48 protein-coding genes, 12 tRNA genes and 1 other annotated feature are annotated in these 55,364 nt (G+C 37.5%); of the genes, 52 read left to right on the top strand and 8 right to left on the bottom strand.

Annotated elements, in window-relative coordinates; genetic code table 11:
* The first annotated feature begins 111 nt into the window (after positions 1–111).
* The 9 genes from LQU94_RS07945 (at position 112) to LQU94_RS07905 (ending at position 910) form a co-directional block, all read left to right on the top strand.
* Positions 112–185, top strand: a tRNA-Gly gene (locus LQU94_RS07945).
* Positions 186–191: 6 nt separating this feature from the next.
* Positions 192–268, top strand: a tRNA-Arg gene (locus LQU94_RS07940).
* A gap of 26 nt (positions 269–294) precedes the next feature.
* A tRNA-Gln gene (locus LQU94_RS07935) sits at positions 295–371 on the top strand.
* A 4-nt stretch (positions 372–375) separates the two neighbouring features.
* Positions 376–451, top strand: a tRNA-Lys gene (locus LQU94_RS07930).
* A gap of 7 nt (positions 452–458) precedes the next feature.
* Positions 459–547: transfer RNA gene (locus LQU94_RS07925), tRNA-Ser, on the top strand.
* 10 nt (positions 548–557) lie between these two features.
* Positions 558–648 (top strand) — tRNA-Ser (locus LQU94_RS07920).
* A gap of 9 nt (positions 649–657) precedes the next feature.
* Positions 658–734 (top strand) — tRNA-Ile (locus tag LQU94_RS07915).
* 17 nt (positions 735–751) lie between these two features.
* Positions 752–827 (top strand) — tRNA-Phe (locus tag LQU94_RS07910).
* Between the two features lie 7 nt (positions 828–834).
* A tRNA-Trp gene (locus LQU94_RS07905) sits at positions 835–910 on the top strand.
* Positions 911–932: 22 nt separating this feature from the next.
* Here LQU94_RS07905 and LQU94_RS07900 read toward each other — a convergent pair.
* On the bottom strand, positions 933–1,811 hold the full coding sequence (locus LQU94_RS07900; protein WP_230697141.1) for a ribonuclease H-like domain-containing protein: 879 nt from the start codon (positions 1,809–1,811) through the stop codon (positions 933–935).
* 51 nt (positions 1,812–1,862) lie between these two features.
* Here LQU94_RS07900 and LQU94_RS07895 point away from each other — a divergent pair, with 51 nt between their 5' ends.
* The 10 genes from LQU94_RS07895 to LQU94_RS07850 all read left to right on the top strand — a co-directional run bounded on the left by LQU94_RS07895 (position 1,863) and on the right by LQU94_RS07850 (position 11,162).
* The gene (locus tag LQU94_RS07895; protein WP_230697140.1) at positions 1,863–3,011 is read left to right on the top strand and encodes a cysteine desulfurase family protein; all 1,149 of its coding nucleotides are present in this window, start codon (positions 1,863–1,865) and stop codon (positions 3,009–3,011) included.
* The gene (gene thiI / locus LQU94_RS07890) at positions 3,008–4,192 is read left to right on the top strand and encodes a tRNA uracil 4-sulfurtransferase ThiI (RefSeq protein WP_230697139.1); all 1,185 of its coding nucleotides are present in this window, start codon (positions 3,008–3,010) and stop codon (positions 4,190–4,192) included. Before LQU94_RS07895 ends, thiI begins: the two co-directional genes overlap by 4 nt.
* Positions 4,189–4,740 (top strand): LemA family protein, encoded by a 552-nt coding sequence (locus LQU94_RS07885; RefSeq protein ID WP_230697138.1) that lies wholly within the window; start codon positions 4,189–4,191, stop codon positions 4,738–4,740. Before thiI ends, LQU94_RS07885 begins: the two co-directional genes overlap by 4 nt.
* A 10-nt stretch (positions 4,741–4,750) precedes the next feature.
* Complete coding sequence (locus tag LQU94_RS07880) at positions 4,751–5,560, top strand: YgcG family protein (RefSeq protein WP_230697137.1); 810 nt, start codon at positions 4,751–4,753, stop codon at positions 5,558–5,560.
* A gap of 155 nt (positions 5,561–5,715) precedes the next feature.
* Positions 5,716–6,255, top strand: a complete 540-nt coding sequence (locus LQU94_RS07875) for a helix-turn-helix domain-containing protein (protein ID WP_230697136.1) — start codon at positions 5,716–5,718, stop codon at positions 6,253–6,255.
* 10 nt (positions 6,256–6,265) lie between these two features.
* Positions 6,266–7,306 carry a spermidine/putrescine ABC transporter ATP-binding protein gene (gene potA, locus LQU94_RS07870; protein WP_230697135.1) on the top strand — a complete coding sequence of 347 codons (1,041 nt, stop codon included), beginning with the start codon at positions 6,266–6,268 and terminating at the stop codon, positions 7,304–7,306.
* A 2-nt stretch (positions 7,307–7,308) separates the two neighbouring features.
* Positions 7,309–8,136: an ABC transporter permease gene (locus LQU94_RS07865; RefSeq protein WP_230697134.1), complete on the top strand. Its 828-nt coding sequence runs from the start codon at positions 7,309–7,311 to the stop codon at positions 8,134–8,136.
* Positions 8,137–8,916 (top strand): ABC transporter permease, encoded by a 780-nt coding sequence (locus LQU94_RS07860; RefSeq protein ID WP_230697133.1) that lies wholly within the window; start codon positions 8,137–8,139, stop codon positions 8,914–8,916.
* A 1-nt stretch (position 8,917) separates the two neighbouring features.
* A complete protein-coding gene (locus LQU94_RS07855) occupies positions 8,918–9,955 on the top strand; it encodes a PotD/PotF family extracellular solute-binding protein (RefSeq protein WP_230697132.1) in 1,038 nt (345 codons plus the stop codon).
* A 31-nt stretch (positions 9,956–9,986) separates the two neighbouring features.
* Positions 9,987–11,162, top strand: coding sequence for an FAD-dependent oxidoreductase (locus LQU94_RS07850; RefSeq protein ID WP_230697131.1), 1,176 nt, complete (start codon positions 9,987–9,989; stop codon positions 11,160–11,162).
* 32 nt (positions 11,163–11,194) lie between these two features.
* On the opposite strand, the gene LQU94_RS07845 is transcribed toward LQU94_RS07850, so the two are convergent.
* Both LQU94_RS07845 and LQU94_RS07840 read right to left on the bottom strand, forming a co-directional pair.
* Positions 11,195–11,893: a hypothetical protein gene (locus tag LQU94_RS07845; protein ID WP_230697130.1), complete on the bottom strand. Its 699-nt coding sequence runs from the start codon at positions 11,891–11,893 to the stop codon at positions 11,195–11,197.
* A gap of 9 nt (positions 11,894–11,902) precedes the next feature.
* A complete protein-coding gene (locus tag LQU94_RS07840) occupies positions 11,903–12,484 on the bottom strand; it encodes a matrixin family metalloprotease (protein ID WP_230697129.1) in 582 nt (193 codons plus the stop codon).
* A gap of 303 nt (positions 12,485–12,787) precedes the next feature.
* Here LQU94_RS07840 and LQU94_RS07835 point away from each other — a divergent pair, with 303 nt between their 5' ends.
* The 8 genes from LQU94_RS07835 to LQU94_RS07800 all read left to right on the top strand — a co-directional run bounded on the left by LQU94_RS07835 (position 12,788) and on the right by LQU94_RS07800 (position 22,920).
* Positions 12,788–13,816, top strand: coding sequence for a hypothetical protein (locus tag LQU94_RS07835; protein ID WP_230697128.1), 1,029 nt, complete (start codon positions 12,788–12,790; stop codon positions 13,814–13,816).
* Between the two features lie 50 nt (positions 13,817–13,866).
* The gene (locus LQU94_RS07830; protein ID WP_230697127.1) at positions 13,867–15,291 is read left to right on the top strand and encodes a phospholipase D-like domain-containing protein; all 1,425 of its coding nucleotides are present in this window, start codon (positions 13,867–13,869) and stop codon (positions 15,289–15,291) included.
* A 101-nt stretch (positions 15,292–15,392) separates the two neighbouring features.
* The gene (locus LQU94_RS07825) at positions 15,393–16,490 is read left to right on the top strand and encodes a BMP family protein (RefSeq protein ID WP_230697126.1); all 1,098 of its coding nucleotides are present in this window, start codon (positions 15,393–15,395) and stop codon (positions 16,488–16,490) included.
* A 298-nt stretch (positions 16,491–16,788) separates the two neighbouring features.
* The gene (locus tag LQU94_RS07820; RefSeq protein WP_230697125.1) at positions 16,789–17,952 is read left to right on the top strand and encodes an IS256 family transposase; all 1,164 of its coding nucleotides are present in this window, start codon (positions 16,789–16,791) and stop codon (positions 17,950–17,952) included.
* 305 nt (positions 17,953–18,257) lie between these two features.
* Positions 18,258–19,031: an ATP-binding cassette domain-containing protein gene (locus LQU94_RS07815; protein ID WP_230697124.1), complete on the top strand. Its 774-nt coding sequence runs from the start codon at positions 18,258–18,260 to the stop codon at positions 19,029–19,031.
* Between the two features lie 329 nt (positions 19,032–19,360).
* Positions 19,361–20,893 (top strand): ABC transporter ATP-binding protein, encoded by a 1,533-nt coding sequence (locus LQU94_RS07810; RefSeq protein WP_304622586.1) that lies wholly within the window; start codon positions 19,361–19,363, stop codon positions 20,891–20,893.
* Positions 20,883–21,989: an ABC transporter permease gene (locus tag LQU94_RS07805; protein WP_230697123.1), complete on the top strand. Its 1,107-nt coding sequence runs from the start codon at positions 20,883–20,885 to the stop codon at positions 21,987–21,989. Before LQU94_RS07810 ends, LQU94_RS07805 begins: the two co-directional genes overlap by 11 nt.
* Positions 21,982–22,920, top strand: a complete 939-nt coding sequence (locus tag LQU94_RS07800) for an ABC transporter permease (RefSeq protein ID WP_230697122.1) — start codon at positions 21,982–21,984, stop codon at positions 22,918–22,920. Before LQU94_RS07805 ends, LQU94_RS07800 begins: the two co-directional genes overlap by 8 nt.
* Positions 22,921–22,968: 48 nt before the next feature.
* Here the strand turns inward: LQU94_RS07800 and murC are convergent, their stop codons facing one another.
* Complete coding sequence (gene murC / locus LQU94_RS07795; protein ID WP_230697121.1) at positions 22,969–24,354, bottom strand: UDP-N-acetylmuramate--L-alanine ligase; 1,386 nt, start codon at positions 24,352–24,354, stop codon at positions 22,969–22,971.
* A gap of 162 nt (positions 24,355–24,516) precedes the next feature.
* On the opposite strand from murC, the gene spoVG reads away from it, so the two are divergent.
* Positions 24,517–24,804: a septation regulator SpoVG gene (spoVG, locus tag LQU94_RS07790; RefSeq protein WP_230697120.1), complete on the top strand. Its 288-nt coding sequence runs from the start codon at positions 24,517–24,519 to the stop codon at positions 24,802–24,804.
* Between the two features lie 81 nt (positions 24,805–24,885).
* Here spoVG and rpsD read toward each other — a convergent pair whose 3' ends face one another.
* Positions 24,886–25,479 (bottom strand): 30S ribosomal protein S4, encoded by a 594-nt coding sequence (gene rpsD / locus LQU94_RS07785; RefSeq protein ID WP_230697119.1) that lies wholly within the window; start codon positions 25,477–25,479, stop codon positions 24,886–24,888.
* A gap of 244 nt (positions 25,480–25,723) precedes the next feature.
* Between rpsD and LQU94_RS07780 the strand changes: the two genes are divergently transcribed.
* The 4 genes from LQU94_RS07780 (at position 25,724) to LQU94_RS07765 (ending at position 29,094) form a co-directional block, all read left to right on the top strand.
* A complete protein-coding gene (locus LQU94_RS07780; RefSeq protein WP_230697118.1) occupies positions 25,724–26,404 on the top strand; it encodes a hypothetical protein in 681 nt (226 codons plus the stop codon).
* Between the two features lie 17 nt (positions 26,405–26,421).
* The gene (locus LQU94_RS07775) at positions 26,422–26,880 is read left to right on the top strand and encodes a hypothetical protein (RefSeq protein WP_230697117.1); all 459 of its coding nucleotides are present in this window, start codon (positions 26,422–26,424) and stop codon (positions 26,878–26,880) included.
* A 214-nt stretch (positions 26,881–27,094) separates the two neighbouring features.
* Positions 27,095–27,715, top strand: a complete 621-nt coding sequence (locus LQU94_RS07770; protein ID WP_230697116.1) for a hypothetical protein — start codon at positions 27,095–27,097, stop codon at positions 27,713–27,715.
* Between the two features lie 80 nt (positions 27,716–27,795).
* Positions 27,796–29,094: an amidohydrolase gene (locus tag LQU94_RS07765; protein WP_230697115.1), complete on the top strand. Its 1,299-nt coding sequence runs from the start codon at positions 27,796–27,798 to the stop codon at positions 29,092–29,094.
* Positions 29,095–29,121: 27 nt separating this feature from the next.
* On the opposite strand, the gene LQU94_RS07760 is transcribed toward LQU94_RS07765, so the two are convergent.
* Entirely contained in the window at positions 29,122–30,135 is a 1,014-nt protein-coding gene (locus LQU94_RS07760; protein ID WP_230697114.1) for a P1 family peptidase, read from the bottom strand.
* 61 nt (positions 30,136–30,196) lie between these two features.
* On the opposite strand from LQU94_RS07760, the gene trpS reads away from it, so the two are divergent.
* The 3 genes from trpS to LQU94_RS07745 all read left to right on the top strand — a co-directional run bounded on the left by trpS (position 30,197) and on the right by LQU94_RS07745 (position 34,950).
* Positions 30,197–31,192: a tryptophan--tRNA ligase gene (gene trpS, locus LQU94_RS07755; RefSeq protein WP_230697113.1), complete on the top strand. Its 996-nt coding sequence runs from the start codon at positions 30,197–30,199 to the stop codon at positions 31,190–31,192.
* Positions 31,193–31,242: 50 nt separating this feature from the next.
* Positions 31,243–31,436: a binding site (T-box leader), on the top strand.
* Positions 31,437–31,474: 38 nt separating this feature from the next.
* Entirely contained in the window at positions 31,475–34,120 is a 2,646-nt protein-coding gene (locus LQU94_RS07750; RefSeq protein WP_230697112.1) for a valine--tRNA ligase, read from the top strand.
* A 161-nt stretch (positions 34,121–34,281) separates the two neighbouring features.
* Positions 34,282–34,950 carry a hypothetical protein gene (locus LQU94_RS07745; protein WP_230697111.1) on the top strand — a complete coding sequence of 223 codons (669 nt, stop codon included), beginning with the start codon at positions 34,282–34,284 and terminating at the stop codon, positions 34,948–34,950.
* Positions 34,951–34,999: 49 nt separating this feature from the next.
* On the opposite strand, the gene LQU94_RS07740 is transcribed toward LQU94_RS07745, so the two are convergent.
* Positions 35,000–35,479: a DUF4364 family protein gene (locus tag LQU94_RS07740; RefSeq protein ID WP_230697110.1), complete on the bottom strand. Its 480-nt coding sequence runs from the start codon at positions 35,477–35,479 to the stop codon at positions 35,000–35,002.
* A gap of 133 nt (positions 35,480–35,612) precedes the next feature.
* Between LQU94_RS07740 and hpt the strand changes: the two genes are divergently transcribed.
* From hpt to LQU94_RS07695, 9 genes are all read left to right on the top strand, one after another.
* Positions 35,613–36,146 carry a hypoxanthine phosphoribosyltransferase gene (hpt, locus tag LQU94_RS07735; RefSeq protein WP_230697109.1) on the top strand — a complete coding sequence of 178 codons (534 nt, stop codon included), beginning with the start codon at positions 35,613–35,615 and terminating at the stop codon, positions 36,144–36,146.
* Positions 36,147–36,273: 127 nt separating this feature from the next.
* Positions 36,274–37,029, top strand: coding sequence for a CPBP family intramembrane glutamic endopeptidase (locus LQU94_RS07730; protein WP_230697108.1), 756 nt, complete (start codon positions 36,274–36,276; stop codon positions 37,027–37,029).
* 1 nt (position 37,030) lies between these two features.
* Complete coding sequence (locus tag LQU94_RS07725; protein ID WP_230697107.1) at positions 37,031–37,759, top strand: NAD-dependent deacylase; 729 nt, start codon at positions 37,031–37,033, stop codon at positions 37,757–37,759.
* Positions 37,747–38,499 (top strand): class I SAM-dependent methyltransferase, encoded by a 753-nt coding sequence (locus LQU94_RS07720; protein WP_230697106.1) that lies wholly within the window; start codon positions 37,747–37,749, stop codon positions 38,497–38,499. The genes LQU94_RS07725 and LQU94_RS07720 overlap by 13 nt, the downstream gene beginning before the upstream one ends.
* 1 nt (position 38,500) lies before the next feature.
* Complete coding sequence (hslO, locus tag LQU94_RS07715; protein WP_230697105.1) at positions 38,501–39,397, top strand: Hsp33 family molecular chaperone HslO; 897 nt, start codon at positions 38,501–38,503, stop codon at positions 39,395–39,397.
* A gap of 46 nt (positions 39,398–39,443) precedes the next feature.
* Positions 39,444–39,519: transfer RNA gene (locus tag LQU94_RS07710), tRNA-Phe, on the top strand.
* 6 nt (positions 39,520–39,525) lie between these two features.
* Positions 39,526–39,600: transfer RNA gene (locus LQU94_RS07705), tRNA-Gly, on the top strand.
* A gap of 274 nt (positions 39,601–39,874) precedes the next feature.
* Positions 39,875–40,669: a sugar phosphate isomerase/epimerase gene (locus tag LQU94_RS07700; RefSeq protein WP_230697104.1), complete on the top strand. Its 795-nt coding sequence runs from the start codon at positions 39,875–39,877 to the stop codon at positions 40,667–40,669.
* Between the two features lie 13 nt (positions 40,670–40,682).
* Positions 40,683–41,471, top strand: a complete 789-nt coding sequence (locus LQU94_RS07695; RefSeq protein WP_230697103.1) for an HAD family hydrolase — start codon at positions 40,683–40,685, stop codon at positions 41,469–41,471.
* Positions 41,472–41,490: 19 nt separating this feature from the next.
* Here LQU94_RS07695 and LQU94_RS07690 read toward each other — a convergent pair.
* Positions 41,491–41,564: transfer RNA gene (locus tag LQU94_RS07690), tRNA-Cys, on the bottom strand.
* Positions 41,565–41,892: 328 nt separating this feature from the next.
* On the opposite strand from LQU94_RS07690, the gene pheS reads away from it, so the two are divergent.
* Genes pheS through LQU94_RS07650 form a run of 8 tightly spaced genes read left to right on the top strand, consistent with a single transcriptional unit; the run spans position 41,893 to position 55,211 of the window.
* Complete coding sequence (pheS, locus tag LQU94_RS07685) at positions 41,893–42,915, top strand: phenylalanine--tRNA ligase subunit alpha (protein ID WP_230697102.1); 1,023 nt, start codon at positions 41,893–41,895, stop codon at positions 42,913–42,915.
* 12 nt (positions 42,916–42,927) lie between these two features.
* Positions 42,928–45,324, top strand: a complete 2,397-nt coding sequence (pheT, locus tag LQU94_RS07680) for a phenylalanine--tRNA ligase subunit beta (RefSeq protein WP_230697101.1) — start codon at positions 42,928–42,930, stop codon at positions 45,322–45,324.
* Positions 45,325–45,338: 14 nt separating this feature from the next.
* Positions 45,339–45,893, top strand: coding sequence for a cell division protein ZapA (gene zapA, locus LQU94_RS07675; RefSeq protein ID WP_230697100.1), 555 nt, complete (start codon positions 45,339–45,341; stop codon positions 45,891–45,893).
* Positions 45,890–48,217: a U32 family peptidase gene (locus tag LQU94_RS07670; RefSeq protein WP_230697099.1), complete on the top strand. Its 2,328-nt coding sequence runs from the start codon at positions 45,890–45,892 to the stop codon at positions 48,215–48,217. Before zapA ends, LQU94_RS07670 begins: the two co-directional genes overlap by 4 nt.
* Before the next feature lie 8 nt (positions 48,218–48,225).
* Positions 48,226–50,607 (top strand): endonuclease MutS2, encoded by a 2,382-nt coding sequence (locus tag LQU94_RS07665; RefSeq protein WP_230697098.1) that lies wholly within the window; start codon positions 48,226–48,228, stop codon positions 50,605–50,607.
* A 10-nt stretch (positions 50,608–50,617) separates the two neighbouring features.
* Positions 50,618–52,330 (top strand): arginine--tRNA ligase, encoded by a 1,713-nt coding sequence (gene argS, locus LQU94_RS07660; protein ID WP_230697097.1) that lies wholly within the window; start codon positions 50,618–50,620, stop codon positions 52,328–52,330.
* A 42-nt stretch (positions 52,331–52,372) separates the two neighbouring features.
* Complete coding sequence (locus tag LQU94_RS07655) at positions 52,373–54,058, top strand: B12-binding domain-containing radical SAM protein (protein ID WP_230697096.1); 1,686 nt, start codon at positions 52,373–52,375, stop codon at positions 54,056–54,058.
* A 28-nt stretch (positions 54,059–54,086) separates the two neighbouring features.
* Entirely contained in the window at positions 54,087–55,211 is a 1,125-nt protein-coding gene (locus LQU94_RS07650; protein ID WP_230697095.1) for a lipopolysaccharide assembly protein LapB, read from the top strand.
* Positions 55,212–55,364: the final 153 nt, after the last annotated feature.

Raw genomic sequence — 55,364 nt, 5'->3', positions numbered from 1 at the left:
CCCGAGTTGGCCAAAGGGGACGGACTGTAAATCCGTTAGCACTGCTTTCAGTGGTTCGAATCCACTCTCCTCCACCATAAGTATTACGGTTAGAAGTTTATTATTTACCATGCGGGTGTAGCTCAGTGGTAGAGCCCCAGCCTTCCAAGCTGGTTGCGAGGGTTCGATTCCCTTCACCCGCTCCATCATGAGCACCTATAGCTCAGTCGGATAGAGCAACGGACTTCTAATCCGTGTGTCGGGGGTTCGAATCCTCCTAGGTGCGCCATAAGCACTCAATTACAAATTAAATATTGGGGCGTAGCCAAGTCGGTAAGGCACCAGACTTTGACTCTGGCATTCCACAGGTTCGAGTCCTGTCGCCCCAGCCAATAGGATCCATTAGCTCAGTTGGCAGAGCACCTGACTTTTAATCAGGGTGTCCCGCGTTCGAGTCGCGGATGGATCACCAATTTTACGGAGAGGTATCGAAGTGGTCATAACGAGGCGGTCTTGAAAACCGTTAGGGTTCACGCCCACGTGGGTTCGAATCCCACCCTCTCCGCCATTTTTTGTATGGAGAAGTACTCAAGTGGCTGAAGAGGCTCCCCTGCTAAGGGAGTAGGTCCTTCACGGGGCGCGAGGGTTCAAATCCCTCCTTCTCCGCCAAATAGGTGAGGGCCTTTAGCTCAGTTGGTTAGAGCGCCCGGCTCATAACCGGTAGGTCCAGGGTTCAAGTCCCTGAGGGCCCACCAAAATTTGACTCACCTATGCCCAGATAGCTCAGTCGGTAGAGCAGTGGACTGAAAATCCACGTGTCGCTGGTTCGATTCCGGCTCTGGGCACCATTTTTATAGGAGTATAGTTCAGCTGGTAGAACGTTGGTCTCCAAAACCAAATGTCGTGGGTTCGAGTCCTACTACTCCTGCCAAAAAAACCGTGTAGTCTTTTGACTACACGGTTTCTTTGTTTTCTGGAGTTTGTCGTATATGATGGAGCAGAGTGAAAATCTGAGGCAAATAGATTTCTTTATTGTAGGCGAGGAGAAGATATCCTTCTGGTAGGGGAATAGGGTTTTGAATTTTATAGGGGATTTCTATTACGCTACAAGAATCTTCTTGGTTATAGTAGGTGTGAATGGGGAAGATTGTAAGAGAGAATGTTCCTTCTTTTTCTTCATATAAGAAATTTTCTTTATGAAGGAATTGAGAATAAGAGGGAGAGATTTTTCCAGAAAATTCCCATTGTTTTCCATTTTCTTGGGCGGACTCAATGGTTGCTGTAAAAGATTCTGCTTCATATTTGCATTCTTTCAATAAATCCTCATACATTTTACGGATGGTGTTCATGGCCGTTAGATTTTGTTGAATGGCTTGAAACATAGGAACGTCATCTTTTTCCTCAAAGGGATAATAGGTTTCGTAAAGTTTTGGGCCTAATGTGATTTTCGATCGAGGGTCCATTTCTTTTGCGAAGCTTTTCATACTATAACTTTCTCTTGGTTTGAGGAATTTATATTTCCTAAGCTCTACATAAAGGTCTAGGGACTGGTTTTTCCATTCTTCTTGAATGTCTTTGTATTCTTTGAAGAAAAGAGAGGACTCGAATTTGCTATTGAAAGTATAAAAGATTATTCCTGTGTTGGATTGAATATACTGATATAATGGTAGTAGGAAGTTTTTTGTAGACTGATTTTTTTGTATTCTTGCGATTTGAAATGTATCTTTGTGGGGAATGTAGATTCCGTAGGCAAAGATTTCATCGAATCGTTTTTGGTATCCACTGGTGTAAATTTGCACGAGGGATACGTGGTTTGTATTTTTCTTTTCCATGGAAACTCCTTTCATGGAAAGTATATCATATTTTTAGCTTGAGGTGATGGAATGATATATTTGGATAATTGCGCTACAACAAAGCCTTCTCCTAAGGTGGTAGAGGCTATGGTGGAGGCGTTAACTTTAGATTATGGGAATCCTTCTTCTCTCCATTCTTTTTCTCATGAAATCAATAAAAAGAAAGAGTCGATTCGTAAGGAGATTTTGCGGTATTTTCATGGAAACAATGGACAGTTGATTTTTACTTCCGGAGGAACGGAATCCAACAATTTGGCTTTGAAAAATTTAATTGATGGGAATCTCCGAAATGGGAAAAAGGTAATTTCAACGAATATCGAACATCCATCGATTTTGAATTATTTGAAATCTAGGGATGATATTGAGTTGGTTCTATTGTCTGTGAATGAAACGGGACATATTGAAGAAGAGGACTTATTCCGTGCTTTGGATGAGGAGACAATAGTGGTTTCTTTGTTCCATGTAAATAGTGAATTGGGTTCTGTAAATTCTGTGGAAGAATGGGTACCTAAGATTCGAGAACAATATCCCAAGGTGAAAATTCATATTGATGGGGTACAAGCGGTTGGGAAAATCCCCGTGGATGTAGGTAAGATTCGTTGTCATACCTATAGTTTTAGTGGCCATAAATTCCACGGTCCCAAAGGAATTGGCGGTCTTTTTGTGGCAAAAGAAATTCATCTAACGCCTTTATTACAGGGCGGGGGCCAAGAAATGGGACTTCGCTCAGGAACGGAAAATGTGCCTGCGATTTATGGTCTTGGACAAGCCTTTGGTGAATTAAGGGAATATAAAGAGGATCATTATAGAAAAATCGAAGAGTTAGGAAAGAAAATGATGGAAAAAATTTCTGAGAGTATAGAGGATATTCGTATCAATTCCCAAGGAATTTCTAGCCCATTTATTTATAATATTAGTTTTGCCGATGCTCGGGGAGAAGTAATTCTTCATATGTTGGAACAAGAGGAAATCTATATTTCGACTTCTTCGGCTTGTTCTTCAAAGAAAAAAGGGAAAAATCCAATTTTAGAAGCCATTGGTTTGAATGAAAATTTAGCGGAAGGCACCATTCGGATTTGTTTTTCTCATCTAACAACAGAAGAGGAAATCAATACATTTGTGGAAGCTTTGGAGAGAGTGGTAGGAGAAATTAGAAGTATTATTCGGAGGAATGCGTGAAAAGAGTTATTAGTTTAAGTTTAGGAGAAGTTGTATTAAAGGGGAAGAATCGCCAATATTTTATTCGCCGGATTCTTCAGAATATTAAGACGGTTTTAGATGGTACATCTTACGTTGAGATTCAACAAGAAATGGGTAAAATTAATATTGAAATAGATCCTGTGGATGAGACAGAAATCATTGATCGTTTGAAATATGTTTTTGGAACGGTTTACATTAGCCCTACGTGGGAAATAAAAAGTGATTTTGAAACCATAGTGGAGGAATCTGTTTCTTATATTAAAGGTCTTTTGAAAGAAAATCCTCGCTATAAAACGTTTAAGGTTATGGCGAAGAGAGGGGATAAATCTTATCCTATGAATTCCCAAGAAATCAATATGGAATTAGGGGGAAGAATTTTAGAAGCGATTCCGGCCCTTTCTGTAGATGTTCACCATCCAGATATTGCCTTTCATGTGGATGTGAAAAAGAAATCTTATATTTATCATGAAAAGATTTCTACTTATGGAGGTTTGCCTTTAGGAAGCAATGGACGTGGCTTGTTGCTTTTATCAGGAGGAATTGATTCGCCGGTAGCTGGATTTTTAATGGCAAAACGAGGGGTGCAAATGGATGCATTGCATTTCCATTCCTATCCTTTTACTTCTCAAAAAGCAGAAGAAAAGGTAATGGATTTGGCACGAGTTTTGTGTCGCTATACGACAAAAATGACAATGTATAGTGTGAATTTATTAAATATTCAGAAGGAAATCAATAAAAATTGCCCACCAGACCAAATGACCGTTTTGTCTCGCCGTTTTATGATGCGGATTGCCAATGAGATTGCGAGAAGAAAAGGTTATGTAAGCATTACAACGGGAGAAAATTTAGGGCAAGTTGCTTCTCAAACCCTTCACGGTCTTACTGTAACAGACAATGTGGCAGAGCCAATTGTTTTTCGACCTTTAATTGGTATGGATAAGTTAGACATTATTTCATGGGCTACAAAAATTGGAACGTATGATATTTCCATTCAGCCTTTTGAAGATTGTTGTACTGTATTTTTGCCAAAACACCCAAGTTTGCGTCCAACGGTAGAAGAAATGGAAGAATCGGAATCGGTATTGGATGTGGATACTTTGGTGAAAGAGGCAGTGGACTCTATGGAAATCCATAGAATGAATGCAAAGGAGACATTATGAAAAAATTAATACCTGTTGTTGTCATTATTGTTATTTTGGCGGCAATTTTTGGATCCACTTATAATAAGTTGACGGGACTAGATAATCAGGTGGACGTGGCATGGTCACAAGTAGAAAACACTATGCAAAGACGTGCGGATTTGATTCCGAACTTAGTGGAAACAGTAAAAGGCTACGCGCAACATGAAGAAGACGTATTTACCCAAGTAACAAACGCTCGTAGTGCGGTAAATAACGCACAAACACCAGAAGAATACGCAGAAGCCAACGAGCAAATGAATGAAGCAATGCGTAGTATTAATGTTGTAGTAGAAGCGTATCCAGAACTAAAAGCCAACGAAAATTTCCAAAATTTACAAGCGGAGTTGGCAGGAACAGAGAATCGTATTGCGGTAGAAAGACAACGTTATAACGAAACCGTTGGGGATTATAATTTGTCCGTTCGTCGTTTCCCTACCAATTTGGTAGCGGGGATTTTGGGATTCCAACAACGTCAATACTTTGAAATTTCTGAAGGTGCAAGTGAGGTTCCACAAGTACAATTTTAGGAGATGAGCCATGAAGAAAAATCTATTTTCCATATTTTTTGCTGTAATGATTCTTTTTTCAAGCTCAGTAGTGTATGGGAAGGATTTACAACTGCCTGAGGCAAGTCATGAATTTTATGTTTATGATGAAGCAGGTTTGTTAGATGACAAGGCAAAAAATGAAATCGTACGTATTAACGAAAATTTATATGAAGAAACAGGGGCGCAAATTGTTATTGCAACCTTAAATCATTTGCCAGAAAATGCCACAAGTAAAGAGACCGCTGTGGAGCTTTTTGAAAAATGGAAAATTGGAAGTGCCGATAAAAATAACGGAATTCTTCTTTTGATAACCATGGAAGAAAGAGAGTTCCAAATGGAAGTTGGATATGGTTTAGAAGGCCCGATTCCTGATATGGTGGCCCAATCGATTTTGAACAATATGACTTCTTATTTCCAAGAAGGCGAGTTTCAAAATGGAATTTTGAACGCTTTTTATGATGTATTGGGAAAAATTGAAGAAGAATACAATGTAAGTATTTCTAGAGATGCTTCTCTGAAACCAAGTAGGCCAATAGAAGATAGCAACAATAGAAACCGAGAGCGGATTATCGGTATGGTTGTTCGCATCGTTATTTTTATCATCCTTATTTCCATCTTTACAGGTGGCGGTGGTCGAGGCGGTCGTAGACGAAGATACCGTGGACCAATTTTCTTCCCTGGAAGTTTTGGTGGCGGAGGATTCGGCAGCGGCGGCTTCGGTGGAGGCGGCTTTGGCGGCGGAGGAAACTTCGGCGGTGGCGGTCGTTCTGGCGGCGGAGGTGCCGGCGGTGGCTGGTAAATAGAAGAATAGGTACAGTCTGAAAAGGCTGTACTTTTTTTGTGGAAAAATTATTTTTATAGATTGGAAAGAACATCTTGACCAGCTCTTTTCAAATCTTTATAATAAAATAGTTGTTTAGTAATTGTAAATTTTTAGTTTAATGGAGGTGGCGTATGGACATTGGAAGTCGAATTCGATTGTTGCGGCAACAGCAGAATTTAACTCAAGAAGAATTGGCAGAACGATGTGAATTAACCAAGGGATTTATCTCTCAAATTGAACGGAATTTAACCAGTCCTTCCATAACGACCTTCTTATATATTTTGGAAGCTTTGGGAACGAATCCAGAAAATTTTTTCAAGAACACGCAAGTGGAACAACGAGTTTTTCATGAAGAAGACTTTTTTGAAGCAGAAAATGAAGAATTGGGATATCTTCTTTCTTATATTGTGCCAAATGCTCAAAAAAATGAGATGGAACCTACTTTATGGGAGATTCAACCGGGAGGAGAGACAAAAATTCTCGGTCCTTTTGAAGGGGAATCTTTCGCCTATATATTTTCGGGGCAAGTGGAATTCCATTTTGGGAAAGAAGTAGAAATGGTAAAGAAAAACCAAACCATTTATAGTACAGGAGAAGAGCCTCAATTTTTTCGGAATAAAGGCAAGTCCGTAGCAAAGGTATTGTGGGTTTGTAGCCCGCCAAGTTTTTAGGAGGTGGAATATGGAGCAAAATTTAATTCATTTAGTAAATTTAGAAAAATCTTTTGATGATACAAAAGTCTTAAAAGGAATCAATTTGTATATTCGGGATAAGGAGTTTTTGACTTTACTTGGTCCTAGTGGATGTGGAAAAACGACAACATTGCGTATGATTGCCGGCTTTGAAACGCCAGACGCAGGAGAAATTTTATTTAACGGAAAAGATTTGATGAAATTAAAATCCTACGAAAGACCAATTAACACCGTATTCCAAAACTATGCCCTGTTTCCTCATTTGAACGTTTTTGATAACATTGCCTTTGGCTTAAAAATTCAAAACATTCCAGAAAAAGAAATGAAAGAAAGGGTAAAAGAAGTTTTGCGTTTGGTAAATCTTCCGAACTTTGAAAATCGTACCATTGACTCCCTTTCTGGAGGACAACAACAACGTATAGCTATTGCAAGAGCGTTGGTAAACGAGCCCAAAGTGCTCTTATTGGACGAGCCCTTGGGCGCGTTGGACTTAAAACTTCGAAAACAGATGCAGTTTGAGTTGAAACGAATTCAAGAAAAAGTAGGGATTACTTTTATTTATGTAACTCACGATCAAGAAGAAGCCCTTACTATGTCGGATACCATTGTTGTTATGAATGAGGGAGAAATTCAACAGATCGGATCCCCTATTGATATCTATAATGAGCCTAAAAATGCCTTTGTAGCGAATTTTATTGGCCAGTCCAACATTTTACCTGCCATTATGAAACAAGACCGTTTGGTAGAGATTGAAGGGGTGGATTTCATTTGCGTAGACAAGGGGTTCTCTCCCAATGAAAAAGTAGAAGTAGTTATTCGCCCAGAGGATGTGGAATTGGTGGAACCAACCGAAGATTTGTTAAATGGATTGGTAAAATCGGTTGTATTTAAGGGCGTTCATTATGAAATGATAGTAAATGTAAAAGAAAGAAATTGGGTGGTTCAATCAACGGTAGCCCCAGAAGTGGGAAAAACGGTAGGAATTCGTGTAATTCCAGATAACATCCACGTAATGAAAAAAGGGGATTGATTATGAAAAAATATTCCATACCTTTTATTTTTTGGACCGTCTTATTTGTGATCTTGCCCTTGCTTTTGGTAGTGGTTTACGCATTCAATGGAGTAAAATCTATGGATATGCAGTCTTTTACCTTTAGTTTAGAAAACTTCACGAGATTTTTTGAATCCCTTTATATTCGGATTTTGATTCGATCCGTTTGGTTGGCTTTGGCCTCTACAGCGGTTTGTTTAATTATGGGCTATCCAATTGCTTATATCATTTCCCAAATGGAGGCAAAAAAAGGTTCTATGTATATTCTTTTGTTTATTATTCCTATGTGGATGAACTTTTTATTAAGAACCTACGCATGGATTACTCTTTTAGGAAGAAATGGAGTATTAAATCGAATATTAGGCTTAATTGGCTTAGGACCTTTTGATATGATGTACAATCAAGGATCCATTCTAATGGGTATGATTTACAATTTCTTACCATTTATGGTCTTGCCAATCTACACCATTCTAACAAAAATGGACCACTCTTTAATTGATGCAGCGAAGGATTTAGGCGCCACTCCAAGAATGGTGTTTCAAAAAGTTATTTTGCCGTTAAGTGTCCCTGGAATTACCAGTGGAATTTTAATGTGCTTTATTCCTGCCTTATCTACTTTTGTTATCTCTTCTTTATTAGGAGGAAATAAATATTACTTGGTAGGGAATTTAATTGAGCAACAATATCGATTTACAGGAAACTGGCCTTTTGGCTCAGCTGTATCGGTTGTTTTGATTGTAATTATGTTTGTATTATTAGGAGCGTTCCGTTTGTTTACGGGGCCAAAGAAAATGGAAGGGAGGAAATAAATGGCAAAGTGGATGAAAAAAATTTATTTGGGACTCATGCTCTTGTTCTTGTATCTTCCCATTGTTGTTCTGATTGTATTTAGTTTCAATGACTCAAAACTACGGGGTGTTTGGGCTGGATTTACCCTTCATTGGTACACAGACTTGATTTCCGATCCAATTATTTTACAAAGTTTCTACTATACTATTTTGGTTGCTGTGGTGGCGACGGTTTTCTCGACGATTTTAGGAACCTTGTCTGCCATAGGAATTCAGCAATATCGAAGAAAAACGCAAAATTTATTGTTAAACGTCAACTATTTGCCAGTTTTGAATCCAGACATTGTTACAGCCGTTGCCTTAATGAGTTTGTTTGGATTCATCCAAATGGAACAAGGGCTTTTGACAATGATTTTATCTCATGTCGTTTTTTGCATGCCCTATGTGATACTCAACGTATTGCCAAAACTCAACCAGTTAAATAAAAATGTATTGGAAGCAGCCTATGATTTAGGAGCAACTCCTTCCTATGCTTTACGATATGTAATTTTGCCTCAAATTAAGCCGGGGATTATTTCTGGAGCTTTAATGGCCTTTACCTTGTCTGTAGATGATTTTATTATCTCATTTTTTACCACAGGACAAGGGGTGTCCAATTTAAGTATTACACTGTATTCCATGGCAAAAACGGGAATCAATCCATCGATGAATGCGATTTCTACGATTTTATTTGCAACGGTGCTTATCCTTTTGCTGATTATTAATAAAAAAGATATTGATTTAGTAAAGTTTGAGGTGTAACATGAAGAAAATGTATAGTATTTTTCTTTTGGTGGCCCTGTTTTTCTTAACGTCTTGTCGTAGCTCCGAAACCGGTCGAGTTCTTCACGTTTACAACTGGGGAGATTATATCGACATGGAAACCGTGGCAATGTTTGAAGAAGAAACGGGAATTAAGGTTGTCTATGACACCTTCGCCTCCAACGAAGATATGTATGTAAAAATAAAGCAGAACTCCGATCCATACGACGTCGTTGTTCCTTCGGAATATATGATTGAGCGGATGATTCGAGAAGATATGCTTCTGCCTTTAGATAAAAGCAAATTGACGAATTTTGGTAAATTGGATCCACGACTTATGGACAAAGAATACGATCCGGGGAATCAGTACAGCATTCCTTATTTCTGGGGGACATTGGGATTGATTGTAAATCGTTCCTATATTTCAGAAGATATTGATTCTTGGAGTGCCCTTTGGGATAATAAGTATAAAGGTCAAATTATTATGTACAATTCTCAAAGAGACAGTATCGCTGTAGCCTTAAAATATTTAGGGTATTCTATGAATAGCCGCAATCCAAGGGAATTGGAAGAGGCAAAAAATGCCTTGATTCAACAAAAACCTTTGGTTTATGCTTATTTAGCAGACGAAGGGCGAGATGTAATGAGTCAAGGAGATGCAGGAATTAGTGTAATGTATTCAGGAGATGCTCTAATGATGGTAGACGAAAATCCGGATCTAGAGTATATTATACCTAAGGATGGCACCAATCTTTGGTATGACTGCTTTGCCGTGCCAAAAAATGCCAAGAATCCAGAAGATGCCATGGCTTTTATTGACTTTATGTGTCGTCCAGAAATTGCCGAAATGAACGCGGAATATTCTGTTGGCTACACATCGCCGATACCTGAAGCGATTGAATTGTTACCAGAAGAAATCAAGGAGAACCCGTTGGCGTATCCAGATTTGGACAATATGCCTCCTACTGAGGTATATCGTGATTTAGGAGAAATGGTAGAGCTATACGATCGAATTTGGACCGAAGTTACGGCTCAATAAGAAATTTTAATGTCTGAAAGTGAGGAAAACTGTGAATTTTAATTATGCAATTGTAGGAAATGGAATCGCTGGCTATACAGCAGCAAAGGAAATTCGTAAAAATGACAAAGAAGGTACGATCGTATTGATTTCAGAAGAGCCATACGAAACTTATTACCGTATTAAAATTACAGAATTAATCTGTGAAGACGATACAACACAACCTTACGTTTGCGATGCAAGCTGGTATGAAGAACATGATGTAGACAAAGAATTAAACGCACGTGTAAAAGAAATTATTCCTGAAGAAAAACGCTTAATCTTAGAAAATGGAAAAGAAATTACAGCGGACAAAATTCTTTTGGCCGTAGGAGCAAGTGCTTTTGTACCACCAATTAAAGGGGTAGAGAAAAAAGGTATTTTTGCTCTTAGAAAATACGAAGACTTAATTCAATTTAGAGAATACGTAGAAAAATATGACCGCGTTGCCGTATTAGGTGGCGGAATCTTAGGTCTAGAAGCAGCGGAATCTTTGAAAGAGCTAGGAAAAGAAGTTAGCATTATCGATCGCAGCGATTACGTAATGACTCGTCAATTAAACCGCGAGTTGGGATTGAGCCTAAACGAACAATTAAAAGACGAAGGATATTCCGTTTACCTAAACAAAAACACAGAATGTTTCTTAGGGGACGATAAAGTAGAAGGAATCCAATTTGATGATGGAACAAGCATTGAGGTAGATGCGGTTCTTATGTCTATGGGCGTACGTCCAAACTTAGAATTGGTAAAAGATACAGCCATTGAAATCAACCGTGGAATCTTAGTAAACGAGAAAATGGAAACAAGCGTAGAAGGAATCTATGCCGCAGGGGATGTAGTAGAAGTACACGATCAAGTATTGGGATTGTGGACAGCTTCTATGGAAATGGGAAAAGTAGCTGGTTCAAACTTATCTGGAGTAGAAGCAACTTATGACGTTCCAAAATTGTTTACAAAATTGGACATGGGAGATGTTCAAATTTTCAGCGTAGGCGCAATTGGAGAAGGCGACGTTTACAAATACGATGAAGGCGTAGAACACCACCGTCTATTTGTAAAAGATGGCATCGTAACAGGAGCGATTTTATACGGAAATACAAAAGCAATGGGCAAAGTGAAAAACTATGTTTACCAACAAAAAGCCATTGCAGATGTACAAGAAGAAGTATATCCATTTACAAAAGCATAAATAAAAAACACCACCTTACAAGGTGGTGTTTTTTATTCTCTTTCTACGGTTCCAAAACGATTCTCTTCGGCCAAAGTATTTTCATATTCTTCTGTGGTCAACTGCCCTCTTTCATAGCTCTCTTTGAGTTGTTGTAGATAAATATCTCTAGGATTTGTAGCGTCAGTAGAGTTTTCCAAAAGAGAAGGATCGATGGCATCTTGAGAATCTGCTACTCCATAAAAAATTCCATCGTTTCCCTTTATATAGATACCAAAGGGACCCGTTACAGTATCATAATAATCTTCGTCTGTCTTATAAGTATCAAAAGGGAACTTGGTTAAGAAAAAGAGATAATTTTGTTTTCCATTATAAGAAATAGAATCAAAATCAGAAGAAGTGCTCTCTCCTTTGTATTTTCCTCCCAAGGAACGAATTTGTATTATTTCTTTTTCTTGAATATCCCCTTTAAAAACTTTTATAACCTCAAACTGAGAGTCTTTATGAATCAAAGGAGCCCCTCCATTGGTAGGCTTGATTTTGAAAGGGGGAAGATGACCCTTAAATTTTGCTTCAACTACCAAATAAGAACGTTGAATTTTTTCTTCAGGAGTAAAATAAGGGTAGGAAGAGGAGACCTCTATTTCCTGAGAAGTATTTTCTCCTTTCGTGGTATCTTCCTTTACAAAAAAGAAAAGCCCACAAAGAATACACAGACTCAATAGAGCAAAAATATATTTTTTGTTTTTCATTATTTCCTCCTAACCGGGGATTTGAATTTTTACGGCAGAAACAGCATTGAGATCATCAGGTCTTAAATAGCGGAATTCTCTATTCGTATATACAAGTTTGTACATAACAGCATCTGTAGTTTGAGAATGATTAATACAGACACTATGTCCCATTTCATGTAAAAACACACTATTGGTGTCATAGCAAGAAGGTTGTGCGCTATTTGCCCAATTATAACTGGAATTAATGTTGACATCTGATTCAAAAAAATAGAACTGTCCTGGAGGCAACCGTGTGTTTTGGGCAACATAATCTTTTCCTGCGGCTACTTTATAGATCCTTGAAATTCCATCTTCAGATGGATAATTGGTTTTTGAATGAGAACCGGATACTTGCAAAAAATTTTTACCAAGAGCTGCGTTCCATTCATACATGGCATCATTAAAATGTTTTTTAGAGAGAGTAGAAAATCCCGAGTAAACTTGGTAACGTAAAACATTTGCGGGCCTATTTGTATGTAAGGTATAAGCGTATATTTTTCCTGAAGTTAAGAAAGTGGGAAAAAATAAAATCAGAAGAGTAAAAAATGGAATCTTATATCTTAATTTCATGGGAACTCCTTTCTAAGTACAAAATATCAGAATTCTTTGCGAGTGTATCAAAAAAAAAAAAAAACAGTCAATGGATATATGAAAATATTAGATTGAATGAAAACATTTAAGATAGGAAGAGGATAAGGTTTTTTTATCTCTTTGTGTACGGTTTAGAGGGAAATATAGCCATTTTTTTGAAGGGATAGATTCGGGAAGAAAACAATTCTTATAAAATATAGAGGAAAATTTCAAAAAAGGGTGTATTTTATGGTATGATAAGAAAATAATATGGGCTTTTTATACAATATGGAGGTTCGAACTATGAACAAAAAACTGCAAAACGGAATTATTTTTGCAATCTTCTTACTTATTGTTTTTTTATCGACATTATTACAAGCCTTTCGAAGCGATATCTTATACCCATCCATGGTACAAGAAAATTCTTCTTTCGACGGATTGATTTTCGATAACCCAGTAAACGTAAGTGATTTTTCTGTAGTACGTTCTATTGAAAAATCGGGAGATAGCAATCTTTTTAAGTACGACGTTTCTTTTCATTATTCAGGAGATCGTTCCGATGTGCGAATTCTAAATACTCCTGTACGACAAATTTATTTGCCAGAGGGCGTGGAGCCTTCTCGTAGCAATGCGACCTTAAAAGGGGAGTATGAAAAAGTAAATCAATCCATTTTGGAGTCGATGAATTTGAAAAACATCTATGGTTTGGATTCTGATTTTGCTTTCTTAGCCAAGTCAGAGATGCGCATTTCTTTGAATGAAGATGTGGGCGAATATCAAATGACCATTTATACGGCTCCTAGAGAAATTACTTATACAGGCCGTAAAAAATTGGCCGATGCGGGGGTATTTATTACCAACGCTAGAACCGAACGATTTACGGATAATTTAGGAATTCGAGACAAGGGAATTAAGCCTTTTACCAATACAAAAACCCAATCGGGAATCTATGTAAATAGTTTGGAAATCGTAAACCAAAATACGGTAAATACAGCCAATTTATTGGATAAAGTATCAGCAGCCTTTTTTGTAATTGGCTTTGTGTTGGTGGTAGCAACCATCTTCCTAGGAAAGAAAAATTTATTCCCTGTAACATTAGTAGGAATGTATTTAACCTTATTATCCATGCCAGGACTTTTGTCTAAGGGTGGATCCAATCTTGGTATTTTGGTAATCTTCCCTGTTTTATCTTTCCTTGCTTATTTAGGAGCGAGATTGATTCATAAACCAAAATTAAAATTAGAAGCAAAAGATTTCAAACAAGCCTTAGGGGCTACCATTCTTTTCTTCTTCTTATGTATCTTGTTGTTTATCGTTCCAAGAGGTCTATAATCGAAAGCCGATTCATTAGAGTCGGCTTTTTCTTTTGAAAGGAGGAAGGAATGAAAAGAAAGAAAGGAAAAAAGTTTATGATTTTTTTATCGGTTCTTTTATTGCTACTAATCGTCCCTTTTCTTTACAGTTTACAGACAAAGAACCCTTTGGGAACAGGGTATAATAGCGGTCTGTTTTTAGCGGACCAAGTAGAATTTTTTCAAGATCTTTCCTATGAGAAAGAAGGAGAAATACAAAGAGAACACGAAATTTTCAAAGAACAAATTAAAATGATAGAAGAAGCACAAAAGTTTTTGTTGTTGGATATTTTCCTATACAATGATGAATACGATCGAGAAAAGATGGAGTATCCAGCACAAGTTAAGGAAATGACGGATGTTTTAATTCAGAAGAAGAAAGACAATCCAGAGATGCCCATTGTTTTCATTACAGACCCCATTAATAATTTCTACGGTGCCTACGAACAAAAACATCTCACTCGCTTAAAAGAGGCCGGGATTGAGGTACATGTAACAGATCATAATAAGATGAAAGATAGCAACCCCTTGTTCTCAGGGTTATATCGCGGGTATATACAGTGGTTTGGTACATCGGGAAAAGGGTGGATTCCCAACTTTTTTGACAAAGAAGGACCAAAGGTAAATCTTCGCTCCATTTTGAAATTGGCGAATTTTAAGGGGAACCATAGAAAAGTTATGGTTTCGGACAATGTGGGATTTGTATCCTCTTCCAATCCCCATGATCCCAGTGGATACCACTCCAATGTTGCGATAAAATTCAATGGAACGGCGGTAGAAAAATTATTGGAATCGGAACTGATTTTGCTTGAAAAAGTGCCAGAAGCTATGACAAATTATCGTGCTCAGCAAATTATTGAGGCCTATGACTTTGTAACCATATTAACGGAAGAAGCCATTGAAAAAAGTTTGATTCAACACATTAAGGAAAGTGAAAAGGGAAATCAGATTTGGGTTGGCGCCTTTTATATTTCCGACTTTGATATATTAAAAGCCTTAGGAGAGGCAGCGGATCGAGGCGTGGACGTGAAAATAGTGGCCGATTTGAATAAAGATGCGTTTGGAATCGAAAAAAATGGAACGCCAAATCGCCCTGCCTTAACAGAACTTGTAGAGAAGCATCCAACCATTCAGGTTCGTTGGTATAATACCCACGGAGAACAGTACCATACAAAGATGATGTATTTCCAGAGAGAAAAAGGATTGAATAATACGGCGATTCTAGGAAGTGGCAATTTTACAAGACGGAATCTAAAAGGATACAATTTAGAGACGAATGTAGAACTAACCATGGAAGAAGGAATATTGGACCAAGACATTCAAAACTATTTTGAGAAAATTTGGAACAACCAAGGGGGAGAATATACTTTGCCTATGGAGGAATACAAGGAAGAAAACTCCTTCCTAAGAATTCTATGGAAAATTCAAGAAAAAACCGGTTTGTGTACTTGGTAAATGAATACAAAAAACAATGGGAAAACTATTTCTCATTGTTTTTTTATTTCCTTGAGTATATAATAAAACCATAGCAATAAATTAAATTTAAGGGGGACGCTATGAAGAAAAAATCACTAGTACTTGCTGTGATGATGATGCTTACATTCGTTTTAGCCGCATGTGGATCAACTGATACAGCAAACAACGCTCCTGCAAACAACGCTCCTGCAAACAATGCAGAAGCTACTGAAGGAGAAGCAACAGGTAGTTTAGATCTTAACGTTGGTTTTGTAACTGACGAAGGTGGAATCAATGACCAATCTTTCAACCAAGGTGTTTGGGAAGGTTTACAAAAAGCACAATCTGACTTCGGTATTACTGCTGCTTACAAAGAAAGTAACGAAGCAAATGACTATGCTCCAAATCTTGACACTTTAGTAGAAGATGGAAATCAATTGGTAGTAGCTGCTGGTTTCAACTTAGGTGATGCTTTATTAGAAGCTGCTGAAATGAACCCAGACGTAAACTACGCAATCATTGACTACGCTTATGAAGATGGCCCAGATAATATCGTAGGTATTACATTTAGAGCAGAAGAACCTTCTTTCTTAGTAGGTTACATTGCTGGTATGACTACTGAATCTAACTCTGTAGGATTTGTTGGTGGACAAGAATCTACAGTAATCCAAACATTTGAATATGGATACAGAGCGGGCGTTGCTTATGCAGCCAAAGAATTAGGCAAAGAAATCAACGTTACAACTCAATACGTTGGAGATTTCTCTGACGCAGCAAAAGGAAAATCTATTGCAGCAAACATGTACCAACAAGGTTCTGACGTAGTATTCCATGCAGCTGGTGGAGCAGGGGACGGAGTTATTGAAGCAGCAAAAGAAGCTGACAAATGGGTAATCGGTGTAGACCGTGACCAAAGCTCATTGGCTCCTGAAAATGTATTGACTTCAGCTATGAAACGTGCAGATAGCGCAGTTTACAATATTATTAAAGACCTATCTGAAGGAAAAGACTTCCCAGGCGGAACTACTATTTCTTACGGTTTGGCAGAAGGCGACACAGTTGATATCGCACCAACTTCTGATGTAAATGTAAAAGCTGAAATTCTTGAAAAAATCCCAGGAATCAAAGAAAAAATTATTTCTGGCGAAATCAAAGTTCCAGCAAATCAAGCTGATTACGAAACATTTATTGCTGAATAACAAAAAAGCCCTCAATGGTTTGGATTTTTAATCCTTCCATTGAGGGTATTTTTATAAGAAAATATATAATTCATGTATAATACAAATAAATATTGATATTATACAAAATATATGATAACTTCATATAAAGAAACAACTATTGTTTTTTATAGATTTAATTTTATAAAATTTACTTTAATCCTAGAGAGGAGGAGAATATTGATAAAGTCCATATAATTGTGTAAAAGTATAAAAGGTCATGGCCCCCTTTTTTAAGGTACAATGTTTTTGACTATAAAACATACCTGAAAGGAGAACCATGACACAAGTACATTTTACCTTAAAACAAGAAGAAATCCAAAAATTAATTGAAGGCTCTGCAAAAGATGAACTTTCAAAGAATATTTTAACTACCGTCTTTAACCAACTTATGGAAGAACAGAGGAATCAATATATTGGCGTTGGTGCCTATGAGAGGGATGAAAATCGTGTATCCTCAAGAAATGGATATTATGACAGAGAGTACACAACTCGCATTGGTAGCCTTACTTTGCGTGTTCCTCGTACCAGAGATGGCCTATTTTCTACAGACATCTTCGATCGTTATCAAAGACATGAAAAAGCACTTTTAGCGGCCATGCTCGAGATGTATATCTCTGGCGTCTCTACAAGAAAAGTTAGCCAAGTAGTGGAAGAATTATGTGGGAAAAACATCTCCAAATCATTTGTTTCCAACCTCACAAAAGAATTAGACGATATCGTAGAAAACTGGAGAAATGCTCCCTTTGAGAAAAGTTATCCTTATCTCATGACGGATGTCTTGTATATAAAAGTCCGAGAAAATTCTCGTGTGGTTTCTAAAAGCTGTCATATTGCCATTGGCTTCAATGAAGAAGGAGAACGAGAAGTTCTAGGTTTTCTCATCCAAGAAGGCGAAAGCGAAGCAACTTGGACCCATTTCTTTGAATACCTAAAGAGAAGAGAGTTGAAAGGGATTCAACTCGTCATCTCTGATGCTCATAAAGGGCTAGTACAAGCGATTCGTAAGTGTTTTACAGGCGTTTCTTGGCAACGTTGTCAAGTCCATTTTGTAAGAAACATATTTGCTACCGTCCCTAAGAAGAACTCCTCTCTTTTCAGAGAACAAGTAAAAGCCCTGTTTCGAATCACAAACCTTGAGCAAGCCCGAGCCTTAAAAAATGAGATACTAGAACAATTTAGTGAAGAAAAAGGGTATCAAATTGCTTGTACATGTTTGGATGAAGGCTTTGAGGATGCCTTCCAATATGTAATCGTTGGCCAAGCACATACACGGATTCGCAGTACCAACCTCTTAGAGCGCCTCAATCAGGAAGTACGAAGAAGAGAAAAAGTTGTTCGCATTTTTCCAAATACAGCTTCAGCCACTCGTTTAATCGGGGCCATGTTGATGCATCAACATGAAGATTGGATAGGTGCTACAAGAACTTACATAAAACTTTAGAAAATAGCAAACATTGTACTAGGAACTTTTACACAAGATTTTGGACTTGACTACAGGATTCGTATTTTCAAATCTATTTGAAACGGATTGAGAGTTTATTATTAATAAAAATTCATTCTCTTTATGAGGTAGTAAATGAACATCTAAGGCTTTCCTTTCTTTCTCTTCGATCCGCCCAACTTAAGGAAGTGGGGGTATCTCTGCAATATAAAAATATCCGTAGTTTTTTACAAATTTCTCTACAAATATTTATATTCTTATATATAGGGAGACAAATTTTTTCAGGAAATCTCCACTTGGGGGATATGTTGCTCCTTATATCTTACCAATCGATGCTCTTCTCTGTGGTGGAATATTATTTTGATTTTTTCGAGGAAATGCAAGTCGCTTTGGTTTCTAAGAATCGCCTTAAGGAGTTATCTCAACTTGAAAAAGAAGAATTTGGAAATAAAAAATTGAAGACAATTGATTTTGTCAAAGGAGAAAATTTGTTCTACAAGTACCCCAATCAAGGGGAAGAGGCTTTCTTGTTAGATGCTATAAAAGGGGAAAAGGGAGAGATTGTCCGGATTGAGGGGGAAAATGGAAAAGGAAAATCTTCTTTGATTTACTATTTACTTGGAATTCTATCCAACGAAGAAACAAAAAATATCTCCTACCAAGAAATTTCCTTTCAGGATTTATCCATAAAAGATTTTCGACAAGATCATACCTTTACGGTCTTACAGTATCCGATTTTTTACCATGAGAAACCGAAAGATTTGGTAGAAAATTATATGGACTGGGAATTGTTTTCAGAAAAGACCAAAGAAGGGGTTTACCCCTTTGATTTGAGAGACCTAGGAGACAAATATTTCCAAGAGATGTCCTATGGACAGAGGCAAAAATGGTCGATTTTAGAGGCGGCATTGGCCAATAAGTCCATTGTTTTCTTTGATGAACCAACGGCTTCTTTAGATGGGGAAAGTGTGAATTCTTTTGTTAGATGGTTAGGAGAATTTAAAAAGAATAAAATTACTTTTTTGATTAGCCACGATGCAAGACTAAATGGTTTGGAAGAGAAAAGAATCCATTTATAATCGGTTTTGTCCCCAAAAGATTTGTAAGATAAGTATTATGGAAATCTTGTAATCGGGAAAACAAAGAGAAAAGGAATGAATGTATACGTCCATGCTTCTTAGAACTTTCATGAAAATACGGCAGACACAGTTTTTGGTATTGCCGTATTTTCTTTTTTTTGGGCAATGGTCTTGATTTTTTCTACGTTTCTTTGGAAAAAGTATGGGAATAAACTATGAAAGAGGTTGAATCAGGAAACCCCTTTCTTTTTTTGTGTTCTTCCGATTCTTTTATTAAAATTACTAGGGTTTTAGTGTATAATAGGTAGATAGAACGAAGGAGGATTGCAATGGCTGATACAAATAGTTCAAACTCCGTTGAGATGAGGGGAATAACCAAAGTATTTGGAACCTTTAAGGCCAATGACAATATTGATTTAACGGTAAAAAAAGGGGAAATCCATGCTCTTTTAGGAGAAAATGGAGCAGGGAAAAGTACTTTGATGAATATTTTATATGGACTCTATTCACCAACTGAAGGAGTAGTAAAGATTAATGGCGAAGAGGTTTCCTTTGGGGGACCAAGAGATGCGATAAAAAAAGGATTAGGAATGGTCCATCAGCATTTTATGTTGATTGAACCATTTACTGTGGTAGAAAATATTATCTTGGGAGAAGAACCTGTTAAGGGGATTTCCTTAGATAAAAAACAAGCAGAAGACAAGGTAATGGAGTTGTCCAATCGTTATGGACTTCGCATTAGCCCCCAGGATAAAGTGGAAGATATTTCCGTTGGTATGCAACAAAGGGTTGAGATTATCAAAGCCCTTTACCGAAAGGCAGAGATTTTAATCTTTGACGAACCAACGGCTGTTTTGACGCCACAAGAAATCGAAGAATTGATTTTAATTTTGCGTTCCTTAGCCGATGAAGGAAAAAGTATCATTATTATCACTCATAAATTGGATGAAATCAAAGCCTTGGCGGATCGATGCACCATTATTCGCCGCGGGGTTAAGATTGATACGGTAAATGTGGCAGATGTTTCAGAAGAAGATTTGGCTGAGATGATGGTTGGTCGTCAAGTTGAATTTAAGACAGAAAAGCCAGAGCCTGTTTTGGGCGATGTGGCTTTGGAACTTTCTGATTTACACGTAAAAGACGCCCGTGGCATTATGAAAGTCAATGGATTGAATTTATCTTTACGTGCAGGGGAAATTGTAGGGATCGCCGGGATAGACGGAAACGGTCAATCGGAGTTGTTGGAGGCATTAACGGGTCTTCGAAAAGTAGAATCGGGAACGGTTAAAATTCACAACAAAGACATTACCAATAAGACCCCAAAAGAAATTCGTGATAGTGGACTAAATAATATTCCAGAAGATCGAAACAAAAGGGGATTGGTACAAGAGTTTACTGTAGCAGAAAATATGATTTTGCAACGCTATGGAGAAGAACCTTATAGCAAAGGGGGCCGTTTGAATAATAAGGCCATCATTGATCATGCAAAAGATTTAATGGAAAGTTATGACGTTCGTCCAAGAGAACCAGGGTATCTAGCCGGTTCCCTTTCTGGAGGAAATCAACAAAAAGTAATTTTAGCAAGAGAAATTCACGACGATCCAGACGTCTTGATTGCAGCGCAACCAACTCGTGGGTTGGATGTAGGGGCGATTGAATACATTCATCGTTTCCTTGTGGAACAAAGAAATAAGGGAAAAGCTGTATTATTGGTAAGCTTTGAATTGGATGAAGTTATGAATCTTTCGGATCGAATTGCCGTTATTTTTGAAGGAGAAATCGTGAAGACTTTAGATGGAAACGTAGCCAATGAAAAAGACCTAGGATTGTTAATGGCAGGGGGAGATATAGATGAAAAGTAAAAAACTCTATTACACTCTAATGTCGATCCTAATGGGGTTTGTTGTTGGAGCCATTATCTTAATTGCCATTGGAATCAATCCATTGTTGGCATACAAAGAAATGATTTTAGGAGCCTTTGGACAACCGAAATACATTTCTTGGACGATTGTAGAAGCAGTACCGATTATTTTAACAGGGATTGCTGTTGCCTTTGCTTTTAACACAGGCGTGTTTAATATTGGAGCAGAAGGTCAATTTATTGTAGGGGCTCTAGTAGCCGCTTTGATCGGCGTTAATGTAACGTTGCCTCCAGTAATTCATGCCCTTGTATGTATTGCAGCCGCCATTTTAGCTGGTGGGATCTGGGGTGGTCTCGTTGGTTTGTTTAAGGCAAAACGGGGAGTAAACGAAGTTATTTCTTGTATTATGTTAAACTGGATTGCTTTTTATTTCAGTAATTATATGTTAACGAAACCTTTCTTAAGAAAACCAGATAGTAACTATTCTTTTGACATTCAAGACTCTGCCAGCATTCGTATTTTAGGAGAGTGGAAACGCTCAGAAGCCGGAAGAGAAATACTAAAAGAAATGGATTTATTGCGCAATTTATTAAATCCTCCTGTGCACTGGGGAATTTTAATTGCCATTCTTGTGGCCATTATCGCTTGGTATATCTTAAAGAAAACAACATTGGGTTACCAACTAAAAGCCGTAGGTTTTAACCGCTACGCAGCAGAATATGGTGGAATTAATATTTCAAAAAATATTATTACTTCCATGGCTATTTCCGGTGCCATTGCCGGTTTAGCCGGTGGAATCAATGTATTGGGAGTATCTGAAAATATCGGTTTGTTGGCCTCTCAACAAGGATATGGATTTAACGGAATCGCCGTTAGCTTAATTGCTGTAAACAATCCTTTGGCCTGTATTCCAGCAGGAATTTTGTTCGCAGGATTGAATTACGGAGGAGGAAAGTTAAATTCTCGTCTAAACACTCCATCAGAAATTATCAATATTTTAATCGGGGTTATCGTATTGTTTATTGCGATGCCAAAATTGCTAGAAATCATTCGTAACTTTGGATCAAAGAAGAAAGGTGGTGAAATGAATGACTAGTTTAGCGTTCACTTTTGCCAGTATTCTTGGAATTACATTATTATATGCAGCGCCATTGATTTATACGGCTATGGGTGGTGTTCTAAGTGAAAATACTGGGGTTGTAAACATCGGTTTGGAAGGTATGATGACCATTGGAGCTCTAGTAGGAGCTACAGTAGGGTTTTATACAGGGAATCCTTGGTTGGCATTCCTCTGTGGAGGATTTGGCGGAATGAGCGTAGCTTTATTGCATGCGGTAGCCACCATTCACTTTGGAGCAGACCATGTAGTATCTGGTACAGCCATTAACCTTTTGGGACCAGGTCTATCCATCTTCCTAGCTCGTATCTTCTTTGAAGGCGCAGCCATGACAAAGCCAATTCCATTTGAAAATAAAATGCCTAGAGTATTGGGAAATCTTTTTGAATCAGGCAGCGTACCAAGTATTATATTCAATCAATATATCACCGTATATATTGCCTTGATTTTGGTTCCGATTGTTTATTTCATACTCTATAAAACAAAATTAGGATTAAGAATGCGATCTGTTGGAGAGCATCCACAAGCCGCAGAAACTTTGGGAATTGACGTTTATAAAATTAAATACATCGGCGTATTGGCCTCCGGTTTCTTAGCAGGGCTTGGAGGAGCCAGTTTGAGTTTGGCCGTTGTAGCAAACTTCCGTCAAACATTGGTATCTGGTCAAGGCTATATTGCCTTAGCGGCCGTAATCTTTGGTGGTTGGAAACCTCATACTACGTTGCTTGCCTGTCTATTGTTTGGGGCAGCACAAGGTTTGGTTGTTTTCTTAGGCTCAACTGGCGTAGGAATTTCTTCAGACTTATTGAATATGTTGCCATATGTAATCACAATGATTATGATGGTGGTATTTGTAGGGGAAGCACGAGGACCAAAATCCAACGGTATACCATACGAAAGAAACAAATAGAACAAATAAAAAAGACAAGCCTTTTGGCTTGTCTTTTACTTTTTACTTTTAATTTTCTTCTAAATATCTTTCTCCAATGGTGTAAACATCCCCTGCGCCTAAGGTTACAACTAAGTCGCCGGCTTGGGCGTTTTCTTTAATATAATTCAAAACTTCGTCATGGGTAGAAAGATACATGGCGTTACAACCGGTGGATTGAATGGCATCAACCAACGTTTTGGAATGAATATCCCCATAGTCTTTTTCTCTAGCGGCATAAATATCGGTAATAATGGCTAAATCGGCCTCGTTAAAACTTTTGGAAAAACTGTCCAATAAAAGTTTTGTTCGAGTAAAGGTATGAGGTTGGAAAATACAGATTAAGCGTTTTTCTGCCGTAGGTTTTAAGGCGTGCAAAGTCGATAAAATTTCTGTTGGATGATGGGCATAATCATCAATGACACGAATTTCGTTTTTGGTGCCTTTGTACTCCAAACGGCGATGAACCCCTGTATAGGATTCCACCCCTTGGATACATTGTTCAAGAGAAATTCCATTTTTGTAACAAGCAGCAATGGCACATAGAGAATTGGAAACATTGTGAATCCCCATAACTTTAAGAGAAACAGAAGCCATTTTCTTTCCTTCAATGTACAAATCGTAGGAAGGAAGTCCATTTTCGTCCAATTGAATGTTTTTGCCTTGGAATTCGGCGTCTTCTTTAATGGAAACCGTAACGACATTTGCCTTTGTACGCTCTTTCATTAAAGCGGCGTATTCGTCATCTATATTCAAAATAAGGAAATCATCTTCTTTTAGATTTTTAACGTAGCCATCAAAGGTTTCGATAATATGGTTCATATTGTCGAAATAGTCCAAATGGTCTTCATCAATATTTAAGACAATGGCTGTAGTAGGGAAATATTTCAAAACGTTGGCTCGATATTCGCAAGCTTCTGTTAAGAAGAAATCATCTTTTCCTACACGAATATTTCCATGGATTTTTTCCAAGGAACCTCCCAATAAAATCGTAGGTTCAGAAGGGTCATCTACAATGGTGGATGTAATCATGGAAGTGGTCGTTGTTTTTCCGTGGGTACCAGAAACAGCAATAGACTTTTTATAATTGCGCATTAAAGCACCCAAAAAAGAAGCTCGATCCACTACATCGATTTTTTCGCGAATGGCTCCTTTTAACTCTGGATTATCTAAACTTACGGCATCGGTATAAATAACCAAATCGGCCCCTTGAATATTTTCTTTGTCATGGCCGATAGAAACTTTTATGCCAATTTCTTCCAAATGTTGCGTTAGGGCAGAGGCTTTGCTATCGGAACCAGAAACTTGGCATCCTTTGGATTTCATAAGTTCAGCCAACCCGCTCATACTAATTCCACCAATTCCTATAAAATGAATGTGGTTATATCTATTATTATTTATATCAAAAGTAAACAAAATACATCTCCTCTTTTCTTACCCTCTATTATAACATAGTTTAAGAGGATTTTTTGTAATAGAAATTTCAAAAAAACTTGTATGTATTTTGTGTGAAATTTCACACAAATAACATATCTTTCCAGTATAATGAACCTATTCTATAAGAAAGCGGTGATATGTATGCAAATTACTGACATTCGAATTCGCAAAGTGAATTCAGACAACAAAATGAAAGCCATCGTTTCGGTTACTTTTGACGATGAGATTGCCATTCACGATATAAAAATTATTGATGGGAATGGGTCTCCTTTTATCGCTATGCCATCAAGAAAAATGCCCAATGGTGAATTTAGAGATATTGCTCACCCTATTAACGGAGAAATGCGCAAGAGATTGGAAGAGGCTATATTTGCAAAATACAACGAGTTTCTTGACCAAATGCGGCTTTCTGAAACTTCAATGGAATAGAAAAATCCTTCTAGTTTTTACTAGAAGGATTTTTTTGTTGGAAAAAGAAACAAAAAAAGAAGGGGACAAGCCCCCACTTTCTTATTTTCCTGAGTAGAATTCTACGATCAATTGATCTTCGATTTCAACAGGAATATCTTCACGGTTAGGAATAGAAACCAAAGTACCTGCAAAATCTTTTTCCTTAGTAATGTAAGGAAGAGAACTTGCGAAGTTTGTTTCAAAGTTTTCCTTAAACATGTCAACTTTGCGTCCACGAGCTCCTAAAGAGATAACATCTCCAACGCTTACGCGATAAGAAGGGATATCTACTTTTTTGCCGTTTACCATCATATGGCCATGTGTAACCATTTGACGTGCTTGGCGGATAGAGCTAGCAAAGCCCATACGATATGTTAAATTATCTAAGCGTACTTCTAAAAGTTTAACCAAAGCTGGACCTGTTTGTTCTTCTGCTTTTTGTGCTTCTGCAACCAAGCGAACAAATTGTTTTTCCATAACTCCGTAATAAGCTCTTAGTCTTTGTTTTTCAAGAAGTTGTTTACCATATTCTGTTAACTTCTTGTCAGAACGTGCTGTTCCACGTCCCGCACGATTCATAGCCTTTGGATGGCCACATACATTAAGTCCTAATCTTCTAGATTGTTTAAATCTAGGTCCCATCATTTTTGCCAAAATATTCACCTCTAAATTAAATTTGCCGCGATAATTTAGAACCTCCACTATTATATAGCAAAGCAGGGCAATAGTAAAGAAAAAGCCTCTATAAATGTAAAAAAAGATTAAAAAAGAAGAAATATCTTTATAAAATAAAAATGAGAATAGCTTCAATAATATTGAAAAAAAAAGACTATCTATGATATTATGAAAATAAGATTATATTTTTGAATGAATATTTATTAGAAAGGAATGAAGTTGAATGAAAAAAATATTGATTATCTGTTTATGTTTTTTACTTTTTTGCCCGAGTGTTTCGTTTGCAGAAAGTAGCTTCAATGAAAAGATTTCAAATATTTCTTTTATGAATACGGAGTATGAGAATGCATTTGGAGAATTATCAGACGATGTATTATCCTTGTACATTGAAGAAATAAATACTCAACTTTGTCAATTAAGTGAAGAGGAAGAATTTTCTGAATTGCAAATTGAAAAGTTTTTATATGAAAATGCAGATAATATCAACCCAAAGTTGAGTGCAAATCAATACGAAGCGATTTTAGAGTATACAAACTTTAAAACAGAGATTGACTATTTAATTCCATCTAATAGTGAGATTGTTGAAAATTCCAGTTTCAATAAAGCATCCGATCAAATTTTAGCTTTGCCTGAAAGTCCATTGGCTTTTACTAGGACAGTATATGGAAGAGATGAAAATAGGAAGATTGTTGCAACTTATAGAGTTAAAATTAAAGGTATAAAAGATAATAGGACAGGAACTAGCAAAATTACATCAGCAACAGCTCAAAAAATTTCGGGTGTAAAATCAGTTTGCAATATATATAAAACGACTAAATCCGTAAGAGCAACTGTAATTGGAACGGGAGGATATCCTATTGGGGAGGGATATTATGTCTTGTCCAATAATGGTAGCTTATCTTAGAGAAAAGGTGGAATAGAATGAGAATAAAAAGACTTATTCCTCTTCTTCTCTTGGGGCTTTTCTTGTGTGCTTGTCAACCAAAAGAAGAAAATATGGACAAACCTACAAATACCAGCGCTTCTTTTGACTCTAATATAGTGAAGGAAATTCCTAGTTTAACGGAAAACGATATTATTATTATTTTAAACCGTATGATTGATATCGCGGTAGCAAGAGAAGATTTAGAACAATACACAGATCGCTTAGATGAACTCCAAGATTTGGTTTTTGAGGAAAATGAAGAAGAGATTTTTAAGGGCTATAATTTAACGAAGGAAGAAAAAGCTCGAATTAACGAAGTGTCTTCTTTTGGATATAAGAAGGACAAAATCCTCTACAATACGCACTATCATATAGAGGAGAAGGAACTTATGAAAGAAATGGAAAAGAATAAGGATAGAGAAGAGGCTGAAAAAAGTGATACTGAGAAAGAGTGAGCACTTTACAATGAATACATAGGTCTAAAAGTGAAATGAAAAGGATTGGTTATATAGTGGATCAAACCAGGAACAAATCTCCCTTTAATGTTTTTCCAGAAGAGGAATGGAACATAGATTGTAAAAAAATTTGAATTGCAATGGTATCAAATTCGAATAGATGTTAATATCGAATTATATTAGAGAGGGTTACTGTATTTTGAAGGGGTATTTTATGAAGAAGAGGAAAATTATCATGAAAAACAAGTATTTGATGTGTTTGTTTATACTTTTGATACCAGCGATTCTTTCTGGGTGTACTTCCAATGGTTCAGTAGTAGAAGAAAATAGCGCAAAAGGAAACAGGGGAATGGCTACAGATTATCCGGCGTTGACTCTGGATGAAAAAATAGGACAGGCAGATTCTATTGTCTATGGAAAAGTGGAGGAAGTAGGCGATAGGACCAGTGAATTTTCCCTAGATGGATCCAGTCAGGGAATTTTTGAAAATTATACTTTGTCCGTCTATGAAAATTATAAAGGGCAGCGGCCTATGGGTAGTTTGATTCCTTTTCGGTATCAAGTAGGAGAAGAAGGAAATGTAATTGGTGAGAAGAAAGAGTTGGATTTGGATTCCTATAAAAATACAGATAAATTAAGCCTTAAAGTAGGAGAATATGTTCTTCTCTTTTTGAAAGAGGAATCGGGGGAAGAATATTATACCAATGAAAAATTAGCCATGGAGCTTCCTCAAGGGATAACGAGTGTTTATAAAAAGGACGGAGATACCTTTGTCAATTATTCTCAAAAAGAGGATAAAATATTACAGAAAGATTTGGAACAAATCATGCCATAGTGGAGAAGATAGTCTAAAAAGGCTATCTTTTTTCTTTTTCTCCATTTATGCTATACTTATAGAAATTAAGGAGTGGTTTTATGAAAAAGATTCTAAAAAATGCAATGTATATAGATGTAATAAATGGAGAAGTTGTGAAAGGAAAAGATATTGTTATTGAGGAAGACCGAATTGTTTCGATTTTGCCTACGGGGAAAGAAACAGCGGGAGAAATTTTGGATATGGAGGGATTTTTAATCACTCCTGGTTTTATCAATGCTCACACCCATTTGGGAATGTCCTATTTCCGAAATTTAGCAGATGATATGGATTTGGATACCTGGTTAAATGAGGCCATTTGGCCCTTGGAAGATCATTTGAATCCAGAGGATATCTATTGGGGTTCTTTGTTAAGTATGGCAGAGGGGATTCGTTCAGGGGCGACAACCTTTTGTGATATGTATTATGAGATGGATCGAGTGGCAGAGGCAGCAGAAAAAATTGGAATGCGTGGGATGTTGACTCGTGGTCTTACTAGCTTTGGTGGCGGAGAAGAGAAGTTAGAAGAAACAAAAAAATTGTACGAACAATTCCACAATTCTTCCAATGGATTGTTGCGAGTGATTCCTGCGCCCCATGCGATTTATACTTGTAACGGGGAATATTTGAAAAAAGTTTTTGACCTATCTCGTTCTTTGGACAATCAAATGCATATTCATGCTTCGGAAACAAAAAAAGAAGTGGAAGATTGTAAGAAGGAAAACAATGGAAGAACGCCCATCCAATATCTTTTGGACTTGGGAATGGAAGAAATTCATACGGTAGCAGCCCATTGCGTTCATATGACAGAAGAAGAAATGGATTTGGCCAATACGAAATATTTCTTCCCGGTTTACAATCCTTCCTCCAATTTGAAATTAGCCAGCGGATTTACTCCTATAGCGAAACTTTTGGAAAAGGGATTTACTGTAGCTTTGGGAACGGACGGAGATTCTTCCAATAACAATCAAGATATGTTAGAAGAGATGCATATTGCATCGATTGTGAATAAAGCGGTAACAGGAAATCCAGAAGCGGTTTCAGCCTTGGAAGTTTTGAAAATGGCGACGATTAACGGAGCAAAGGCCTTAGGTTGGGAGAAAGAAATTGGCTCCATTGAAGTGGGGAAAAAAGCAGACTTGGCCTTTTTCTCTTTGGAATCTCCAAACTTTACCCCACGAAACAATTTAATGAGTGCTTTGTGTTATTCGGCAAATTCAGAAGATGTAAAACACGTTATGGTAGATGGAGAGTTTGTTTTGAAAAATCGTGAATTGGTGCGGATTGATTTGAAAGAAACCATGGAAACCGTAGAAGAACGTTTGGCGAAATTAATCGAACGAAAAGAAGGGGCAAAATAAAAAGTAAGGTGCATGAACCTTACTTTTTTAATCCAAAGGATTGGCTATATAGTGGGCCAAACTAGGAACAAATTCTCCTTTTAATGTTTTTCCCGAAGAGGAACGGAACATAGATTGTAAAATAGCCTCCTCAACAGATTCTACCGTAGCTAGGAAAATCAAATCCATAATCAAATCGGGAACCATTTCATAGGCGTGGATCTCTTTTTCTTCTAAGAGAACAGTTTGTGCCGTAGAAAAAGCCACCGCAAGATCTCCGCTTCCGTGTCCCATATAAGAACCCGTTCTAGCAATTCCACTTTGGGCTCTTTTGGCTACGCGTTTTAATTGGTGTGGAAGAAGAGGAAGGTCCGTCCCAATTACAACGGCAATGGAACCTTTGTCCTCAGAATGGTATTTGCTTCCAAAACTCGGGGCGGGGGTACCTAAAACACGAAGATTTTTTGAATCGCCAAAATTGGTTAAGACCAAAGCTCCTACCGTTCCGGAAATTCCGTGGGATTCCACTTTGCGGGATGCAGAACCAATTCCTCCCTTGTAGTTATAGCAAATCATTCCTCGACCGGCCCCAACATCTCCTTGTAGGAAATCTTTTTTGGCATCTTCCAAAGCTTTTTGAAAGTGTGAAGAGTCCAAAATGGGATTTCTTTGGTCGTTGATTTTTCCGTCGTTGCATTCTAGGACGATTGGATTTACAGAGCCAAGCTCTCGGCCAATCCCTTCATTGTTTTGGCTCATATACTGATACAATCCGTCATAGATGACTCCGACAGAAGCCGTATTGGTAAAAGCAATGGGTGTTTCCAAATAGCCCAATTCATCCATTTGGGAAAGTCCCGTAGATTTTCCATAGCCATTCATAACATGGGACGCCGCAAAAAGTTTTTTTGAAAAAAGATTTTCTTTGTGGGGAAGGAGAACCGTAACACCCGTTTGGTGTTCTCCTTCCCGAATGGTAACGTGTCCGACTTCTACATCGCCAATATCGGCGATGGAATTTCTTTCTCCCCTAGGTAAGAGAAAATAATTTTTTGTTTTCATAATCGCCTCCTTAGTGGTAGTATATCATTAAGAGGAAAATGTTAACAGAAAGAGGTATTATATGGACAAGAAAATTGTATACTCCGGAATCCAACCCTCCGGTTCGCTCACCATTGGAAATTATATTGGCGCTTTAAGTAATTTTTCTGAATTACAAGAAGAATATCAATGCTTGTATTGCGTTGTAGATATGCATGCCATTACCGTTCAACAAGACCCGGCACAATTGAGAAAAAATACATTGGACATCTTGGCTTTGTATTTGGCATGTGGATTGGATCCAGAAAAATCCATCATCTATATACAATCCCATGTGCCTCAACATACACAATTATCTTGGGTACTTAATACGATTACATCCATTGGACAATTGAATCGTATGACTCAATTTAAGGACAAGGCGGAAAAACAAAAAGAAATTTACGCTGGCTTATTGAATTATCCTGTTTTAATGGCGGCAGACATTTTGTTGTACCAAACTTCTTTGGTTCCAGTAGGAGAAGATCAAAGACAGCACATTGAATTAACAAGAGATATTGCCGAACGCTTTAATAGTCGCTATTCTCCAACTTTTGAAATTCCAGAAATTATGGCACCAAAAGTGGGAGCTCGTGTTATGAGTTTGCAAAATCCGAAGGCAAAAATGAGCAAATCGGATCCAGATGAAAATGGATATATTTTGATTCTTGACGATCCCGATACCATTCGTAGAAAAATCAAACGTTCTGTAACGGATTCAGAAGGGGTGATTGCCTATCGCGATGAGCAACCAGGTTTGAAAAACTTAATTGAAATGTATTGCGCCTTTAAGAAAACCACACCAGAAGAAGTGGTAGAAGAATTCAAAGATCAAGGATATGGCGCATTGAAAGAAGCCGTAGCAGAAGCAGTTGTAGAAGGATTGGCTCCTGTGCAAGAACGCTTTAGAGAAATTCGCGGGGATAAAGAAGGTTTGGAAAAAATTTACCAAGACGGGGCCTTGCGAGCACAAAAAATGGCCAATAAAACATTGCGCAAAGTGTATAAGAAAATAGGCTTTATTCCTTTTTCTAGCTAAATTTCTTGACATTAAAAACTGTGTTTTGTATAATGATGTAATAGTTGTATAAAAAAGCATACGAAGGAGGAGTACTCTATACTTGGAGCGTAGAGAAATTGCGGTTGGTGAAAGCAATTGGAAGGGGTAGAGGAAGGTTGCCTTTTAGTTTCCTATTTTAGGTAGGACGGTTTGCCGCCGTTATAGGTTCAAGTGCCGTATTTTTTACGGAATTAAGGTGGTACCGCGAGATCTCGTCCTTTGGATGAGGTCTCTTTTTTTATAGAGAGGAGAGGAAAGGAAATGGACAATATGAAAAAAGTATACGATCCGAAAACTTTTGAAGATCGTATTTACTCAGAGTGGATGGAAAAAGGATATTTCCGCCCAGAAATTGACGAAAACAAGAAACCGTATACTATTATGATGCCCCCTCCAAATGTAACGGGGAATCTTCATATGGGTCATGCAATGAATAACACATTGCAAGATATTTTAATTCGCTATAAAAGAATGGCCGGCTATAGTGCTCTTTGGGTGCCAGGAACCGACCATGCTTCCATTTCAACGGAAGCAAAAGTTGTTCAAAAAATCAAAGAAGAAGGAAAATCCAAAGAAGGATTGGGACGAGAAGGATTCTTAGAAGAAGCCTGGGCTTGGACGGAAAAATATGGGGGAAACATTAAAAATCAATTGAAAAAATTGGGTGTTTCTTGTGACTGGTCAAGAGAGCGTTTCACATTGGACGAAGAACTTTCCTATGCGGTAGAAGAAGTATTTATTCGTTTGTATGAAAAAGGGCTAATTTATCGTGGTGACCGCATTATTAACTGGTGTCCTTCTTGTAAAACGGCGATTTCTGATGCAGAGGTAGAACACGTTGAGGGAGAAGGAAAGATCTGGACTTTCAAATATCCAATTGAAGATAGCGATGAATTCCTATCCATTTCAACAACCCGTCCAGAAACCATTCCGGGAGATTTAGCCGTAGCCGTAAACCCAGAAGACGAACGCTACGCCAAATTGGTAGGAAAGCACGTTATCTTGCCTGTTTTGGAACGTAGAATTCCGATTGTTGCAGACGATTATGTAGACGTAGAATTTGGAACAGGGGCTGTAAAAATTACTCCATCCCATGATCCAAATGACTTTGAGGTGGGAGAACGCCACAATTTAGGTCAACTTTTGATTATGGACGAACTAGGTTACCTAAATGAAAATGCAGGAAAATACAATGGCATGGAACGTTATGAAGCGAGAAAAGCCATTATCAAAGACTTTGACGAGTTGGGACTGTTTGTGGAAGAAAAAGTTCACAACAATGCAATTGGCCACTGCGAACGTTGTAAAACAGTAATTGAACCAATTCTTTCCAAACAATGGTTTGTAGAAATGAAACCATTGGCGGAGCCAGCGTTGAAAGCGTATAGAGACGGAAATTTGGATTTCATTCCAGAACGTTTCGGGAAAATTTATGTACATTGGTTAGAAAATATTCGTGACTGGTGTATTTCTCGCCAATTATGGTGGGGTCATAGACTTCCTGTTTATTACTGTAATGATTGTGGCGAGGTAATTGTATCTCGCGATGAGCACCACAAATGTACAAAATGTGGTTCGGAAAATTTACGCCAAGACGAAGATACTTTGGATACTTGGTTTAGTTCTGCCTTATGGCCATTCTCAACACTAGGTTGGCCAAAGAAAACGCCAGATTTCGACTTCTATTATCCAACGGATGTTTTGGTAACAGGATACGATATTATTTTCTTCTGGGTAATTCGTATGGTATTTTCAGCCATTGAATTAACAGACCAACTTCCATTTAAGGATGTATATTTAACCGGTTTGGTTCGTGATGAACAAGGTAGAAAAATGTCTAAATCCTTAGGAAATGGAATTGATCCATTGGATATTATTGCAGATTATGGGGCAGACGCATTGCGTTTTACATTGGTAACAGGAAATAGCGCCGGAAATGACTTGCGTTTCTCTATAAAACGAGTAGAAGCCAACCGAAATTTTGCCAATAAATTATGGAATGCCTCACGTTTCGTATTGATGAACTTACCAGAAGATATGAAAGAGTTCTCTTACAATGTGGAAGATCTTCGTACAGAAGACAAATGGATTTTGCATCAAGCAAGAGAAACCATTGCATCTGTTGAAACAAAATTAGACAAATACGATATTGGATTGGCAGCGGACGCAATTCAAGATTTTATTTGGGAAGACTATTGTGACTGGTACATTGAGTTGGTAAAACCAAGATTGTACGGGGACGATACAAAAGATCGCGAAGTTGTATTTGGTGTACTAATTGAAGTATTAGAAACCATCTTAAAATTATTGCATCCATTTATGCCATATATTACAGAAGAAATTTGGAACTATTTGCCAAATCGCCAAAGTGCTTTGATTGTAAGCCAATGGCCAAAATCTGACGCCGTATATGAAAAAGAAAAGAAAGAAATTGAATACATTCAAAAAGCGGTAAAAGGATTAAGAAATGCCAAAGCAGAAATGGAAATCGAGCCACATCGTAAGAGTAAGTTAATTGTATTAACAGAAGATGAGGAAATCGAAGAATTATTCCAAAGAAATGCAGGCCATTTGAGTAATTTAGGAAATATTACAGAGATCGAAAGAATAAAAGATCGAAAAGCGGTAGAAGAAGACGTAATTTCTGTAGTAGTAGATAAAGCGGAATTGTTCTTGCCAATGAGCGATTTAGTAGATTACGCCAAAGAGTTGGAACGTTTGGAAAAAGAGGAAGAAAAAACGCAATCTGAAATCAAACGGGCCGAAAAGAAATTGGGCAATGAAAACTTTGTAGCGAAGGCCAACCCAGAAGTTGTGGAACAAGAAAAAGCAAAATTGGAATCTTACAAAAAAATGTTAGAAACCATAGAAGAACGTTTGGCCTTTGTAAAAGGAAAAGTAAAATAAAAAACGAAAAAGCAGGAGAGAATGTGTCTTTCCTGCTTTTTGTTGCAAAAAAAGAATCGGGGGGGGGTATAATAAAGGTAAGAATAAACAAAGATAATTTTTTATGGATAGGAAATACAAAAATAAAGAAGTTTAGAGAAGAGAAAGAAGGAGGAGGACGTATGAAGAAATTTATTAAAAAAGGGATTCCCCTTTTGTTGTTCTTATTGTTTTTCACTGGTTGTGGAACAACGACGGAAAACGAGAAGGAAAATACTCCTGTCAATCAAGAGGTGGAAGTGGTTCAAGAGGGAACGGAAGCGGTTTCTTCGAAAGAATTAGCGGAAGCTTTTATTTTGGAGGTGTATTCTGATTTTCCTAGCAATCCAGAAAAAATTTCAGAGTATGTGGATGAGAATAACACTGCTTTAAGGGAATTTATAAAAGATCGGAAAGAAATTCGATCTCTTATGGAAGAATTAAATGGGCGAGAACTTTCTCTAGAAAAATACGCCATTAAGGATCAACAATCCCGTTCTTTTGGCGAAGGACAGAAAGAAGAACTCTTAACCATCGCTTACGATTATTTAGATGGAGGAGCTCCTTCTTATGGAGAATTTATCTATAAAGTAATCGTAGATGAAGAAAAGGGAAAAATTTTGGCGGCTATGAGCGAAGATTTATCAAGTAACAAATTATTAGGGAATTTGGCAAAATCTTATGAGGAATTAAATCTAGAGTATCAGTTGGAGGAAAACTCCCAAAAGCCTTATAATTTAGAAGAACAAAAAGAACGGTTAAAAGAAATGCAAAAAGAATACCAAGATCCTGAAGAAGGAACGAAGGAATAGGAAAAATAAAAAAGCAGCCTTGTCATCTTAGACGAAGGCTGCTTTTTCTTTAGGGAAGAGATTCTTCCCATTTTTCTAAAAAGTATTGTGGGTGTTTCCGAATGTTTTCTAAAGTTTCTGGAGAATACCCATGTTTTTCCAATGAAATGGTTAATACGGGTTGCTTCTGTATTCTTTTTTGAATTTGAAGCTGAGTGACCGTTTCTTCCACCAAGTATTGGGGTTGGTTTTTTTGTTTTTCTTGGAAGGCTTCAATTTGTTTTACATCTTCTGGGGTCATATTTTTTGTAAATAGATTTACGGCATCGATTCCATGTTGTGTGATTTCGATGAAGGTTCCCTTTTTTTGGATTAATTCTGTTTTTTCTAATTCTTGCAAAAATTGCATTAAGTAGAAATAGTTTAGTCGCTCCAATTCCAATACAAATTGTTGGAGAGTTTTTATTTCAATGGTACCATCGTTGGATTCAATTAGCTTTAATAAAAAAAGTTTGTCTTTGGCTAATGCAAAAGCGTCATTGTTTGTCATAATATCACCTAAGGAGATTATATCACGGAATTGGATTTTTGAAAAAATATTCTTTTGCTATGTTTTGCTCTACTTAAAAAAAATCTAGGATTCTGATATAATAAAGGATACAAACTTATTTTAGGAGGCAAGTATGGCAGAGAAAAGAGAAAGAGTACTTTATGATAGAGAGACCATTTCCCAACGTGTTCGTGAATTAGGGAAAGAGTTACAAAAAGAATATGAAGGCAAGGATCTTTTGGTCATTGCTTTGTTACGGGGTAGCTTTGTTTTTGCAGCGGATTTGGTTCGTGAAATTGATACGATAATGGAAGTGGATTTCTTAACTACTTCTTCCTACGAAGATTCTGAGGTTTCTAGTGGGCAAGTTCAAATTTTAGACGGTTTGCGTGCTCCGATTGAAGGACGCCATGTTTTGTTGGTAGATGATATTGTGGATAGTGGCCGTACTTTGAAAGCCGTTTCTGAATATGTGGCAAGTAAGAATCCAGCTTCTTTGCATTCGGTTGTTATGCTGGACAAACCTTCACGTCGAGAAGTGGAATTTAAGGCCGATTATGTAGCCTTTACAATTGAAGACGTGTTTATTGTGGGATGTGGATTGAATTACGGACCTCATTATCGAAACGTCCCTTATATTTTCACCTATGAAGACGACGAAGAATAAAACACGAGAAATTCCTATTTTCACCCTGTTTTTTCTCATTTTCTTTCTAGGTATTCTCTATGTTAATTTAGGACCGATTTTTGCAAAAGGCAGTCCCATTCGTGGGGTGTTAATTAACGAGTTTTTCTTGATTTTTTTGCCTGCCTTTTTTTTGCGCAGACTCTATCGATACAAGGGAGATGTTCATTTTTCGCCCTCTATGTTGGGACAGATTTCTCTGTTGATTCTCTGTGCCTTTCCCATTATTCTTTTTATTAATGGATTTTTCTTGCAATTTTTATCCCATTTTTTTGAACTCAAAAATGTGAGTTTGGGCGTGGTGCGTAGCGGAGCGCCTCTATGGACCCAGTTGTTTTTCTTGGCTCTTGTACCTGCCATAGCAGAAGAAACTCTTTTTCGAGGGTTTGTACAAAAGACTTTAACCAATTTTTCAGAAGGATTCATAGTGTTTGTATCGGCGCTAGTTTTTGCCATATTCCATTTTGAATTGCAAAATTTTGTAGCCCCTCTTCTATTCGGGATTTTATTGGCCACTATCTACCGAAGAACGGGTAGCTTACCAGCCGTTATTTACGGCCATTTTCTTCATAATACCATTAGTATTTTGTTTTTAAGTTGGTACAATGACGGAATGATTGAAGCATGGGGTGAAAATGGCTTTGTTCAGTTGTTTGGATCCGTTGAGAATTTTATTATGGTGTTATTGCTGGTAGTAGGGGTTTTTGCTTTTCTTATTTTACGAAAAATATTTGTGGAAATGGAAGGGAAATATCGCGCCTCTTCTCAAGAAAAACAGGCTCGTCGAAGGGTAAAAGGAAAGGATTTGATTCCTTTTTTGTTTTTGGTAATGTATTACATTATGGTTTGTGTGCAAGGAGGTTAACATGAATTTATATGAGCAAGCAGCAAAGTTGTTAAAGGACGGAAAATATACAGTAGCTTTAACAGGGGCCGGTTTGTCAACGGAATCAGGAATTCCTGATTTTCGCAGTTCCACAGGATATTATGCCAATATTATTCCAGAAGACGCCTTATCCAATGATGTAATGTATAATGAGCCAGAACGCTTTTATAAGGAAGGTTACCAAATTCTAAAGGATTTAGAAGGGAAAAAGCCAAACGACGCCCACTTTGCTTTAACGAAATTACAAGAAATGGGATTGATGCACGAAATTATTACACAAAACATTGACAACTTGCATCAGTTGGCAGAATCTCGAGACGTTTTGCCCGTCCATGGGGATGCGTCCCACGGCCATTGCGAATCCTGTCAAAGCGTATATTCTTTCGAAGAAATAGACGATTTGGTACAGGGAGGAGAAATTCCTCCTAGATGCCCAAAATGTGGCGGGCTTGTGCGTACCAATGTCGTTTTATTTGGAGATGCCATGCCGGTAGAGTTTGAGCGGGCCATACAAGCGACAGAGCGAGCCGATACGATGGTTGTAATTGGTTCTTCTTTGCGAGTGATGCCGGTGGCCTATTTGCCTCGCCAAGTGAAGAATTTGATTATTATAAACAAAGATATGACTCCTTATGATGGGTATGCCGATGTGGTTATTCATGAATCCGCCGCCGTAGCTTTAACGAGAATTTTGGAATGTTTGAAATGACCGAAGCGTATACAATTTTTTCAGAATTTTACGACCAATTTATGGACAATTACAGCTATGAAGAGGTAGATGGTTTTCTGCAAGAGGTGCTAAAATCAGAGGGAGTGCGCCCGAATCGCATTTTGGAAATGGCTTGTGGAACGGGGAGTTTAACGGAGTATTTATCTAAAATAGCGGTGGTTGATGCCTTTGATCAATCGGAAGAAATGTTGTCTAAGGCTTACGAGAAACTGTATCGGAACAAATGGGCTAAAATTTATAAAATGAATATGGAGGATTTCTCTTTTTCTCATAAATATTCCTTAATCGTCTGTTTGTGTGATAGTATGAATTACCTTTCTTCTTTAGAATCCATTCAAAAGACATTCCAGAATGTTTACAATCATTTGGAAGAAGAGGGGATTTTTGTCTTTGATTTGAATACGGAACTTCGGTTTAGAGAACAATACAAGAACCATATTCAAATTGAAGAAGGAGAAGAGTATTTTTTTACTTGGGAAAATTTTTATGACGAAGAAAAGAGAATCAACCATTATCGCTTGAATTTCTTTTTGGAAGAGGAAGAGGGCCTTTACGAGCGTTCTACAGAAGAACACAAAGAATATGCCTATTCCTTAGAAGAAATCAAAAACCTGCTCCAAGAGACAGGGTTTGAGATCGTATCCATTCGAGATGGGTATAGAGAAGAGGATGGGAATGAAAATAGCCTACGTTGGGCTTTTATAGTTAGAAGGAGATAGAATGAAAGATATTTGTATTCGTGCCATTGATAAAGATAAGATGATTAAGGCACATATTGCGATTTCTACCAATTTAGTGGAAACAGCGCGTATTACGCATCAACTTTCCCCTACGGCTACAGCGGCTTTGGGACGTTCTTTAACGGCAGGAATTTTGTTGAGAAATAAATTAAAAAATGAAAACGAGTCTTTGACTTTGAATATTTTAGGAAATGGGCCCTTAGGAAGAATTGTTGTTACAGGTAGAAACAACGGATCCGTAAAAGGGTATGTTGATAATCCACAAGCGGATTTGCCCATACGTGAATCCGACGGGAAATTAGATGTTGGAGGATTGGTTGGCCATGAAGGAACCCTAAATGTGGTTATGGATTTGGGGCTAAAAGAAAGCTATACAGGACAAGTGGCTCTAACCAATGGAGAAATTGCAGAAGACGTAGCCCACTATTTATTGCAATCGGAACAAGTGGCCTCTGCGGTAGGATTGGGCGTTCGTGTAGATAAAGATTTATCTGTATCTAGCGCAGGAGGATTTATTATTGAATTGTTGCCAGATGCAACGGAAAAAGCCATCCAAAAATTGGAAAGATCTTTGGGAAGTGTAAAATCTGTAACCAACTTATTGGAAGAAGGGTTGGATGAAAGAGAATTGTTGGCTCGTTTGCTACCAGAATTTGAGATGGAAATCTTAGAAGAAAAAGAAATTTTCTTTGAATGTGAATGCAGTCGAGAAAAAGTAGAAGATTCTCTATTGTCCTTAGCGCCAGAAGAAATCCGTGCTATGATTGACGAGGACCACGGTGCGGAAGTGTCCTGTCATTTCTGCAATCAACAGTATCAATTTGATGAAAATGATTTGGAAAAGATTTACGAAGAATCAAGAAAGAAAAATTCTTGACAATCTCGTAAGGATTATGTAAAATAAAAAAGGTCGAAAGGCCTTTGCCCAGATAGCTCAGTCGGTAGAGCAGTGGACTGAAAATCCACGTGTCGCTGGTTCGATTCCGGCTCTGGGCACCATTTTTTGCGGAAGTGGCTCAGTGGTAGAGCATCGCCTTGCCAAGGCGAGGGTCGCGAGTTCGAATCTCGTCTTCCGCTCCATAAAAAGGGAATACGCAATGCGTATTCTCTTTTTTTGTGTCCTAAATAAAAGAGGAAGAAGTTGGGTAATGCATCTTATATTTCTGTAGAATTATTTACAAAAGTCTTACGGGGAATCCATCTCTTTTCTAATTTTCTTTTTTATAATACGGAGGAGGATAAAAGGAAACTTTTGTTCTTTTTGTTCTTTTGTTCTTTATTTTCATTTTCATTCAAAATAACAGAAAGAGAAAACAGGGAAGGAAATTAAAAATCCAAGAGAAAGGAAGTACCCATGCGAAGAATCAGTTTGTCTACAAATATTTTTGGAAAAATCGAAGATTTCGAAGAAATAGAAATGTTTTTACCAGAAGGATTCAATTTAGAGATTTTCCCCTTATGGCAAGATGACAAATTTGAAAAAATCCTTGAAAAGAAAGAAGACTATTTAAGAGGACGTACAAAAAGCTTTCATAGTCCTTATTATTTTACGGAACCTTCTCTAGGAAAAGAACATCCCGATTACAACGAGATGATGAAAAATCAAGAAAAAACCATGAAATGGGCCCATCGTTTAGGGGCGAAATATATTGTTTTTCACCACAATAACAAAAAAATAGAAGAAGAAAAAAATATGAAGAAGAATAGCGAGGAAAACTACTGCATTCTTCAAGAGAAAGCAAGAAGTTATGGTTTAGATCAAGTGGTGGAAAATGTAGGGATTCAGAGAAAAGAAAATCTGTTATACGATGAAAAAGAATTTATGGAGTTGGCTTTAATAAAAAAATATCCCATTCTTCTTGATGTGGGGCATATGCACTGCAATGAATGGGACGTAGAGAAGGTAATTTATACGTTAAGAAAACAAATTGTAGCTTATCACATTCATGACAACAACCAAAAATCGGATGAACACAAACGGATTTTTGAGGGAAGTTTTCCCATGATGGAGTTGAAAAATTATTATAAGAAATACACAAAAAATGCCGATTTGATTATAGAATACGGGCCAAATCCTCAAATTGGAAAAAAAGAATTGGAAGAAGGTGGAAGATGGTTAATGGAGCATTTCGCTCTTTGTTCTTTTTAGGTTAGGTGCACTTATGAAAATTCTTATTATTTCAGATTTAGATGGAACGCTATTAAACACAGATATACACCCAGTGGAGGTGCCGGAAGAATTGAAAGATGCCATTGTATCTTTTATGGAGGAAGGAAATTTTTTCACGATTGCGACGGGGAGAACCCCCAAAACCCTGCTCCCTTTTTTGAAGGAAATTCCAATTAATGTTCCTTTTATTTGTTCCAATGGCGGCTGGGTCCAATCTCCAGAAGGAGAAATTTTAGAAAGGGCTACTATACCTAAGGACCTTATAAAATATTTTTACAAGGAGACGGATTTAGATGTTTTATTTTTTACGGAGGATAAAATTTATTTTAGAGAAAAGAATGAATGGACGGAAAAATATAAAAAAAAGGAAGAGACCGAGGTTTGGCCTTTTCCAGAAGGGGAAGAAAATGAAATTATAAAAATCCTCTTAGTAGGAGAAGAGGAAAAATTAAAAAAATATTATAACGAACAAGATCCAAGGGTGCATGAAAATTTGCATTCTTTGGTGTCGGAATCTTATTATTTGGAAATCATTCCAAAGGGAATTTGTAAGGGATTTGGCGTAGAAAGGCTTTTGGATCATCTAGGAGAAGAAGTCCGGACCGTTGCCATAGGAAATCAAATGAACGATGTTGCCATGCTTCAGAGAGCTGATGAAGGCTACTGTGTTAATAATGCGGCGGAAAATGTTCGAAAGATGGGATTTTCAATTACTCATGGAAGTTACTCTGCGGGCGTTCTCGAGATTTTGGAAAAATATAGCAATAAAAAAGCAAGATAGGAACCTATCTTGCTTTTTTTGGAGGTGGCACCCAGATTTGAACTGGGGATAAGGGTGTTGCAGACCCGCGCCTTACCACTTGGCTATGCCACCGTATTTAATTATTTTATCTGATGACTTATTTATGTTAACATAAATTGAAGAGAATGGCAAGAGAAAAAGAAAAATAAGCAGATGGGAATTTTATTTCCCTCTGTGTAAAAGCAACCTCCGTCTTGGAATCCATTGTAAGACAGGAGCAGGAAAAGTCCAAAAGGATCTTTTTTCTTTTTTTTGCTGTCCACAAGTAAAAGAGAAAAAACTAGCCTGTTTATTTTTTGAAAAAGAGGAAAAATCTCTAGGGTTAGATATTTGAAAGCCCTTAGTCTTCGTGATATAATAAGACATTAAATTAAATTATATAAAATCAAGGAGGAACCAAATGAGAGAGCAATTGCAAGCTGTACTAGATACGGCCAAAAAAGAAATTCTTTCCACAAATGAACCAAGTAGACTAGAAGAGATCCGTGTTCAATATTTTGGAAAGAAAGGGGAACTGACTCAAATCCTACGTGGTATGGGTAAACTTTCAGCGGAAGAAAGACCGGTAATTGGTTCCTTTGCCAACGAAGTTCGAGAAGAGTTGGAAGCCCTATACGAAAAGAGAAAAGACGAGCTAGAAGAAGAACAGCTTCAAGCTCAAATTGATGAAGAGCTGTTGGATGTTACTTTGGATAAACGTACCCAAAGAATCGGGCATAGACATCCTTTACTTAAAACGAAAGAAGAGCTAGAAGATTTGTTTGTTGAAATGGGCTTTACTGTAGTAGATGGTCCAGAGATTGATTCGGTTGAAAACAACTTTGATGCTTTGAATTCGCCAAAAAATCATCCCTCCAGAGATTTAAGCGATACATTTTATATAGATGCGGAAACTTTATTGCGTACCCAAACTTCTACTATGCAAATTCGTGCTATGAATGAATTGGGTGCTCCTTTGCGTATCGTTTCTAGCGGACGCGTATTCCGTTATGACGATGTAGACGATACTCATTCCCCTATGTTTCATCAATTCGAAGGTTTGGTTGTAGATAAGGGAATTAGTTTGGCAAATCTAATTGAAACCATTAATATTTTCGTAAAAGAATTGTTTGGGGAAGATATGCAAGTTCGTTACAGACCCCATTATTTCCCATTTACAGAACCATCTACAGAGGTAGATGTAACTTGTTTGGTATGTCGTGGAGAAGGCTGCCCAGCTTGTAACAACACTGGTTGGAGCATGGAACTTTTAGGCGCTGGCGTGGTTCATCCAAACGTACTTCGCAATTGTGGAATTGATCCTGACGTATATAGCGGTTTTGCCTTTGGTATGGGGATTGACCGTATTGCCATGGTTAAATATGGCATCAAAGATATCCGTTTATTATTCGAAAACGACGCTCGTTTCTTAGGACAATTCTAAAGGAGGCCTTTCATGTTATTACCTAAATCATGGCTTGAAAAATATGTAAACATAAATATATCCACCCGTGAAATGGCGGATAAAATTACGGCAACTGGTTCCCACGTTGAAAGTATTGAAAAACGTGTGGGAGATATTGCGGGGGTTGTAATTGGTAAAATCACAAAAATTGAAAAACACCCTGATGCGGATAAATTGGTAGTATGCCAAATCGATATCGGTGGAGAAAATAAACAAATCGTTACGGGAGCGACCAACGTGTATGAAGGGGCGTATGTTCCAGTCGCTTTAGATGGAGCAAAACTCGCAGACGGAACGGTTATTAACAATGGAAAACTTCGTGGGGTAGAATCTCAAGGGATGATGTGTTCTTTGGAGGAAATGGGGTTCCCTATTTCTGTTATTCCGAAAGCCTCCCGTGATGGAATCCATTTGTTGCCTGAAGGAACAGAATTAGGTAGCGATTTTATCGAAGTTTTGGAACTGGATAAAGAAGTTATTGAATTAGAAATTACCCCAAACCGCCCAGATTGCTTAAGTGTAATTGGTATGGCTTTGGAAACGGCAGCAAGTATTGGAGAAGAATTCTCTCAACCAGAGATTAAAGTGGAAGAAAATAGCGATAAATCTTTAGAAGAAATTTTCGAAGGGTTGGAAGTGGAAACAGAATTGTCTCCTCGTTTCTATCTTCGTGGATTAACCGATGTAAAGATTGGACCTTCTCCACAATGGTTGCAAAATGATTTAATGGCAGCTGGCGTGCGTCCAATTAACAATATTGTCGACTTAACCAATTACGTTATGTTGGAATATGGACAACCTCTTCACGCTTATGACCTAGAGCATCTAGGCGACAAAAAAATTATCGTTCGTCAAGCCAAAGAGGGAGAAGTTCTTACTACTTTGGACAACAATGAAAGAAAATTAAGAACAGAAGATATCATTATTGCCGATGGAAAAGAGCCCATTGGTTTGGCTGGTATTATGGGCGGATTAGATAGTGAAGTTACAGACGAAACAACAACTGTTATTTTAGAGGGTGCGAATTTTGATGAAGGGCAAATTCGAAAAACTTCGAAACATTTTGCTTTGCGTACAGAAGCCTCCACTCGCTTTGAAAAGGGGTTGGATCCAGAAAAATCAAAATTGGCAGTAGATCGCGTGTGTGAATTGGCTGTTGAAATTGGGGCAGCCAAAGTAGCCAAAGGATCTATCGATCATTATCCAAACCCAGTAAAAGTAGAAACGTTAGAATCCGATCCAAAACGAATCAACGCTTTGTTGGGAACGGATCTTTCCATTGAAGAAATGAAGAAAATTCTAGACTCTTTGCATATTTTTACAGAAATCAAAGGGGAAATGCTAGAGAGCAAGATACCAACTTTCCGCCGTGATATTACCATTTGGCAAGATTTGGCAGAGGAAGTGGGAAGAATTTTCGGATTCCACAATATTGTGCCACAGCCTTTAGCGGGTAGCTTAACTCGTGGGGGCAAACCATTCTTCCGTACTGTAGAAGAAGAAGCAAGAAATGTATTATTGGCAACCGGTTTTGATGAATTTATGACGTATTCTTTCATGGGACCAAGCGCTTTTGATAAAATTCGTACCCCAGAAGATTCTCCTTTACGAGATGCCGTAAAATTAATCAATCCATTGGGCGAAGAATACTCTATTATGAGAACGACTTTGATGCCAAATATGTTGGATGTATTTGCTAAAAATATGAGTTATAAAAATCCATCGGCTTATGGTTTTGAATTTGGAAATATCTTCTCTGTGGAATTAAACGAAGAAGGATTGCCAAGTGAAAGCAAGAAGTTAGCCATTGGATTCTATGGAAAAGAAGATTTCTATTTCTTAAAAGAAGTAATTGAATTGATTTGCCATCGTTTGGGAATGCGCGATGTTGTCTTCCATACATTAAATGGAAATCCTTTATTACACGATGGACGTAGTGCAGAAGTGTTCTATGGGGAAGAAAATTTAGGATTCTTCGGAGAGTTGAGCCCAATGATTGCGAAGGATTTAGGAATTAAAAAACGTCTATATTTAGCGGAGTTGAATTTCTCTAAGATGGTAGAATTCTACAACGACGAAGTGAAATTCGAAGCTTTGGTAAAATATCCTGCCATTGAGAGAGACTTGGCTTTTGTTGTTCCAAGAAAATTACCAGCCGGTGATTTGATTGAAGGAATAAAATCAGTAGATCAAAGTCTATTGGAATCTGTGGAAGTATTTGACGTTTATAGTGGAGATCAAGTAGGCGAAGGAATGAAGAGCATTGCCTTGAAATTACGTTTCCGTCATAAGGAACGTACGTTGAAAGAGGAAGAAGTAGCTCCAATTGTAGAAAAAGCCATTGAAACAGTAGAAAAACAATTTGATGCAAAATTGCGGGCCATCTAAATTAGGAGGACCAAATGGAAACCAATCGATTCAAAGTGCAAATAGACGGTATGAGTTTTTATGTCGTGGGAAACGATGATAAGGAATATGTGGAAGCCTTAGCAAAAGAATTGGACGAAATGTTGGATGATTTCAATCGTCGCAACGGTCGATTAAATCAAGTGCAATACCAAATCTTAACTGCTCTAAATCTTTTGGATAATGTGAAGCGTTTAGAGAAAAAAATGGAAGATGTTAAAACATATTCTGAAGATTCGGAACTGGCAACAGAGACCATTACGGAATTAGAAAATTTGCGAAAATCTTTGAAAGAAACGAGAGAAGCAGAGGAAAAATCCAAAAATAAAGCGTTGGATTTGGAAAAAGAACGCAAAGATCTTTTGGAAGAAGTGAAAGAGCTAAAACAAAAACTTCAAGAAAAAACCGAAGAGGAAGAGAAATGGAAAGTTGAGGTCCAAGAAAAAACACAAAAAGTTCAGGAATTGGAAGATAAAAACTACCAAAACCAAATCAACTTGGCGGATCTTTACAAAGAGATTTCGATTTTAAGAGGAGAGTCAGAAGTTTGATTCAAAATATAGAATTATTATCGCCAGCAGGTTCGAAAGAGGCTTTTTATATGGCAGTGGCCAATGGTGCCGATGCCATATATCTTGGCGGTAAAGAATTTAGTGCGAGAGCTAGTGCCAACAATTTTGATCGAGAGGAAATGAAAGAATGTGTAGACTTTGCCCATATTCGCGGGGTGAAAGTCTTTGTTACTATGAACATTTTGCTTTCCGATAAAGAATTGCCAAAGGCGTTAGAATACGCAAAATACCTTTGGTTAATTGGCGTCGATGCATTGATTGTACAAGACGTTGGATTTGCCAAAAAAGTAAGAGAACTCTTACCTAATTTTGAATTGCATGGAAGTACACAAATGAGCATTTTGGATGTAGATGGAGCCCGTTTTCTTGAGGAAATGGGCTTCAGCCGTGTAGTAGTAGGTAGGGAAGTTGAACTAGAAGAAATAGAAAAAATAAAAAGAGAAACCAGTTTAGAAGTGGAAGCTTTTTGTCATGGAGCCTTGTGTGTGTCCGTAAGTGGACAATGTTTAATGAGCTCTATGATTGGAGGACGGAGCGGGAATCGTGGTTCCTGTGCTCAGCCTTGCCGCAAACAATATGAGATTGTGGACGACGAAAAAAATCCTATTTATGAGCGAGGATATGCAATTAGTCCGCGAGATTTGAATACTCTACAGGATGTAGGAAAATTGTTAGAAGCGGGCGTGGATAGCTTCAAATTAGAAGGGCGGATGAAACGCCCAGAATATGTGGCGACCATTACGAGAAATTACAGAGAAGCTTTAGACGGGAAACCTTATAATGAAAAAGATGTCGTTCAAATTTTCAACCGAACATTTACAAAGGGAACGACTTTTGGAGATTTTTCGGGAAATTATATTTCTTTCGATCGGCCAGACAACCGTGGTGTTGTTGCTGGAGAAATAAAAAAGCGTATGGGAAAGAATGCACTTTTTTTGGCTTCTTTGGATTTACGGGAAGGCGACGTTCTGGAAATGGAAGACAATAAAGGAAGAAAGAAGGTATTGCCTCTTTCTACCAATGCAAAAGCGGGTTCAACTTTTGTATTAGAGTTAAATTTTACGCCAAAAATCCCCAGTGTGTTTCAGAGAGTGATTAGCCAAGAATTGGCAGAAAAATCCCAAAAAAGTTTGGAGAATTTATACCATCAAATTCCTTTGAATGGAAAAATTTCTATTCGTATAGGAAAGAAACCTTCTTTTTCTTTAATGGGAAAGAAAAAAGTTATGGTTACTTTGGATCAAGTGGTGGAAGAAGCAAAAAAAGCTCCGTTGCCAATGAAAAAAATAGAAGAGAATTTAAGAAAATTTGATCGGTCCTATTATTATCTGGATTCTTTGGAATGGGATGTGGACGAGAATGCTTTTATTCCTATAAAAAGCATCAATCAACTTCGTCGGGAGGCCATTGAAAAATACGAAGAGGAGAATTTTCCTCGAGAAGAGATTTCCCTAAAATTTTCCCAAGGAAAAAGAGAAAAATATCCTCCCAGAAGACCTTTGTTAACGGTGGAAGTTTCCAGCTTCGAGCAATTAAAGCGAGTTCCCATGGAAAAAGTAGATCGTTTAGAATTGAAATATATAGAAAAAGAGAAAGAAACCTTCGATTTTCTAAAAGATTTTAAGGGCAAAATTTACTTAAGTATGCCTACTTATGATGGAACAAAAGAGTACAGAGAATATTACAAGAAACAGAAAGATAAAATTCATGGAATCGTAGCACAAAATTTAGGGCAAATGGATTTAGAAGGAGAAAAGGTAGTAGGAGAGGGATTGAATGTGTTCAATTCGGAGTCCTTTGCTTTTTTTGCCAAGGAGAACACCGAAATTATGCCTTCTTCGGAGTGTAGAGAATCGCAGTATAAGGAATTTTATGAAGGATTTGGTTCTTGTGGAGAGATTTTGTTCTATGGTTATCAAAGAGTTATGACCATGAAACACTGCCCGATGTCCTTGAAGAAAAAATGTGGAAATAACCGAAATTGCAAGGTTTGTTCTTTCCGAAAAGGATATTTTATCCAGGATCAAAGAAAGGCGAATTTCCCATTGCTTCGAAGAAGTGATTTTACAGAAGTTTACAATATGGTTCCTACGTATTTGGGGAATGATTTTGAAAGTGTAATGAAATACAATCCGAGGGCGTTAAAGTTGCGCTTTTTGTTAGACGAGGAGCCTGTGGAAGAAATTGTGGAAGCCGTTTCTTCTGCTTTAGAAGGAAGAAAAGATTCTTTAGAAGAATTGAGTGAAAGAATTCGAGAGTATGGCTTTACGAGAGGCCATTGGCAAAAGGGAATCTTAAGTTAGGAGGAATTATGGCAAGAAGAATTGAAGAGATTTTAGAATTCGATGAGATTCTTCGTCGGTTGAAGAACATGACGACTTCCGACTTAGGAAAAGAACGGATCGATTCTTTAGAAATGGAAAGCGATCTTCGTCGAATCGAGGAAATGCAACAAGAAACAGAAGAAGCCCTTGGGCTTTTAATGAAAAGAAGTTCGCCTCCTTTAATTGGAATCAAAGGGGTTTCCAAATGGGCCCTTCATGCTTCGAGAGGCGGGGTTTTATCCATTGGAGAAATTTTAAGCATTGGAGATTTTTTGCGAGGCGTTCGAAGAATTCGCAAATATATGTCAGACAATGATTCGGATCGAGAAAGTGTTTATCCCATTATCGAAGGTCACATTTCTTCTTTGTGGGGGAATGTGGAATTGGAACGTTGGATTGAAAAAACCATTGAAAACGAAGAAAGTTTATACGATGATGCTTCTCCGAGGTTGAAACAGATTCGTAGATCTTTAAGCCAAAAGAAAAACAACATTCGAGAAAAGCTAAATTCCATTGTAGCCAATCAGGATTTGAAAGGCTCTCTCCAGGACTCTATTATTACCATGAGAGAAGGAAGATATGTTGTTCCTGTAAGGCAAGATAGTCGAGGGAAAATCCCTGGATTGGTACATGATATGAGTTCTTCTGGCCAAACGGTTTATATTGAACCAATGGCAGTGGTGGAACTAAACAACGAAATTCGTGAGTTGGAAATTTCTGAACGAGAAGAAATTATCCGGATTTTAACAGAAATTTCGGAAGAAATCGGGCAATATCCTTATGAATTCAAAGCCGATGAACAAATAATGGCAGAACTAGACTTTTTATTTGCCAAAGGGAAATTGGCTTTAGAACAAAACGCCATTCGTCCAAAATTTTCCACAGAATTTCGAACAAAACTGGTAGAGGCTCGCCATCCTCTTTTGGACCCGAAAATAGTAGTGCCGGTTACCATTGAATTGGGCGGAGATTATCAGGCTTTGATTATAACGGGGCCGAATACGGGAGGAAAAACCGTAAGCATAAAAACATTGGGATTGTTAACGATGATGGCTCAATTTGGTCTTCATATTCCCGCTCGTTCCGGATCCGTTGTAGGAATTTATAAGAAAATTTTTGCCGACATTGGAGATGAGCAGAGCATTGAACAATCTCTGTCTACTTTCAGTTCCCATATGGTTCATATTGTAGATATTTTGAAAGAGGCGGATGAAAATTCCTTGGTTCTATTTGATGAATTAGGAGCGGGAACCGATCCTACAGAGGGAGCGGCTTTGGCTTTAAGTATTATTGATACGCTAAAGGAACAATCCATTCATGTTATGGCCACAACTCACTACAATCAATTGAAACTTTATGCCTTAACGGAGCCAGGAGTACAAAACGCTTCTATGGAATTTGATATAGACACTCTTTCTCCAACCTATCGTTTAATTATTGGAGTGCCTGGAAAGTCCAATGCCTTTGAAATTTCTAGACGTTTGGGATTGCCCGATGAGATCATTGGGCGTGCCAATGCTTTCTTGGAAACCGAAGATATTGCTTTTGAGGACGTTTTGGAAGAGTTGGAAAATGAGCGTCAGCGTTTGGAACAAACTCGCATGCGAACCGAAGAGGAAAAAGAGGCTTTAGAAAAAGAACTCTCCAAAACCCGAAAACAATCGGCAGCTTTGGAGAGAGAAAAAGATCGGATTTTAGAAAAGGCGAGAAAAGAAGCCAAAGATTTGGTGACAGAAGCGAAGGAAAATGCGGAATTAGCCCTTTCTGAAATCAAAGATATCACCAATAAATTAGAAAAAGAAGAAGCAAAAACTCTTCAACAAGCCCAAGATCTTTTGCGAAGCGATCTAAAACGCTTGAAGCGTTCAGATAAAAATGGCGTTGTCTTAAAAGAGGCCTCAAACCCTGTCAAAGAGTTAAAATTAGGAGATACGGTATTTGCCCAATCTCTTGGGGTGGAAGCGACGGTCTTGGCCTTGGAAGATGCCAAGGGAAATGTATTGGTTCAAGCAGGACTTATGAAAATGTCTTTGCCAAAAAACACATTGGTTCAGGCCAGCAAAACAAGACAAGAAGAACGACGAACCAAAAATTCGAAAAATTTGGTTCAGAAGAAAGCAAAAAATGCCAAGACGGAGATTGATATTCGAGGAAAAACCTTTGAAGAATGCGTAGCCGATTTGGATAAGATGATTGATGATGCCTATTTGACGAATTTGAAAAGTGTGCGTATAATTCATGGAAAAGGCACCGGAGCTCTGCGACAGAAAGTTCAAGAGTATTTGCGGAAACACAAACTGGTAAAATCCTATAAGGAAGCAGCCTATGACGATGGTGGAAGTGGCGTAACCTATGGGGAATTAAAATAGGAGTAGAAAAATGTTAGATTTTAAGAAAATAATTGCAGAAAAGCTGCATGAAGAAGTTCCAGAGTTGGAAGTAGATCAATTTTTATCTTTGATTGAGATTCCACCAGATTCAAAAATGGGAGATTATGCATTTCCAACCTTTTCCCTTGCAAAAATCAAGAGAAAAAGCCCACAAATGATTGCAGAAGAAATCAAAGAATCTTTGGGAGATTTAGAATCTTTTGAAAAAATCGAAGTAGTGGGAAGCTATTTGAACTTTTTTGTGGATCGAAAAGCTTTGGCTGAGTTGATGTTAGGCCAAGTCAAAGAAGAAAAAGAAGAATTTGGTCGTACAAACTATGGGGAAAATCGTCCGGTTGTAGTGGAATACTCTTCCCCAAATATTGCGAAGCCTTTCCATATTGGGCATATTCGTACTACTGTTATTGGAGATTCCTTAAAGCGAATCTATGAATTTCTAGGATACGATGTAACGTCAATTAATCATTTGGGAGATTACGGAACGCAGTTCGGTATGATGATTGAAGCCTATAAATTATGGGGAAATCGTGAAGTAATCGAAAGCAATCCAATTCCAGAACTTGTAAAATTATACGTTCGTATTAACCAAGAAGCGGAAGAAAAGCCAGAATTGTTAGACAATTCTAGAGAATGGTTCCGTAAATTGGAAGAAAAAGACGAAGAAGCCGTTGCTTTATGGAAATGGTTCCGTGAAGTGAGTCTAGATGAATTTCAACGTGTCTATAAATTGTTGGATATCGAATTTGACTCCTACCGTGGAGAGAGTTATTACTCCGATTTAATGCCAGCTGTTGTTCAAGAAATGGAAGACAAAGGCGTATTGGTAGAAAGCGATGGAGCAAAAATTGTAGATTTAGAAGAATACAAATTGCCACCATCTATCATCGTAAAACGAGATGGATCTACCATTTATTTGACTCGTGATATTACAGCGGCTAAATTCCGTAAAGACACCTACGATTTCTACAAAAACATTTACGTTGTAGGTAGCCAACAAAATCTTCATTTCCAACAATTGGTGGCTATTTTGGATAAAATGGGATACGAATGGTCAAAAGATTGTATCCACGTTCCCTTTGGTATGGTAAGTTTAGAAGATGGAACCCTTTCTACACGTCGTGGAAAAGTATTGTATTTAGAAGATGTATTAAATCGCGCCATTTCTCAAGTAGATGAAATTTTGAGCAAACGAGAAGAAGAGTTAGGCGTAGTTATGGAAAATCGGAAAGAATTGGCAGAACAAGTTGGAATAGGAGCGGTAAAATTCCAAGAATTGTTTAACCAAAGAATCAAAGATTATGTATTTGATTGGGAAAAAACCTTGAGTTTTGAAGGAGAAACTGGGCCTTATGTACAATACACCCACGCTCGAATCAATTCTCTATTAGCAAAAGGGAATTTCCAATTGGACAACAAGGTGAATCCGGCGTTGTTAACCAATGAAGAGGAAATTCGTTTGTTGCAGTTATTATATGGATTCGCTGACATTATCGTAGATGCTCATTTGAAAAACGAGCCTTATTTCATTACTCGTTATATTGTAGAAGCAGCAAAAACTTTCAACAAATTCTATAATGCTACAACGATTTTGACAGAAGAGGAAGAGTTAACCAACACAAGACTGTTATTGTGTTACGGTGTAAAAAATATGATCAAAAGAGGTTTGGATTTATTAGGAATCCAAGCTCCTGAAAAGATGTAAGAAATAGGGGGCTTAGGCCCTCTTTTTTTCATGGAGGTATTTTTGAAAGAATTATTAGTTGCCTTAAACGCGAGCTTTAGTCATACCAATTTAGCGGTGCGACTTCTTCAAAAATCTTGCAAGAAAGAAGTCGAAATCTTTGAAGGAACCATAAATGAAACCCAAGAAGATTTGCTTTTTGAAATTTTGAAACGGAACCCGACTCATATTTTCTGGTCTTGCTATATTTGGAATTGGTCGCAAATTCAAAAGTTAGGAGATACCATTGGAAAAATGGGATTAGAAATCCAGCAATTTGTTGGTGGGCCAGAAGTTTCCTACGACTGGGAAGAACATCTTCAGGAGAATCCATGGATAGATGGAATTTTTTATGGAGAGGGAGAAGAATCCTTTCCTCAATTTATTCAAATTTTAGAAGAAAACCGTTTTTGGAAGGAAATGAAAGGTTTTGTCTATAGAGATGGGGAGAATTTCGTAGTAACTCCTCCTGTAGAAATAACGAAAGATTTGGATCATCTTCCTAGTTTGGATTATAAAGAAGAAAATATGGCACATCGCATTTTGTATTATGAAGCTATGCGAGGCTGTCCCTATAATTGTGCCTATTGCCTATCCTCTTTAGATGATAAAGTTCGCTATCGAAGCGTAGAAAAAGTAAAGAAAGATATGCGAAAATTATTTCAAACAGGAACCAAACAAATTAAGTTTGTGGACCGGTCCTTTACCATGCATCCAAAACGAACATTGGAATTGTTGGAATTTATGAAAGAAGAAGCGCCAGAAGGAATTAATATTCACTTTGAAATCAATTTGGAAGACATTCAAGAAGAGGTCATAGAATCTTTAATTCACGCTCCAGAAGGACTCTTTCAATTGGAAGCCGGAGTTCAGACAACAAACCCAGAAGTTTTGGAAGAGATCCATCGAAAAGAAGGATTAGAAAACATAAAAAAATCCATGGAACGATTTTCTAAATCCAACATTCATCGTCATTTGGATTTAATCGTTGGACTTCCTGGAGAAAATATGGAAAGTTTTTTGCGAGGATTCGACGATGTATTTTCCATGAAGCCAGAAAAAATTCAAATTGGCTTTTTGAAATTATTGAGAGGAACAGCGTTAAGGAAAAACGCCGAAGAATACGGCCTATTTTATGAGAAAAAAGCTCCCTACACCGTAATTCGAACAAAAGATTTATCCGCTAAGGAAGTTTTATTCTTAAAAGACTTTGAAAAAATATCAGAAATTTATATAGATGAACACCAATTCACTGGCATAAGCCAAAAAATATTTGACCAAGGAACGAAGCCCTCCCAATATATTTTCTCCCTTACAGAATTTTATAGAGAAAACAAGGAAAGCTATACGCTAAAAAGCCAAAAAGGAAAGTACCAACTCTTGTTTGATTGGCTAAAAGAAAAAGCAACCTTACCATGGGAAGTGGCCTACGAAACGTTAAAGGAAGATTTTTATTTCCAAGAGGATCAATTTATAGAAAAAATCCTTCCCGTTCAGGATCAAGAAATGCGGAAAAATAAATTGATTCAGTGGATTGGAGAGATGGATGAATCAGAATACGAAGAGTTTGGAAAAGACATTCATCGCGTGAGCCGATTTGCCCGCGGAATCACTTTGCCATTACAAGGGATGGAAAGAATTCTCTTCTATAAAAATCACAAATATGTGAAACATTTCGATAGAAAGATAGAAATAGAAAAAGAGAAATAACAACCTCAAAAAAATGAATAGGTGGAATATGAACAAAGAATATTTTTTAGGAGATATCCTAAGTCAAATTACATTTTTAGAGACAAGAGAAGATCGACAAGAAAGTGTGAACCAGGCGTTGATAAATGTTCCCTTGCCAATTATGCAAGAAGATTTAATTGAAGAGGTGAAAAAACAAGGGGAAGAAGAAAATATAAATTATGAAAGCATCATCAAAGGAATGGCAGCAGCCGTCGTTATGGATGAAAACTTTCCCTACAGAGAAGAATATATACGATTTATGAAAGAAGCCGGAAAAGATGGGCTTGCTTATTTGTCTATGAAACGATCTGAAACTGTAGAAAAAAATCAAGCCAAATGGTTCTATATCTACAGCAAATTTCTGCATATATTGTCAGAAAATCCAAAAGACACTTTCTACATTGCCTTGGCTATGGAAATGCTATACAACCAAAAATGGTTTGAAGAAGGTGAACGAAATGACGAAGAGTTGGGCTATCTAATCAAAGAAATAGAAGATATTTACGGAGAAATTGTAAAAGAAGACCCACAAAACACATTGGCCAATGAACGCTTAGGCAATATCGCCATAGCCAAAGGGCAATACGTAAAAGGAAAACTATATTATGAAAAAGCCCTTCAAGGAAAAGGGAATGAAGAAGATTACGATCGAATTCGAAATCAAATCGAAGAAATCCAAAACGAAGCTTATATAGAAGCGGCAGAATCCTATATGCAATACAGTCGATACGAAGAGGCAATGAAACAAATCCAATCCATTCAAGAAAAAGAATACGAACCACAACGCGTGAACTATATAAAAGGTATGATTTACTACGGAATGGGAGAGTTTGAACTCGCCGTAGAACACTTAAGAGAATCCTATCGAATGGATAAAGAAAATGAAAACACCATAAACGATTTAAGTATAGCCCTAGCAGGAATCGGAGAATTAGAAGAAGCTATCAAAATTCTAACAGAAGGAATCAATCAATACCCTCAAGAGAAAAAGCTATATTACAATCGTGGGCTCTTGGAATACAATTTAGGAAATAAAGAAGTGGCTTTAGACGATCTTCGCCGAGCCTATGCCTTAGAATCAGACCCTAGTCTATTAGAGTTCATTGAACAATTAGAAAAAGATTCCGATTAATTTCAAAAACCTATTGACAGTAAGAAGGGATGGTAGTAATATATATAAGTCGACACGGCAAGGGAGTAAAATCTGCGAAAAAGATTTGAAAAAAGAATGTAAAAAAAGTGTTGACAAGCAATCGAAGAGAGCATATAATATTAAAAGTCGTCA

The organism is Peptoniphilus sp. KCTC 25270, from assembly GCF_021012875.1.
In the GTDB taxonomy this organism is placed as follows: domain Bacteria; phylum Bacillota; class Clostridia; order Tissierellales; family Peptoniphilaceae; genus JAJMZJ01.
This window is presented reverse-complemented; position numbering and strand designations above follow the sequence as displayed.

Coding starts and splice junctions, on each gene's coding strand:
- LQU94_RS07720 (WP_230697106.1), top strand. CDS start 37,747: ATGTTTGAAATGACCGAAGCGTATACAATTTTTTCAGAATTTTACGAC.
- LQU94_RS07830 (WP_230697127.1), top strand. CDS start 13,867: ATGAAAAGAAAGAAAGGAAAAAAGTTTATGATTTTTTTATCGGTTCTT.
- LQU94_RS07875 (WP_230697136.1), top strand. CDS start 5,716: ATGGACATTGGAAGTCGAATTCGATTGTTGCGGCAACAGCAGAATTTA.
- LQU94_RS07725 (WP_230697107.1), top strand. CDS start 37,031: ATGAATTTATATGAGCAAGCAGCAAAGTTGTTAAAGGACGGAAAATAT.
- LQU94_RS07700 (WP_230697104.1), top strand. CDS start 39,875: ATGCGAAGAATCAGTTTGTCTACAAATATTTTTGGAAAAATCGAAGAT.
- LQU94_RS07760 (WP_230697114.1), bottom strand. CDS start 30,135: ATGAAAACAAAAAATTATTTTCTCTTACCTAGGGGAGAAAGAAATTCC.
- LQU94_RS07770 (WP_230697116.1), top strand. CDS start 27,095: ATGAAGAAGAGGAAAATTATCATGAAAAACAAGTATTTGATGTGTTTG.
- LQU94_RS07740 (WP_230697110.1), bottom strand. CDS start 35,479: ATGACAAACAATGACGCTTTTGCATTAGCCAAAGACAAACTTTTTTTA.
- LQU94_RS07800 (WP_230697122.1), top strand. CDS start 21,982: ATGACTAGTTTAGCGTTCACTTTTGCCAGTATTCTTGGAATTACATTA.
- LQU94_RS07840 (WP_230697129.1), bottom strand. CDS start 12,484: ATGAAATTAAGATATAAGATTCCATTTTTTACTCTTCTGATTTTATTT.
- LQU94_RS07810 (WP_304622586.1), top strand. CDS start 19,361: ATGGCTGATACAAATAGTTCAAACTCCGTTGAGATGAGGGGAATAACC.
- LQU94_RS07900 (WP_230697141.1), bottom strand. CDS start 1,811: ATGGAAAAGAAAAATACAAACCACGTATCCCTCGTGCAAATTTACACC.
- LQU94_RS07880 (WP_230697137.1), top strand. CDS start 4,751: ATGAAGAAAAATCTATTTTCCATATTTTTTGCTGTAATGATTCTTTTT.
- LQU94_RS07775 (WP_230697117.1), top strand. CDS start 26,422: ATGAGAATAAAAAGACTTATTCCTCTTCTTCTCTTGGGGCTTTTCTTG.
- hpt (WP_230697109.1), top strand. CDS start 35,613: ATGGCAGAGAAAAGAGAAAGAGTACTTTATGATAGAGAGACCATTTCC.
- LQU94_RS07780 (WP_230697118.1), top strand. CDS start 25,724: ATGAAAAAAATATTGATTATCTGTTTATGTTTTTTACTTTTTTGCCCG.
- LQU94_RS07860 (WP_230697133.1), top strand. CDS start 8,137: ATGGCAAAGTGGATGAAAAAAATTTATTTGGGACTCATGCTCTTGTTC.
- LQU94_RS07895 (WP_230697140.1), top strand. CDS start 1,863: ATGATATATTTGGATAATTGCGCTACAACAAAGCCTTCTCCTAAGGTG.
- LQU94_RS07765 (WP_230697115.1), top strand. CDS start 27,796: ATGAAAAAGATTCTAAAAAATGCAATGTATATAGATGTAATAAATGGA.
- potA (WP_230697135.1), top strand. CDS start 6,266: ATGGAGCAAAATTTAATTCATTTAGTAAATTTAGAAAAATCTTTTGAT.
- LQU94_RS07815 (WP_230697124.1), top strand. CDS start 18,258: ATGTTGCTCCTTATATCTTACCAATCGATGCTCTTCTCTGTGGTGGAA.
- pheS (WP_230697102.1), top strand. CDS start 41,893: ATGAGAGAGCAATTGCAAGCTGTACTAGATACGGCCAAAAAAGAAATT.
- hslO (WP_230697105.1), top strand. CDS start 38,501: ATGAAAGATATTTGTATTCGTGCCATTGATAAAGATAAGATGATTAAG.
- LQU94_RS07695 (WP_230697103.1), top strand. CDS start 40,683: ATGAAAATTCTTATTATTTCAGATTTAGATGGAACGCTATTAAACACA.
- LQU94_RS07745 (WP_230697111.1), top strand. CDS start 34,282: ATGAAGAAATTTATTAAAAAAGGGATTCCCCTTTTGTTGTTCTTATTG.
- LQU94_RS07820 (WP_230697125.1), top strand. CDS start 16,789: ATGACACAAGTACATTTTACCTTAAAACAAGAAGAAATCCAAAAATTA.
- argS (WP_230697097.1), top strand. CDS start 50,618: ATGTTAGATTTTAAGAAAATAATTGCAGAAAAGCTGCATGAAGAAGTT.
- LQU94_RS07845 (WP_230697130.1), bottom strand. CDS start 11,893: ATGAAAAACAAAAAATATATTTTTGCTCTATTGAGTCTGTGTATTCTT.
- LQU94_RS07855 (WP_230697132.1), top strand. CDS start 8,918: ATGAAGAAAATGTATAGTATTTTTCTTTTGGTGGCCCTGTTTTTCTTA.
- zapA (WP_230697100.1), top strand. CDS start 45,339: ATGGAAACCAATCGATTCAAAGTGCAAATAGACGGTATGAGTTTTTAT.
- pheT (WP_230697101.1), top strand. CDS start 42,928: ATGTTATTACCTAAATCATGGCTTGAAAAATATGTAAACATAAATATA.
- LQU94_RS07865 (WP_230697134.1), top strand. CDS start 7,309: ATGAAAAAATATTCCATACCTTTTATTTTTTGGACCGTCTTATTTGTG.
- LQU94_RS07650 (WP_230697095.1), top strand. CDS start 54,087: ATGAACAAAGAATATTTTTTAGGAGATATCCTAAGTCAAATTACATTT.
- LQU94_RS07885 (WP_230697138.1), top strand. CDS start 4,189: ATGAAAAAATTAATACCTGTTGTTGTCATTATTGTTATTTTGGCGGCA.
- trpS (WP_230697113.1), top strand. CDS start 30,197: ATGGACAAGAAAATTGTATACTCCGGAATCCAACCCTCCGGTTCGCTC.
- LQU94_RS07665 (WP_230697098.1), top strand. CDS start 48,226: ATGGCAAGAAGAATTGAAGAGATTTTAGAATTCGATGAGATTCTTCGT.
- LQU94_RS07835 (WP_230697128.1), top strand. CDS start 12,788: ATGAACAAAAAACTGCAAAACGGAATTATTTTTGCAATCTTCTTACTT.
- LQU94_RS07805 (WP_230697123.1), top strand. CDS start 20,883: ATGAAAAGTAAAAAACTCTATTACACTCTAATGTCGATCCTAATGGGG.
- LQU94_RS07825 (WP_230697126.1), top strand. CDS start 15,393: ATGAAGAAAAAATCACTAGTACTTGCTGTGATGATGATGCTTACATTC.
- spoVG (WP_230697120.1), top strand. CDS start 24,517: ATGCAAATTACTGACATTCGAATTCGCAAAGTGAATTCAGACAACAAA.
- LQU94_RS07750 (WP_230697112.1), top strand. CDS start 31,475: ATGGACAATATGAAAAAAGTATACGATCCGAAAACTTTTGAAGATCGT.